Source organism: Sanguibacter gelidistatuariae (assembly GCF_900096585.1).
GTDB classification, from domain to species: domain Bacteria; phylum Actinomycetota; class Actinomycetes; order Actinomycetales; family Cellulomonadaceae; genus Sanguibacter; species Sanguibacter gelidistatuariae.
This window is the reverse complement of record NZ_FMYH01000004.1, coordinates 172419-229624: the sequence shown is the minus strand read 5'-3', so window position 1 is coordinate 229624 and position 57206 is coordinate 172419. Positions and strand designations below refer to the sequence as shown.

At 68.9% G+C, this 57206-nt stretch carries 47 protein-coding genes and 1 tRNA gene (2 of these 48 cut by a window edge); 22 read left to right on the top strand and 26 right to left on the bottom strand.

The features are described 5' to 3' along the window. Positions 1-26 carry the 5' portion of an acyltransferase family protein gene (locus tag BLQ50_RS10985; protein ID WP_217629153.1) on the bottom strand. 2059 nt of this gene lie to the left of the window's left edge, so the window shows 26 of its 2085 coding nt (coding positions 1-26); the start codon lies at positions 24-26; its stop codon lies off the left edge, out of view. Positions 27-101: 75 nt separating this feature from the next. Beyond that, positions 102-3752, bottom strand: coding sequence for a transcription-repair coupling factor (gene mfd / locus BLQ50_RS10980; RefSeq protein WP_093183655.1), 3651 nt, complete (start codon positions 3750-3752; stop codon positions 102-104). Positions 3753-4071: 319 nt separating this feature from the next. Here mfd and BLQ50_RS10975 point away from each other — a divergent pair, with 319 nt between their 5' ends. Then, entirely contained in the window at positions 4072-4743 is a 672-nt protein-coding gene (locus tag BLQ50_RS10975; RefSeq protein WP_093183653.1) for a PadR family transcriptional regulator, read from the top strand. 17 nt (positions 4744-4760) lie between these two features. Here BLQ50_RS10975 and BLQ50_RS10970 read toward each other — a convergent pair whose 3' ends face one another. Beyond that, a complete protein-coding gene (locus BLQ50_RS10970) occupies positions 4761-5531 on the bottom strand; it encodes a polyprenol monophosphomannose synthase (protein ID WP_093183652.1) in 771 nt (256 codons plus the stop codon). A 163-nt stretch (positions 5532-5694) separates the two neighbouring features. Between BLQ50_RS10970 and lhgO the strand changes: the two genes are divergently transcribed. Beyond that, positions 5695-6897, top strand: a complete 1203-nt coding sequence (gene lhgO / locus BLQ50_RS10965; protein ID WP_093183650.1) for an L-2-hydroxyglutarate oxidase — start codon at positions 5695-5697, stop codon at positions 6895-6897. A 28-nt stretch (positions 6898-6925) separates the two neighbouring features. Here the strand turns inward: lhgO and BLQ50_RS10960 are convergent, their stop codons facing one another. Further along, a complete protein-coding gene (locus tag BLQ50_RS10960) occupies positions 6926-8089 on the bottom strand; it encodes a glycosyltransferase family 4 protein (protein WP_093183648.1) in 1164 nt (387 codons plus the stop codon). A gap of 162 nt (positions 8090-8251) precedes the next feature. Here BLQ50_RS10960 and BLQ50_RS10955 point away from each other — a divergent pair, with 162 nt between their 5' ends. Next, positions 8252-9289: a glycosyltransferase family 4 protein gene (locus BLQ50_RS10955; RefSeq protein WP_245701116.1), complete on the top strand. Its 1038-nt coding sequence runs from the start codon at positions 8252-8254 to the stop codon at positions 9287-9289. 17 nt (positions 9290-9306) lie between these two features. Here BLQ50_RS10955 and BLQ50_RS10950 read toward each other — a convergent pair whose 3' ends face one another. Further along, entirely contained in the window at positions 9307-12621 is a 3315-nt protein-coding gene (locus BLQ50_RS10950) for a discoidin domain-containing protein (RefSeq protein ID WP_093183645.1), read from the bottom strand. Positions 12622-12680: 59 nt separating this feature from the next. Here BLQ50_RS10950 and BLQ50_RS18830 point away from each other — a divergent pair, with 59 nt between their 5' ends. Both BLQ50_RS18830 and BLQ50_RS10940 read left to right on the top strand, forming a co-directional pair. Beyond that, positions 12681-13898, top strand: a complete 1218-nt coding sequence (locus tag BLQ50_RS18830; RefSeq protein WP_139185803.1) for an ABC transporter ATP-binding protein — start codon at positions 12681-12683, stop codon at positions 13896-13898. Positions 13899-13901: 3 nt separating this feature from the next. Further along, entirely contained in the window at positions 13902-14723 is an 822-nt protein-coding gene (locus BLQ50_RS10940) for an ABC transporter permease (protein ID WP_093183643.1), read from the top strand. A 39-nt stretch (positions 14724-14762) separates the two neighbouring features. Here the strand turns inward: BLQ50_RS10940 and BLQ50_RS10935 are convergent, their stop codons facing one another. Then, positions 14763-15626, bottom strand: coding sequence for a glycosyltransferase family protein (locus tag BLQ50_RS10935; RefSeq protein WP_093183642.1), 864 nt, complete (start codon positions 15624-15626; stop codon positions 14763-14765). A 168-nt stretch (positions 15627-15794) separates the two neighbouring features. On the opposite strand from BLQ50_RS10935, the gene BLQ50_RS10930 reads away from it, so the two are divergent. Next, the gene (locus BLQ50_RS10930) at positions 15795-16946 is read left to right on the top strand and encodes a glycosyltransferase family 4 protein (RefSeq protein ID WP_139185802.1); all 1152 of its coding nucleotides are present in this window, start codon (positions 15795-15797) and stop codon (positions 16944-16946) included. A 45-nt stretch (positions 16947-16991) separates the two neighbouring features. Here BLQ50_RS10930 and BLQ50_RS10925 read toward each other — a convergent pair whose 3' ends face one another. Genes BLQ50_RS10925 through BLQ50_RS10905 form a run of 5 tightly spaced genes read right to left on the bottom strand, consistent with a single transcriptional unit; the run spans position 16992 to position 22045 of the window. Continuing rightward, positions 16992-17864, bottom strand: a complete 873-nt coding sequence (locus tag BLQ50_RS10925) for a glycosyltransferase family 2 protein (RefSeq protein WP_245701147.1) — start codon at positions 17862-17864, stop codon at positions 16992-16994. 38 nt (positions 17865-17902) lie between these two features. Further along, a complete protein-coding gene (locus BLQ50_RS10920) occupies positions 17903-18547 on the bottom strand; it encodes a PIG-L deacetylase family protein (RefSeq protein ID WP_093183637.1) in 645 nt (214 codons plus the stop codon). Then, entirely contained in the window at positions 18544-19887 is a 1344-nt protein-coding gene (locus BLQ50_RS10915; protein WP_093183635.1) for a polysaccharide pyruvyl transferase family protein, read from the bottom strand. Before BLQ50_RS10915 ends, BLQ50_RS10920 begins: the two co-directional genes overlap by 4 nt. A 2-nt stretch (positions 19888-19889) precedes the next feature. After that, positions 19890-20732, bottom strand: coding sequence for a sugar phosphate nucleotidyltransferase (locus BLQ50_RS10910; protein WP_093183634.1), 843 nt, complete (start codon positions 20730-20732; stop codon positions 19890-19892). Continuing rightward, positions 20729-22045, bottom strand: a complete 1317-nt coding sequence (locus BLQ50_RS10905) for a glutamate-1-semialdehyde 2,1-aminomutase (RefSeq protein ID WP_217629152.1) — start codon at positions 22043-22045, stop codon at positions 20729-20731. Before BLQ50_RS10905 ends, BLQ50_RS10910 begins: the two co-directional genes overlap by 4 nt. A gap of 200 nt (positions 22046-22245) precedes the next feature. On the opposite strand from BLQ50_RS10905, the gene rfbC reads away from it, so the two are divergent. After that, entirely contained in the window at positions 22246-22806 is a 561-nt protein-coding gene (gene rfbC / locus BLQ50_RS10900) for a dTDP-4-dehydrorhamnose 3,5-epimerase (protein WP_342672061.1), read from the top strand. A 70-nt stretch (positions 22807-22876) separates the two neighbouring features. Here rfbC and BLQ50_RS10895 read toward each other — a convergent pair whose 3' ends face one another. Together BLQ50_RS10895 and BLQ50_RS10890 are read right to left on the bottom strand one after the other, a co-directional pair. Continuing rightward, entirely contained in the window at positions 22877-24055 is a 1179-nt protein-coding gene (locus BLQ50_RS10895) for a hypothetical protein (RefSeq protein WP_093183632.1), read from the bottom strand. A 25-nt stretch (positions 24056-24080) separates the two neighbouring features. Next, positions 24081-25127 (bottom strand): NAD-dependent epimerase/dehydratase family protein, encoded by a 1047-nt coding sequence (locus BLQ50_RS10890; RefSeq protein ID WP_093183631.1) that lies wholly within the window; start codon positions 25125-25127, stop codon positions 24081-24083. 304 nt (positions 25128-25431) lie between these two features. Here BLQ50_RS10890 and BLQ50_RS10885 point away from each other — a divergent pair, with 304 nt between their 5' ends. Genes BLQ50_RS10885 through BLQ50_RS10870 form a run of 4 tightly spaced genes read left to right on the top strand, consistent with a single transcriptional unit; the run spans position 25432 to position 30921 of the window. Then, positions 25432-27384, top strand: coding sequence for a glycosyltransferase (locus BLQ50_RS10885; protein ID WP_245701113.1), 1953 nt, complete (start codon positions 25432-25434; stop codon positions 27382-27384). Next, positions 27381-28733 (top strand): O-antigen ligase family protein, encoded by a 1353-nt coding sequence (locus tag BLQ50_RS10880; protein ID WP_093183629.1) that lies wholly within the window; start codon positions 27381-27383, stop codon positions 28731-28733. Before BLQ50_RS10885 ends, BLQ50_RS10880 begins: the two co-directional genes overlap by 4 nt. Further along, complete coding sequence (locus BLQ50_RS10875) at positions 28730-29764, top strand: glycosyltransferase family 4 protein (RefSeq protein ID WP_093183628.1); 1035 nt, start codon at positions 28730-28732, stop codon at positions 29762-29764. The genes BLQ50_RS10880 and BLQ50_RS10875 overlap by 4 nt, the downstream gene beginning before the upstream one ends. Further along, complete coding sequence (locus BLQ50_RS10870; protein ID WP_093183626.1) at positions 29761-30921, top strand: glycosyltransferase; 1161 nt, start codon at positions 29761-29763, stop codon at positions 30919-30921. Before BLQ50_RS10875 ends, BLQ50_RS10870 begins: the two co-directional genes overlap by 4 nt. On the opposite strand, the gene BLQ50_RS10865 is transcribed toward BLQ50_RS10870, so the two are convergent. The 9 genes from BLQ50_RS10865 to BLQ50_RS10825 all read right to left on the bottom strand — a co-directional run bounded on the left by BLQ50_RS10865 (position 30901) and on the right by BLQ50_RS10825 (position 40314). Beyond that, the gene (locus BLQ50_RS10865; RefSeq protein WP_093183625.1) at positions 30901-32094 is read right to left on the bottom strand and encodes a glycosyltransferase; all 1194 of its coding nucleotides are present in this window, start codon (positions 32092-32094) and stop codon (positions 30901-30903) included. The two genes, BLQ50_RS10870 and BLQ50_RS10865, sit on opposite strands and share 21 nt — an antisense overlap. Beyond that, positions 32091-33647: a polysaccharide biosynthesis tyrosine autokinase gene (locus tag BLQ50_RS10860; protein ID WP_139185801.1), complete on the bottom strand. Its 1557-nt coding sequence runs from the start codon at positions 33645-33647 to the stop codon at positions 32091-32093. Before BLQ50_RS10860 ends, BLQ50_RS10865 begins: the two co-directional genes overlap by 4 nt. 10 nt (positions 33648-33657) lie before the next feature. Then, complete coding sequence (locus BLQ50_RS10855) at positions 33658-34914, bottom strand: glycosyltransferase (RefSeq protein ID WP_093183621.1); 1257 nt, start codon at positions 34912-34914, stop codon at positions 33658-33660. A gap of 155 nt (positions 34915-35069) precedes the next feature. After that, positions 35070-35669 carry an aminoacyl-tRNA hydrolase gene (gene pth / locus BLQ50_RS10850; protein ID WP_093183619.1) on the bottom strand — a complete coding sequence of 200 codons (600 nt, stop codon included), beginning with the start codon at positions 35667-35669 and terminating at the stop codon, positions 35070-35072. Between the two features lie 150 nt (positions 35670-35819). Further along, the gene (locus BLQ50_RS10845) at positions 35820-36434 is read right to left on the bottom strand and encodes a 50S ribosomal protein L25/general stress protein Ctc (protein ID WP_093183617.1); all 615 of its coding nucleotides are present in this window, start codon (positions 36432-36434) and stop codon (positions 35820-35822) included. A 248-nt stretch (positions 36435-36682) separates the two neighbouring features. Next, positions 36683-37354 carry an SIMPL domain-containing protein gene (locus BLQ50_RS10840; RefSeq protein ID WP_093183616.1) on the bottom strand — a complete coding sequence of 224 codons (672 nt, stop codon included), beginning with the start codon at positions 37352-37354 and terminating at the stop codon, positions 36683-36685. A gap of 185 nt (positions 37355-37539) precedes the next feature. Then, positions 37540-38523 carry a ribose-phosphate diphosphokinase gene (locus BLQ50_RS10835; RefSeq protein ID WP_093183614.1) on the bottom strand — a complete coding sequence of 328 codons (984 nt, stop codon included), beginning with the start codon at positions 38521-38523 and terminating at the stop codon, positions 37540-37542. After that, positions 38523-40181, bottom strand: coding sequence for a bifunctional UDP-N-acetylglucosamine diphosphorylase/glucosamine-1-phosphate N-acetyltransferase GlmU (glmU, locus tag BLQ50_RS10830; RefSeq protein WP_093183813.1), 1659 nt, complete (start codon positions 40179-40181; stop codon positions 38523-38525). Before glmU ends, BLQ50_RS10835 begins: the two co-directional genes overlap by 1 nt. A gap of 61 nt (positions 40182-40242) precedes the next feature. Then, a tRNA-Gln gene (locus tag BLQ50_RS10825) sits at positions 40243-40314 on the bottom strand. A gap of 161 nt (positions 40315-40475) precedes the next feature. On the opposite strand from BLQ50_RS10825, the gene BLQ50_RS10820 reads away from it, so the two are divergent. The 5 genes from BLQ50_RS10820 (at position 40476) to BLQ50_RS10800 (ending at position 44899) form a co-directional block, all read left to right on the top strand. Beyond that, positions 40476-41081: a TetR/AcrR family transcriptional regulator gene (locus BLQ50_RS10820; RefSeq protein ID WP_093183811.1), complete on the top strand. Its 606-nt coding sequence runs from the start codon at positions 40476-40478 to the stop codon at positions 41079-41081. Positions 41082-41204: 123 nt separating this feature from the next. Continuing rightward, a complete protein-coding gene (locus BLQ50_RS10815) occupies positions 41205-42170 on the top strand; it encodes an ABC transporter ATP-binding protein (protein WP_093183612.1) in 966 nt (321 codons plus the stop codon). Then, positions 42167-43372: an ABC transporter permease gene (locus BLQ50_RS10810; protein WP_093183610.1), complete on the top strand. Its 1206-nt coding sequence runs from the start codon at positions 42167-42169 to the stop codon at positions 43370-43372. The genes BLQ50_RS10815 and BLQ50_RS10810 overlap by 4 nt, the downstream gene beginning before the upstream one ends. 73 nt (positions 43373-43445) lie before the next feature. Next, positions 43446-43952 (top strand): MarR family winged helix-turn-helix transcriptional regulator, encoded by a 507-nt coding sequence (locus BLQ50_RS10805; RefSeq protein ID WP_093183608.1) that lies wholly within the window; start codon positions 43446-43448, stop codon positions 43950-43952. A gap of 182 nt (positions 43953-44134) precedes the next feature. After that, positions 44135-44899, top strand: a complete 765-nt coding sequence (locus BLQ50_RS10800; protein ID WP_093183606.1) for a DedA family protein — start codon at positions 44135-44137, stop codon at positions 44897-44899. Positions 44900-44919: 20 nt separating this feature from the next. Here BLQ50_RS10800 and BLQ50_RS10795 read toward each other — a convergent pair whose 3' ends face one another. Together BLQ50_RS10795 and BLQ50_RS10790 are read right to left on the bottom strand one after the other, a co-directional pair. After that, entirely contained in the window at positions 44920-45684 is a 765-nt protein-coding gene (locus BLQ50_RS10795; RefSeq protein ID WP_093183604.1) for a hypothetical protein, read from the bottom strand. After that, positions 45684-47534 carry an ABC-F family ATP-binding cassette domain-containing protein gene (locus BLQ50_RS10790; RefSeq protein ID WP_093183602.1) on the bottom strand — a complete coding sequence of 617 codons (1851 nt, stop codon included), beginning with the start codon at positions 47532-47534 and terminating at the stop codon, positions 45684-45686. The genes BLQ50_RS10795 and BLQ50_RS10790 overlap by 1 nt, the downstream gene beginning before the upstream one ends. Before the next feature lie 356 nt (positions 47535-47890). Between BLQ50_RS10790 and BLQ50_RS10785 the strand changes: the two genes are divergently transcribed. From BLQ50_RS10785 to BLQ50_RS10760, 6 genes are all read left to right on the top strand, one after another. After that, the gene (locus tag BLQ50_RS10785) at positions 47891-49135 is read left to right on the top strand and encodes an extracellular solute-binding protein (RefSeq protein ID WP_093183601.1); all 1245 of its coding nucleotides are present in this window, start codon (positions 47891-47893) and stop codon (positions 49133-49135) included. Between the two features lie 57 nt (positions 49136-49192). Beyond that, positions 49193-50071, top strand: coding sequence for a carbohydrate ABC transporter permease (locus BLQ50_RS10780; protein WP_093183599.1), 879 nt, complete (start codon positions 49193-49195; stop codon positions 50069-50071). Further along, entirely contained in the window at positions 50058-50945 is an 888-nt protein-coding gene (locus BLQ50_RS10775; protein WP_093183598.1) for a carbohydrate ABC transporter permease, read from the top strand. Before BLQ50_RS10780 ends, BLQ50_RS10775 begins: the two co-directional genes overlap by 14 nt. Positions 50946-50977: 32 nt before the next feature. Further along, positions 50978-52423: a glycoside hydrolase family 5 protein gene (locus tag BLQ50_RS10770; RefSeq protein ID WP_245701111.1), complete on the top strand. Its 1446-nt coding sequence runs from the start codon at positions 50978-50980 to the stop codon at positions 52421-52423. An 88-nt stretch (positions 52424-52511) separates the two neighbouring features. Continuing rightward, positions 52512-53735: an ROK family protein gene (locus BLQ50_RS10765; RefSeq protein ID WP_093183595.1), complete on the top strand. Its 1224-nt coding sequence runs from the start codon at positions 52512-52514 to the stop codon at positions 53733-53735. A gap of 80 nt (positions 53736-53815) precedes the next feature. Next, positions 53816-55600, top strand: a complete 1785-nt coding sequence (locus BLQ50_RS10760; RefSeq protein WP_093183594.1) for an ABC-F family ATP-binding cassette domain-containing protein — start codon at positions 53816-53818, stop codon at positions 55598-55600. A gap of 65 nt (positions 55601-55665) precedes the next feature. Here the strand turns inward: BLQ50_RS10760 and BLQ50_RS10755 are convergent, their stop codons facing one another. Together BLQ50_RS10755 and rsmA are read right to left on the bottom strand one after the other, a co-directional pair. Next, positions 55666-56604, bottom strand: coding sequence for a 4-(cytidine 5'-diphospho)-2-C-methyl-D-erythritol kinase (locus BLQ50_RS10755; protein WP_245701109.1), 939 nt, complete (start codon positions 56602-56604; stop codon positions 55666-55668). Then, a protein-coding gene (gene rsmA / locus BLQ50_RS10750; RefSeq protein ID WP_093183592.1) for a 16S rRNA (adenine(1518)-N(6)/adenine(1519)-N(6))-dimethyltransferase RsmA crosses the window boundary here: on the bottom strand, positions 56601-57206 show its 3' portion. The gene runs 348 nt beyond the window's last position; 606 of the gene's 954 nt are visible here — the last part of the coding sequence; its start codon lies beyond the right edge, outside the window — the gene reads right to left on this strand; its stop codon occupies positions 56601-56603. The genes BLQ50_RS10755 and rsmA overlap by 4 nt, the downstream gene beginning before the upstream one ends.

The following is a 57206-nucleotide window of genomic DNA, read 5'->3' as shown; positions in this document are numbered from 1 at the left end:
CGCAGGAGCGAAGGCGCTCCAGACACACCAGACACTCGCACCGCCCCCTCAAGCCCCGGAACCTGATGGCTGGGCAACGCTACCCGGCCTGGGCGAGCAGACTACCCCCGCGTCCCGACCTTGGCCGCCGCCGCGACCTGACCGAGGATCACCGCGTCGATGAGCTCGGTCGCCCAGGCGAGGATCTCCGCGCCGCGCAGCGGACGCCCCCCGATCCGGGCCGTCGTCGGATAGGGCACGAGGATCGTGCGGATCGCCGGCTTGAGCATCGTGCCGGGGTAGAGCCGCTTGAGCCGCAGCTCGGCCGACTCCGCGAGGTCGATCGGGGCGAAGCGGACGAACTTGCCCTGCGACGTGACGTCGGACAGCCCGGCGGCGCGGGCGTGGTTGCGGAAGGCCGCGACGTCGAAGAGGTTGGAGACCATCTCCGGGACGGGGCCGTAGCGGTCGATCAGCTCGGCGCGGATCTCGTCGAGGTCCGCGCTCGTCTGCGCGGCGGCGATCTTGCGGTACGCCTCCAGGCGCAGCCGCTCATGACCGATGTAGTCGAGCGGCAGGTGCGCGTCGACCGGCAGCTCGATCGTCACCTCGGGCGCCTCCTCCTCGACCTCGCCGCGGAAGCTCGCCACAGCCTCACCGACCATCCGGATGTACAGGTCGAAGCCGACCCCGGCGATGTGGCCGGACTGCTCGCCCCCGAGCAGGTTGCCCGCCCCTCGGATCTCGAGGTCCTTCATGGCCACGGCCATACCCGAGCCCAGATCGGTGTTCGCTGCGATGGTCGCGAGTCGGTCGTGGGCGGTCTCGGTGAGCGGGCGCTCTGGTGGGTAGAGGAAGTAGGCGTAGGCGCGGTCGCGCCCGCGACCCACTCGGCCGCGCAGCTGGTGCAGCTGGGACAGCCCGAGCATGTCGGCGCGCTCGAGGATGAGGGTGTTGGCGTTGGAGATGTCCAGGCCGGTCTCGATGATCGTCGTGCACACGAGCACGTCGAACTTCTTCTCCCAGAAGTCCTGGATGACCCGCTCGAGCTGGTGCTCGTTCATCTTGCCGTGCGCCACCTCGATCCGGGCCTCGGGCACGAGCTCCCTGAGCCGCCCGGCCGTCGCGTCGATCGAGTCGACCTTGTTGTGCACGTAGAACAGCTGGCCCTCGCGCAGCAGCTCGCGGCGGATGGCCGCGATGATCTGCTTCTCCTCGTACGGCCCGACGTAGGTGAGCACCGGGTGGCGCTCCTCTGGCGGGGTCGCCAGGGTGGACATCTCGCGGATGCCGGTGACCGCCATCTCAAGGGTGCGCGGGATGGGTGTCGCGCTCATGGCGAGCACGTCGACGTTGGTGCGCAGCTGCTTGAGTGTCTCCTTGTGCTCGACGCCGAAGCGCTGCTCCTCGTCGACGACGACCAGCCCCAGGTCCTTGAACCGGATCGACCCGGACAGCAGGCGGTGGGTGCCGATGACGACGTCGACCGTCCCGTCGCGCATTCCCTCGATGACCTCCTTGGCCTCAGCGTCGGTCTGGAACCGGGACAGGCCCTTGACCACGACGGGGAAGCCGGCGTACCGCTCGGAGAACGTGTCGTAGTGCTGCTGGACGAGCAGCGTCGTCGGCACCAGGACGGCGACCTGCTTGCCGTCCTGGACGGCCTTGAAGGCCGCGCGGACCGCGATCTCGGTCTTTCCGTAGCCGACGTCCCCGCAGACCAGCCGGTCCATCGGGACCGTCTTCTCCATGTCCGCCTTGACCTCGTCGATCGTGGCGAGCTGGTCGGGGGTCTCGACGTAGGCGAAGGCGTCCTCGAGCTCACGCTGCCACGGGGTGTCCGGGCTGAAGGCGTGGCCCTTGGTCGCCATCCGGGCGGAGTACAGGCGGATGAGCTCGCTCGCGATCTCCTTGATCGCCTTCTGCGCCTTGCCCTTCGTCTTGCCCCAGTCCGAGCCGCCCATCTTGTTGAGCGAGGGCGACTCGCCGCCGGTGTACTTCGTCACCTGGTCGAGCTGATCGGTCGGCACGAAGAGGCGGTCGCCGGGGTGGCCCTTGCGCGAGGGCGCGTACTCGATGACGAGGTACTCGCGGGTCGCGGCGTTCGCCCCGGCCCCGAGCGTGCGCTGGACCAGCTCGACGAACTTGCCGACGCCGTGCTGCTCGTGGACCACGAAGTCGCCCGGGCGCAGTTGGAGAGGGTCGACGACGTTGCGCCGCTTCGAGGGCATCTTGCGCATGTCCCGCGTCGAGGTCCCCGCGCGGCCGGTGAGGTCAGATTCGGAGAACACCGCGAGGCGGAGCTCGGGGGCGACGAAGCCCGGGCCGACCGGCGCGGGCGTCACGAGCACGACGCCGCCCTCTGGTTCGGCGGTGATCTCGCCGACGAGGCGCGCGGCCGTGTCGGAGCCGCTGAGCTGCTCGACCATGCGCTTGGCCGGGCCGTGGCCTTCGGTCGCCAGCACGAGCCGCCAGCCCGCGTGCTGCAGCCCGCGCAGGTCGTCGAGGGCCCGGGTGATGTCCCCGCGGTAGCTCTCGACGTCGCGGGCGGCCACCCGGATGGTCTCGGCGTCGGGGTCCACGACGACCGGCGCGCCAGGATCGGCGACGCCGGGGTCGGCCGACGGGTCGTCAAGCCCGAAGGGGCTCATGGTCCACCAGCCCAGGCCGCGGCGGGCGGAGAGGTCGCGGACGTCCTCGACTGACAGGAACGACGCCGCGCTGAGGTCGATCGGGGTGGATCCGCCGGCCGCTGCCGAGGTCCAGGCCGCGGCGAGGAACTCCTGCGTGGTGGCGACGAGGTCGTGGGCCCGGCGGCGCACCCGCTCGGGGTCGTTGATGATGATGAGCGCGTCGTCGGGCACGAGGTCCAGGACCGGGACCATGGCGTCCACGAGCGCCGGGGCGAGGGACTCCATGCCCTCCACGGCGATCCCGGCGGCCATCTTGTCGAGCATCTCGTGGGCGCCCGGGAGCTGGTCGACGAGCGCAGCGGCGCGGTCGCGGACGTCGTCGGTGAGCAGCATCTCCCGGCACGGCGGGGCCCACACACCATGGTCGGCGACCTCGAGGCTGCGCTGGTCGGCGACGGCGAACCAGCGGATCTCCTCGACGTCCTCGCCCCAGAACTCGACCCGCAGCGGGTGGTCCTCGGTCGGTGGGAACACGTCGAGGATCCCGCCGCGCACGGCGAACTCGCCGCGTCGCTCGACCATGTCGACGCGGGCGTAGGCGGCCGCGGACAGCCGGTCGGCGACGGCCGAGAGGTCGGCGTGGTCGCGGACCTCCAGGCGCACCGGCTCGAGGTCGCCCAGGCCCTCCACGACTGGCTGCAGCAGGGCGCGCACCGGCATGACGAGCACCCGGATCGCGCCGGTCATGCCGCCGTCGGCCTCGGGGTGGGCGAGCCGGCGGAAGACGGCGAGGCGGCGGGCGACGGTGTCCGAGCGTGGGGAGAGCCGCTCGTGCGGGAGGGTCTCCCACGCGGGGAGCACGGCGACGGCGTCGTAGGGCAGGTAGCAGCGCAGCGCGCTCGCGAGCTCGTCCGCCTCGCGCCCGGTCGCGGTGACCACGACGAGAGGGCGCGAGCCGGGGGCGCCCGCCTCCGGTATCACGCCGTCGCTCGCCCGCGCACCGGCCATAGCCGCGAGCAGCGGAGGCCGCACGCCGGTCGGGCCGATCACGTCGAGGCCGCCGCGGCTGCGGACGCGGTCGACGACGGCGCTCGCCCCGGGGTCGCCGAGGAGGGCGGGCAGGATTCCGGTGAGGTTCATGCGCGGGATTTCCTTCCGGCGGGTCTGGGCACGCGCTGCGCGACGGTCGCTCCGCCAGCACGGGACAGCACAACAGGCCCGAACCGATCGTGAGGCGGTCCGGGCTGAGCAGAAACCAGACTACGCCCGGCCGCCGACAGCAGCGGGCGCGTCCACGGGATGCCGAATCCTCAACAGATCGTTCACCAATTCATCATTGCATCGTGAGCGATCACGATATATCGTTAACGTATTCGCAACCGACCGACGCTCATGACGCAGAGGTCATCCAGCGAAAAGGAGCTCCCACCCGGGGGCCATGACGAGAAGAGACACACCCATGCGATCCCACGCACACCACCACGGTGGTCACGACCAGCTTGACCACAACGCACCCTTCGAGCGCGGACCGGCCTCCGGCTCCGGCTCAAACTTCGGCCCCGACTCCCCCTTCGGAGGATCCGGTCCGGGCGAACGCCGCCGGTCCGGAGGCGACATGGGTCGCTTCGACCCCGAGTCGCGCGGACCGCGCGGCGGAGGACGCGGCGGCTTCGGCGGCGGCCGCGGAGGCTTCGGCGGACGGGCCCGGCGCGGTGACGTCCGCGCCGCCGTCCTCGCCGTCCTCACCGAGACCGACGCCCACGGCTACCAGATCATCCAGGAACTCGCCGCGAAGACCCAGGGCCGCTGGCAGCCCAGCCCCGGCTCGGTCTACCCGGTGCTCCAGCTGCTCGAGGAGAGCGGACTGGCCACCTCGACCGAGAGCGAGGGCAAGCGCGTCTACTCCCTCACCGACCAGGGCCGGGCCGTCGCGGCTGAGGCCGCCTCGACCGGGCGCCAGCCCTGGGACGTCGAGGCCGGCGAGGGCCACAAGCTCGCCGACCAGACCCACCTGCTGCACGCGGCCGTCCGTCAGGTCGGAGCCGCCGGGACCCCCGAGCAGATCGAGCGGGCCATCGCGATCGTCGACGCCGCACGCCGCGACCTCTACACGATCCTCGCGGAGAGCTGAGCCACGCCAGGCGCCGCTCAGGACAAGGTGTCCGGCGCCTGCCGCTTCGAGGGAGTCACGAGGCGACGTACCTGGTCGACCCGGTGGTCAAATCCCCACCGGGTGACCCGGGCCATCGCCTCCAAGACGATCCCCTGGCTCATCTTCGACTCCCCGTGGGTCCGCTCGACAAACTGGATCGGGACCTCGACCACCTGGAAGCCCTCGTCCAGGCTCCGGCGGGCCATGTCGATCTGGAAGCAGTACCCCTGGCTCTCGATGTCGCTCGCGAGGACCCGCTCGAGGACCTCCGAGCGGTAGGCGCGGTATCCCCCGGTCACGTCGCGGACGGAGATCCCGAGGGCGATGCGAGCATAGAAGCTGCCCCCGCGCGACAGCAGCCTGCGGCGCAGCGGCCAGTTGACCACGGATCCGCCGGGCACCCACCGCGATCCGAGGACGACATCGGCCCCGTCGAGCGCGGCGAGCAACCGGGGCAGCTCCTCCGGAAGGTGCGAGCCGTCCGCGTCCATCTCCACGACGGCGCCGTAGCCGCGCTCCATCGCCCACCGGAAGGCGGCGATGTAGGCGGCGCCGAGTCCCTGCTTGTCGGCCCGGTGCATGACGTGCACGTGGTCGTCGCCCGAGGCAAGGGCGTCAGCGATCTCCCCTGTGCCATCCGGAGAACCGTCGTCGACCACGAGGATGTGCGCCTCCGGGGCAGCCCGACGGGTACGGCCGACCACCTCGGCGAGGTTCTCGCGCTCGTTGTAGGTGGGGATCGCCACCAGCACCGCACGCTCCACCATGACACCTTCGATCTGGTCCGGGCCCGCACTCGACGGCGAGCGAACTCCGATCCTAGGCCACCCCGCCCCACCCCTAGCCTGGCGCGCCCGGTTGTGCCACGCTCGGGAGCATCACATCCGAAGCCGCTCCGGCCGACGCCGACGGTTGCGCACAGGAGGTCTCATGCGAGTGCTCATCGTCGGAGCCGGGATCATCGGGCTGGCCACGGCCGCACGGCTCGCCCAGCGCGGGGACGACGTCCTCGTGGTCGAGAAGGAGCCCGACCTCGCCCAGCACCAGACCGGCCGCAACTCCGGGGTGGTCCACTCCGGCCTGTACTACGCCCCGGGTAGCCTCAAGGCTCGCCTCGGCGCGGCCGGTGCCCGGTCGATGCCCGCCTTCGCCCGCGAGCACGGCGTGGCTGTGGAGACCTGCGGCAAGCTGGTTGTCGCGGTGGACGCGACCGAGCTGCCCCGGCTTCAGGTACTCGCCGAGCGGGGCATGGCGAACGGCGTCGACGCCCGGATGATCGGCCCCGACGAGGCCCGCGACTACGAACCCGACGTCTCCTGCGTCGCCGCCCTGCGGGTGGAGAGCACCGGGATCATCGACTACCGCGGGGTGTGCCTGGCCCTCGCCGACCAGGTGCGAGACGCCGGCGGCGAGATCCGCTTCGGCCTCGCCTTCCGCGGCGCCCGCACCGAGGCGGCGCAGGTGCGTGCCTGGCTGGACGACGCCGCGTCGCCCGGCCGGGAGGAGGTCGTCACCGATGCCATGGTGGTGTGCGGCGGGCTGCAGGCCGACCGGCTCGCGGTCGCCTGCGGCCTCGAGCCGGGGGCGCGGATCGTGCCGTTCCGCGGCGAGTACTTCGAGCTGGCCCCGTCCGCGGCCAGCCGGGTGAAGGGACTCATCTATCCCGTCCCCGACCCCCGGTTTCCCTTCCTCGGTGTGCACCTGACAAAGATGGTCCACGGTGGGGTCCATGCCGGCCCCAACGCTGTGCTCGCCCTGGCCCGGGAGGGCTACCGGCGCCGCGACGTCTCCCCCGCCGACGTCGCCGACGCCCTGTCCTGGCCGGGGCTGTGGCGCCTCGGCGCGCGGAACTGGGCGCCGGGCGCGCGGGAGGTCGCCCGGTCGATGTCGGCGGCGCTCTTCGCGAAGTCGCTGGCCCGCCTGGTGCCGGGGATCGGACCGGACGACCTCGTCCCGGCGCCCGCGGGGGTGCGGGCCCAGGCGCTCAAGCGCGACGGATCGATGGTCGACGACTTCCTGCTGCGCACCCGCCCGCGCCAGGTGCACGTGATCAACGCGCCCTCCCCCGCGGCGACGGCGTCGTTGGAGATCGCGAAGCACATCGTCTCGGTGCTCGACGAATCGACCGCCTAGCGTGTTGCGCCTCGTGGGGGCGAGATCGTTAGGCGCGCCCGTACAGCTCTTCGTACCGGTCGGCGACGCGTTCCCACGTGTACTCGTCCCGGACGAGCCGGTAGCCGTTCTCTCCGAGTCGGCGCCGCAGGTCAGCGTCGGCTAGCACGGTGGCCAGCGCGGCTGCGAGCGCAGTCGTGTCTACGGGGTCGACGAGGAGCCCGGTGTCGCCGTCGCTGACAAACTCGGGCGGGCCACCACGCGTGGTGGCGATGACGGGGGCTTTCGCCCGCCAGGCTTCGAGCACGGTGATGCCGAAGGACTCTGCCCGGCTGGGCACCACGACGACGGTCGCGGCGGCCATCTCTGCGGCGACCTGCTGGCGGTCGAGGCGCCCGAGGAGGTCTACCCGGTCACGAATCCCCAGCTCGCTCGCGAGCGCTGCGAGCGGTCCTGCTTCGGGTCCGTCGCCGCCGAGGCGGACGCGCGTGCCTGCAGGCACCGCGCCCTCCCCCGTGGCGCGGGCGAAGGCGCGCAGGAGCAGGTCGAAGCCTTTGACGTGCTGGAGGCGTCCGACCGCCAGGACCGTGGGCGCGGCGCTCGGTGACACCTCGCGTACGTCCACCGTCTCCACCTCATGGAGGTCGACCCCGTTGGGCACCACCACGCCGCCGTCGCTCCCCCGCCCAGGGAACCTGCGGGCCAGGTCAACCAGGACCACCTGGGAGCAGCCAGTTACCGCGCTCGCGCGCTCGAGCGCTGATCGCATGGCGAAGGGGATGAGTCTGGAAGCGTCGAAGACGGAGTGGTCGTCGGCGAAGGTCTCCCCGTGGGAGCTCACCACGAGCAGCACCGTGGACATTCTCGCCAGGGCGAGCGCGTACACACCGTTGGGCCCGAAGCACTGCACGTGCACGACGTCTGGCCGCAAGGTGCGCAGGGCGCGCCACCATGCCCAGGAGGCACCGGGCACAGCCCAGGTGAAGCGCAGCAGGCTCGTGGGCGAGCGGGCTGGGAGCGGGGCGGGCAGGTAACGGACGACGAGGCCGTCGAGGGTCGTGACGCCGAGATGCTCGCCGCGGTCGACGGTCCACACCTCTACCTGGTGGCCGCGCGCCGCGAGCACAGCGGCGACCCGTCGGGTGTGCTCCTCGACGCCTCCGGTGTACGGCTCGTAGGAGCTGGAGACGAGGGCGATGCGCAGTCGGTCCATCGATCTCACCCCTCATCTCACCCACGCTGATCTGGCGATCGACCGATCTACCGTCAAGATTGAACCATGACGGGCAATTCACCCACTACCAAACCCTCTCAGGCTGGTGGTTCCACCATGGCACCGAAGCTCGTTGTTGCCACCGTTGCTGTGGATACTCCCATGGGAGCGCAGGTATATCAGCAGGAGATCACGGCCCGCGCGTCGGAGGCGCTCAACGCCACATCCACGGCCAGCCCCTCACCAGCACGGCCGCAGTGGGTCGTGAACCAGACAATCGTGCGGTCGATGCGCTCTCCGCTCGCGGGGACTGCACGGTTGCCGCTCGGGCGGCTCGCTGTGGCCTCGGCCCGGACCCGCTCGATGATGGGCAAGCTGCTCTACCCGCGCGACTGCGTGGTGCACCGGATGGACCTGAGCCTGCCACCGGCCCCTGAGCGTGAGGTCATCACCATCCATGACGTCGTGGCCTGGAAGTTCCCGGACGAGTCGGCGCCCATCAAGGTCGCCGCTGAAGAGGCTCGGCGAGCGGCCGCGGTGATCTGCGTGTCGCAGTTCAGCGCACAGGAAGCCGTTGAGCTGTTGGGGATCACCGACCCCTTCGTCGTGCACAACGGTGTGGACGAACGGTTCTTCGACGCCATGGCTGGCCCATCCGCCTACCTGTCTGCGCTGGGCCTCCGGGGGCCGTACGTGCTGCATGCCGGCGGGGCGTCCAAGCGGAAGAACTTGGCGGCGCTCGCGCAGGCGTGGCCCAAGATCCACTCGGCGCGCCCTGATCTGACGTTGGTGCTCAGCGGCCCCGAGCACGAGGACCGCACTCGGCTCTTCGCCTCCCTCGCGGGGACGGCGTTGGTGGGGCGGGTGCCGTCGGGGTCGGTTCCGGGGTTGGTGGCCGGGGCGAGCGTCGTCGTGGTGCCGTCGCTGTACGAGGGGTTCGGGCTGCCGGCTCTTGAGGCGATGGCGGCCCGGACCCCGGTCGTGGCGGCCCGGACGAGCTCTCTGCCTGAGGTGGTCGGCGACACGGGCGTGCTGGTCGAGCCCACGGGGGACGACATCGCCGAGGGGGTGCTGTGGGCGGCGACCCACGACGCTCGCATCCAGGAGATGGTGGAGGCTGCGCGTGCGCGTGCGGAGCTGTTCACGTGGGATCGCAGCGCGCAGGAGCACGCGAAAGTGTGGCGGACGGTGCTGGGCTGACGCGTGACTGGGCTGATTCAGGGTTCGGCCGTGCCCGGTGCCCACGCGCTGATGGCGCTGATGGCTGCCACGTAGTCGCTCGTCGACCCCAGCTGCATGAAGCTGGGGTGCATCCCGCCCACGACCCCGGAGTAGTTCGACGAGAGCACCGGGACCCCTCGTTCTGTCGTCATGGGCACGCTCACCCGGATGGCCGACGCTGTCACCGGGTCGAAGGTGACCTGGGTGATCCGTTCGAAGAACTGCCCCTTGACGGTGGCGACGTCCGTCCACAGGCCGTCGACCTTCGCCGAGACGGTGTAGTCGCGCAGCCCGGCTGAGCAGCATCGGATGCCTGCGGTGGCCACGGAGATCCGGTTGATCTCGGTCGGTTCTTCGAGGGTCACCTCGACCCAGGGGGCCTTGTCCATGGCGCCGCCTGCGAGCGTCCCTGACCGCCAGGGCATGTCGACGTCGGGGGTGCCGCTGGTCACCGTCTCGACCTTCGTGTCGCTGTTGGTGGACGACGCCGTCGCCGTCGCTCCGAGGAGCACGTCCGGTCCGTAGGTCTCGGCGGGGCCGACGGACAGTCCTGTCCCCGCCGGTGCGGTCAGGAACACGGGCGCCCCAGTGAGGGCGATGGGCAGTCCTCGCCCTGCGGGGATGGTCACCTCGGTGACGGCCCCGTACTGGTCGGTGGCGGTGACCGTCACTGGGTCGGTGCGTGCTGCGCGCAGCACGCCGGAGGTCGCGAGGTCGTCGGTCCACACGGCCAGCAGCTCGGTCCCTGGCCCTTCCCAGTGCATGCCGTAGGCGCTGGGGACCCCGAGGTCGACGCGGGTGCCTGCCCCTCGACCTGCGAGCACTGCCTGTGTCGTCTCAAAGGTGAGCAGGCCGGGTTTGACGTGGGAGTCGAACTGCAGGAGCGACCAGGAGTTTCCGGTCTCGCCGAATCCTCCTTCGGAGAAGAAGTAGGTCCAGTCGGTGACTCCGAGGGAGGAGTACCAGAGGAGCTTGCGTGAGACGTCTGCGCCTTGGGCCCAGGAGTTGGCGACGCCGTCGGACCACCAGCCGGACTCGGTGTCCCACACGGGAAGAGTTCCGCAGGGTTCGACGGTGGTGAAGAGCTGTTCCATCTGGTTGCCGGGGGCTGTCCAGCCGTCTTCTTCCCAGGAGCGGTTGAGCCCGGTGTAGGGGTGGACGGCGACTGCGTCCATGGTCGTGCACGCTCCTGCGTCGACGGCGGCCTTCCACCAGTCGATCGGGACGCCGAGGGTGTTCCCGCCGAGGATCTTCACGGCAGGGTTGGCCAGGCGGGCGCCTGCTGCGAAGGGAGCGGCGACGTCGCGGACATATGCTGCGCCGTCGTCATAGCCGGTGTTGTTGGGTTCGTTCCACGGTGACCAGTAGATGATTCCGGGTGCACGGGTGGCCAGGTCGGCGATGATCTGTTGGGTCCACCCTTGCCAGGTGCCTGCGGTGACTGCGGCCTTCTCGGCGTCGCCACCCTGACCGAGCTGGAGGACGAGCTTGACCCCGGAGGTCTGGGCGAGGGCCGCTGCGGCGGCGAGGTCGTCGAGGGGGATCGCGTCCCAGTTGAGTCCGGCTTCTGAGGGCTGCGCGGTGGGGTCGGTGACGAGAGAGCCGAAGTCCACCTGGTAGCGGTAGCTGCCGAGGTTGAAGTCCTCGGCGAGGGTCACCCCGCGCAGGGGCGCTGCCCCTCCCCAGTCTGCGCCGTCGGGCAGGGCGGCCAAGCCGGCGGTGGTCTGCCCGACGGCGTACTGCAAGCAGGTGCCGGAGATCGCGGTTCCGGTGGGGTCGAGGAGCTGGGCGTCGACCTGGTACACGCCGGGGCGCGTGGGCGGCAGCGTCAAGGGCAGGTCCGTGGTGCCGGGCGCGGTTCCTGGTGCGGCGTCGGTCAGGGGGACGTCGGTCCAGTCCGTGGTGACGGGGTTCCAGACCGTGGGGTCGCCGCGCACCTGGTAACGCAGCGTCATGCCGTCGACGTGCGCGGCCCAGGGGCTGTCCAGACGGAGCGACACGGCGGGGGTCTCGTCGGGGGCGAACGCGTTGTAGACCCGGTCGGTGACCAGGCCAGCGCCGGCTCCCAGCACAGCCAACTGCGCCGCGGAACCTTCGTTGTACTTGACCGGGGAGGCGAGCCGGGCTGCTAGCTCGTCGGTCGTGAGCTTGGCGAGCGTGACGGTCTGCGCGCTGTCGCTGCCCTGTGCACCTTTGACGAGGAGGTAGTAGGTTTCGTCGTTCTCTACGATGGGTGAACCGTCGGCGAGCTCGTAGGGGCGTTCTTCACCGGTCGTGCGATCCGGCCAGTAGCCGATACGCACCCCGGTGTCGTTGAACCATTCCAGCCCGCGCCCGTTCTCAGCGACGACGACGCCGGTCCCGGTGGGGCCGGGCGCGGCGCCGCTCACCGGTGCGAGGCGGTACGTCTGCGCCATCCCGACGGGGGTGTCGGCGACCCATTGCGACCCGAAACGGGTCGCGCTCTTCCCTGCTGGGGATGACAGGGTGAGGTATTCCGACGCTGGGGTCTTGCCGGTGCCGTCTGCGCTCTCCACGGTGAAGACGTCACCTGCTGAGCTCTGCCCGACGACCGTGCCGGTGAACCCCTTGACGTCCGTAGCGACGTGCCCGTCCTGGGTGACGACGTGCATCGTCGTGGAACCTTCGTGGATGCCGATCGTCTCGGTGTCGCCGTGCACACCTGCGGGGAAGAGCACCATGCCGTACAGGCTGAGCACCGAGTCGGTCGTCGTCGCGCTGGTCGGGATGGCCATGCGCCACACGAGGTCGCCGTCCCCCGTGTACTTCACGACGTCGCGGCGGCCGTCGAGGGTGTCGAGGAGGTAGACAGCGCTGTTGTCGTCGACGACGATCTGGTCGACGCTGAATGCCTCGCCGCCGCTCGAGAGCGCCAGGTCGATGGGGAAGGTCTTCTCAACCGTCCCGGTAGTCACGTCGTACCGCGTCACGGTGTACGTGTGCCGGGAATCCCACTCCAGCACCCACGCCTTGGTCTGGCCCCCGTCGCCGGTGACAACGACGTCGAGCACCCGCCCGTCCTGCACGGTCGCGACGTTGGCGACCACGGTTGTCGGGGCGTCGTCCTGATCGCCAGGAGAGCCGTCGCTGGTGATCTGAGAGACGTCTGGGAAGCCGCAGACCGGTGCGGCACCGCTGAAGTCGACCACCGTGTGGGGGTTCACCGTCGGCAGAGCGTCTTCGACAGGAGTGCCTCTCGGGCGCGTCACCGCGATGCCGACAAGAGTCACGACGAGCACGATCAGCAGTGCGACAACTCCCCAGACGAACCACCAGCGTCGACGACTCACACCAACAATCACCCCTCTTCCTCTTCACGGAACGGTAGCGCACGTCATACGGTGCACAAGTGGACAAGACCAAGCATCCCGCCATTCGTGTCTCAGGGCTCGGCAAGACGTATCGGATCGGCGGCACAGAGCACCGTCCGACCACGGCATCCGAAGCCGCAGTGCAGCGCATGCGCAACCCCCTGCACAAAAGCACGTACGCGCAGTTCGAGGCGCTCAAAGACCTCACCTTCGACATCCCCTGGGGCGAAGCCGTGGGGATCATCGGGCGCAACGGCGCAGGGAAGTCCACCTTGCTCAAGATGCTCACGCGCATCACTGCGCCCACCCACGGACGCATCGAGCTCGGTGGGCGCATCGGCAGCCTCCTGGAGGTAGGTACCGGGTTCCACCCGGAGCTGACCGGCAAGGAGAACATCTACCTCAACGGCGCGCTGCTGGGCATGCACCGCAAGGAGATCGCACAGCGCTTCGACGAGATCGTCGACTTCTCCGGCGTCGAGAAGTTCCTCGGGACGCCGGTCAAGCGGTACTCCTCCGGCATGTACGTGCGTCTGGCCTTCGCAGTGGCGGTCCACCTGGATACCGAGATCCTTGCCATCGACGAGGTGCTCGCGGTAGGTGACGCCGAGTTCCAGCGCAAGTCCCTCGCCAAGATGCGCGACGTCGCCACAGACGGGCGCACCGTGCTGTTCGTCAGTCACCAGGCGCAGACGGTCAGCACGCTGTGCTCGTCGGCGATCTACCTCGAGTCCGGCCGCATGGTCTACCAGGGCGACGTCGCCGGAGCACTGGCGCTCTACCGTGACAGCTTCGAAAAGTTCGCCGTCTCCCAGATGGACCCCGCTCGGCGCCCCGGAAGCGGCGAGATCCGCACCCGCGCGGTCACGTTGTCTGCCGACCACTTCGATCCGTCGGGGCCCAAAGCCGTCACGATCCACCTCGACTCCAACACGGACGTCATCGGTCAGTACTACGTCTCGTGCCACATCAACGACCTCAACGGTTCCGTCATCGCCCAGTGTGACTCCCGGCTGGTGGGACAGTGGTTCGACCCGGCTGAGCCGCACGACGTCACGCTGTCCCTCAACGGCCCGTGGCTCAAACCCGGGAGATACACGGTGGACGTGTACCTGTGCAAGACCGGGGTGCTCGACGCCTGGGAGGGCGCGGCGGTCTTCGAGGTGCTCCCGACCAACCCCTACCCCGAGCTGGCCTCCGACGAAGCGATGAGCCGCGGCCTCGTCCTTGCCGACTTCACCTACAAGCGGAGCTGACCAATGAGCCAGATCATTGTCATCACCCCACCTCGCCGTTTCTCCCTGCCCCGACTCTCAGAGCTGTGGGAGGCCCGCGAGGTCCTCTACCAGTTCGGTCAGCGCGACATCATCCTGCGATACCGCCAGACGGCGATCGGGGTGGCGTGGGTGCTCCTGCAACCCATCGCGGCCGCGGGAATCTTCTCGATCGTGTTCGGTCGCGTCGCCAAGCTCGACAGCGGCGGCGTCCCCTACTTCATCTTCAGCTACATGGGCATGCTCGCCTGGAACCTCTTCGCCGGGGTCGTCACCCGCGCGGCGCCGTCTCTGGTCAGCAACCAGGCGCTCGTGTCGAAGGTCTTCTTCCCGAGGATGCTCGTCCCGCTCTCGACGACGCTGTCGGTCATGCTGGACTTCGTGGTCGCTCTGGGCCTGGGGGTGGTGCTGCTTGTCGTCTATGGGATCAACCCCGGGTGGCCTGCGCTCCTGCTCCCTGTGTGGGCCGTGCTCATGGTGCTGCTCGGCGCTGGGGCCGGCCTCGCGGCGTCGGCAATCATGGTGAAGTACCGCGACGTCGCCTACATCGTCCCCTGGCTCGTCCAGGTCATGCTCTTCGCCTCACCCGTGGCCTACTCGCTGGACTCCGTCCCCAAGAATCTCCAAGGCCTCTACGCCGCCAACCCGTTGACGTGGATCCTCGAAGAGTTCCGCTGGTCGCTGCTCGGCTCCGCCGCCCCGCCGACGTGGCAGATCGGGGCTTCGGTGGTTGTCTCGCTCGGGGTGTTCGTCGTGGGGGCGTTGATCTTCCAGCAGTTCGAACGAGAGTTCGCGGACGTGATCTGAGACACCGCCGTCAGACCACCCCGCCATTGGCGCCCGAGGCTAGGGCAACCAGTCCTGCGACCGCAGGCTGATCGGGCTGTCGACGATCCTCATCCAGAAGTCAGGGTGGCGGTGCAAGGGGCCGAGCATCACGGTGATCCTGGGGCGCTTGTACGCCGAGTACCACCGTTCGATCCGTTTGTTCATGTTGACCTGAGCGGCGTGACCGGACGACAACCGTTTGCCGTCCATCTGCTCCGCGGACCTCAACCAGCTCAGGTGGATGACGCCTTCGTCAGGCAGGATCGCCTCGTGCACGACGACGTCGGCGGGGTGCGCCGGGTCGGTGTTGCGCGTGTCGAAGTCCACGCGGTAGCAGGGGGCGTCGGTCTGGCGGCAGTGGGAGAGCGTCGTCCCGGCGCGCACGGCGACCGGCCCTGGGTAGTCGGAGGCGACCTTGCCGAAGCGCCTGGACCGTTCGAGGAACTTCGTCGCCCCCCGACCTGCCCGCTGGTACCACCAGCGGGAGGGGTAGTGCAGTGCGTCGAAGCCTTCGGCGTCGGCGGTCTTGAGACTGAGGAAGAACCGTTCCGGGGTGGCAAGAACTTCGTCCGTGTCGAGCTGGATGACCCAGTCGGCGTCCTTGCTGGCGAGGTCGAGGGCTTGCTGGCGCTGGCCCGTCTCGCAGTCCAGGGCGAAGCGTTCGGGTGCGCTGAACTTCCCTGGCAGCTCGACGATCTTGCCCTCGGGGTCCAGCGCACGCAGGCGTTCCAACGCCTCGGGCACCTCCAGCGGGTGCCCTCCCCATGACAGATTGTCCTCGTCGAAGGACACGACGAGGGTGTTGATGTAGGGGTAGTACGACTCGATGCTCTCTGCGATCCACGCAGGGTCACCAGCAAGCACGTAGGCGTTGATTCTCACCGCTCCAGTATCGAGGCACCACGACCAGAAAGACACAGCGCACACCGGTGATCCGCAGGAATCACCCCAGAAACCACCTGCTTCCCCCCTCCCGTCGCAGTCAAGAAGGCCGCTAGTGTCGCAGCAGGAGGACACCATGAGGTGCCCTGGAAGGTGGAGGTGGCGACCATGTCTGACGACGAAGCGCTCGCGTCCCACATTCACCTCATAACCCCGGGTGACCATTTCTCCCCGCGTACCGGCAGCGCCGTCCCCAGCGTCGTCCACGGGTTGTGCGGTGGCGCAGGGCCATCGGTGCGCTCATCCGTTCTCGTTGCACGTGGCACGTACCCGGACCACTACCCCAGCGCGCAGATCATCGAGTACGACCTCGTCCACGGCGCTCGCTACGGCCGATACGTCGACGCCGCCCGCGGCCAGCTGGGACTCCCCCGCAGCGCCGCGCAACGCCCCGTCCGCGCGGCCCTGTCCGAGCAGCACACCTGGGTGACGTCGGCCGTCGTCGCGCACAATCTGCCTGCTGCGGTGGCTGTGGTTGCTGCCCGCCACCAGCCGGTCCTGTACGCGCACAACAACCTGCTGCGCAGCTACTCGCCGTGGGAGGCGGGGCGGGCCCTCGGCTCGGTGTCGGCGATCATCGCGGTGAGCAACTCCCTCGCCGACCAGCTGCTCCCGCACCTGCCTGGTCGGTTGCAGGACCGGCTCAAGGTGGTGCACAACGCTGCAGACTGCGAGACCTTCTACCCCACGACCACCCTTCGCACGGCCGGGCCGCTGCGGGTGACCGTCGTCGGACGGACCATCCGTGACAAGGGCGCCGACCTCGTCATCGAGGCCGTGAAGCTCCTCGGTCGTACCGATGTCGAGCTGCGCATCCTGGGCAGCTCCGGTTTTGACCCGAACGCCCCGCTGACCTCTTTCGAGGAGGACATGCGACGCGCTGCCCACGGCAGCGCAACGACCATCCGGTTCGTGCCGTCCCGCCCACGCGCCGACGTCGCGGCCTTCCTCAGGGAGTCCGACGTGCTGGTCGTCCCGTCCCGCTGGCCCGACCCGTGCCCCCTGACGGTCCTCGAAGGGATGGCCACCGCCATCCCCGTCGTCGCCGCGAACATCGGCGGCCTGCCCGAGCTCCTCGGCGACGCCGGAATCCTCGTCACCCCTGACAGCCCGGCGAGCATCGCCGAAGCCCTCACCGCCCTGCTCGACGACGAAGCCCTCCGCCGGCAGGTCGGTGCGCTCGGGCTCACCCGCGCTCAAGAGAGCACCTGGGCACGATCCGCACGGATCTTCGCGGATCACCTCGACGCGGCGATCTAGCAGGCAGCAGATCGCTCCGCCCACACCCGCCCTGCCCGCACACTGCTACGCCCGCGCGACCCCCAGGGCCGTGCGGACGTCAGATCCCATGCCTCGCCAGCGTGGGATCACCCAGCGCGACTCCAACGCCGCGAGCGAACGTGCCTTCTCCGGGATCGAGATGTGCGACCGGGTCACGGCCCGGTGCAGCTCGAAGTTCAGTCGGGTCTGCGGGAAGGCGAAGCGCACCCCACCGTTCGGGGCATGCCACTTGACCTGGTTCTCACCCTGCTGGGAGAACTGCTCGGCGTGCCTGCGCTGCCAGAACAGCTGGTCGTCGACCAGGGCCATCTTGCCCTGGCACAACAGCTCGACGAGCAGCACCATGTCGTCACCAACCAGCGGCAGCAACCCTCGGCTGCGACGCATGGCGCTCATGCGCACCACCCCGTACATGACGTGCGAAGCCTGTGAACGGAAGAGATTGTGCACTCGTTCGTGCGGAGTCTGCGCCCCCAGGCCCAGGTCACGGTCGTCGAGGTCCTCGAAGACCACACCGTCTGCTCCGATGAGCTGGGTGCGCGGGCACGCGAAGACAGCCTCCGGCCCGGCATCGTCGAGAGCCTGCACACAGGCGCTGGCAAAAGTCGCCAGCTTCACGTCGTCCGCCGCCTGCCAGGAGAACAGGGGCGACGACGCCGACTCCACAGTCCTCACGTAGTTCCACGCACCGCCGCGGTTCGTGTCGTGGCGCAGGTAGAGCACCCGGTCGTCCGAGGCTGCCGCAGCCTCGCAGATCTCTTGGGTCCCATCGGTCGACCCATTGTCAGAGATGATGATCTCCAGGTCGTCGAGGTCTTGCTCCTGGATGGAATGCAGGGCGTCCGGAAGGTACTTCTCACCGTTGTAGACGGGAATCCCGAAGGTCAGAACAGGCATCGTCACCCACCGCTCTTCCTGTGCCCAATGGACACCTGTTACACGCTCAGGACTGCCTTGGACACCGCGAAAGCCTCTGCGTACCGGCTGTGGCACTCGATCCCACGCAAGCGCATCATCGCCGAGAACGTCTCCTCGTCCCACCAGTCACGGCCCTGCTGGGAGGTGTAGTGCTTGTTGAGCAGCTGCCACTTGCGTGCTACCCGCTCCGGCGACGCAGGCACGTAGTGGGTCTGCGGACGAAGGTCTCCGTCCCACTTGGGGATCTCATAGTGAAGCACCAGCGCGTCACGCCACACAGTGCTCGCGAGCGTCCCCACCAACCGATGATCCTGGTGAGCGTCGTCCCCGCGCGGGGCGAAGATCAGATCAGCCGGGTGGTCCTTCGCGAGAGCCTCCATCGTGTCTTTCACCTCGCCCCAGTGCGCCGGCAACCTGCCGTCGGCAAACTGCGCGTACCGCGAGATCGCCCCGGGGAAGAACGCCTCCGCGGCCGCCCGCCCCTCCTCGGCCCGCTCGAGGGTGCCCGTCATGGTGAGCCACGCCGCCGACACGTCCCCGTGCTGGGCATTGCGCTCTGCGAGCGCAAGCAGCGTCGCCCCGCAGGCGATCTCGACGTCGTCGGGGTGAGCTGCGAGGCACACGACACGGAGCGGTCCGGGCGGAAGGGATAGACCGATCATGAGTTCTTCTTACCCTCGCTGTGGCTGGGGCGCGCGGGGAGACCTGTCATGGTGAGGCTGTGATCTCCGTGGCGCAGCGCTGGGGAGAGGGCAGCGACATCCTGCCACACCGCTGCGGACTGCTCCTTGAATGTCTCCATGCAGTCTGCGAGGTTCGCCTCAACGGCTGAGGACTCGTCGATGACCTGCTGGAACTGCTTGTCGAGGAGCTGCGCGTCGAGACTTTCGACCCACTGGCAGTAGCTGCCCATCCCCACCTGCTGCATGAGAGCGTGCCCCTTGTTGCCGTAGCTGACGGAGATGACGGGGCGGTTCAGCCGGATCGCGCTCACGATGTTGTGATATCTGGTGGCGACGACGGCGCTACTGGAGCCGATGAGCTCGTCGACCTCGGTCATGGTGCGCGCCTCGACGATCGTGACGCGAGGAGCCAGCGCGATGGACCCTGTCGAGAGCCACCGGGTGAGCCGCTCCTCGACGTCACGGACGACGGGGAGGTCACTGTCGTCTCCCCCGAAGATCTTCAGGTCCCAGCCTCGAGCCAGGACGCCGCTGGCAAAGGTGGTGATGGCGTCGACGTAGGTCGTGTGGATGGCTGCGCCTTCGTCGACGTCGTCGCTGGCACCGTAGTAGCGCATGACTCCGAGGGCGAGGCACAGACGTGCCGGGGTGGTCCGCACGGCCGTCACCGGCGCACCGAGGACGATGTCCGGGGTGAGTCGTGGTGCGTGCCCTGCACTCCACCGTCCCCCGAGCAGCGTCTGCGCAGCTGCCACGGAGTGAGTGTCACGGAAGGTGCGCAACGACGCCCGGCGTACGACGACGCTGAAGAACTTCGCGGTGAGGAACCTCTGAGGAACGTCCACGCCGACGCTCACGATCGCGACGGGTGCGTGGTGGATCCACGCACCGACAACCAGGGCCAGGAGCAGGGCGGGGACACCCCACGAACCGACCCACAGCTCTTCGAGGATCCCTGTCCCGGGGATGATGACGATGGCCGCGCCGCGTGTGCCCCGGATCGTCCTGCCCATGTCGCCGAAGCGGCTGACGAGCCGCCCGAGCCGCGCGGGGAGGAACCGTGAGGCGTGCGGTGCGTCCGGGCGTTCGACCTTCAGCACAGACTCTGTCGTGAGCCGGGGATGCTCGCCGCGGTGCGCCGTCAGCGTGCGTTCAGCGTCGTAGCAGAGCACCTTCACCGCAGCCTGCGGCATAGTGACGCTCACTCTACGCAGCGCCTCGCTCAAGGTCGCTTCGTTCCCCAGGTTCCCGATCCCGAACTCGCCGAACATCGTCACGACGGGAGCAGCCGGTGCTGCCGAGACAGGGGGTGTTGCCATCTTCACGGTCTCACGTGCAGAACTTCAGGCACGTCGATGACCTCGACCCGGCGTCCCGCTGAGCTCGGGATGTTCTTCCACACCGCCCACGGTGTCTGCCCCGTGCGGTACATCTCCTCGAGGGCAGAGCGTTCTTTGAGGGTGTCCATGGGGGCCCAGAACCCGTCGTACTTCACGGCGCGCATCCGGCCGTCGGCTGCCGCGCGCACGCACGCGTCCATGACGAGGTCCTCGTTCTCGTTGAGGTAGTCGAAGATCCCGTTGCGCAGTATGAAGTACCCACCGTTGATGCGCATGTCCATGTCGGCGACGGGCTCGAACTTGGTGATGGTGCTGTCCTCGCCGATGCGCACCACGTGGAAGGAGTCCTGCGGGCTCACAGCGAGCAGGCTGCCGACCGCGTCGGAGAGCTCGAACCCTTCGATCATCATGTCGAGGGGAGCGTCGGTGAGGACGTCCCCGTAGTTGGCGAGGAACATCTCGTCGTCACCCAGGTACTGGCGCACCCTGCGCAGACGCTCACCGATGGGTGTGTCGATGCCGGTGTCCACGAACGTCACCGTCCACTCGCTGATGTCACGGCCGAGCATCTCGACGTCATGGCCTCCCCCTGACCACACGAAGTCGTTGGAGTGCGTCTCGTCGTAGTTGAGGAAGTACTCCTTCACGGCGCGGGCGCCGTGGCCGAGGCACAGGATGAACTCGGTGTGACCGAAGTGCGCGTAGTACCGCATGATGTGCCACAAGACCGGTCGGCTGCCGATGGGCATCATGGGTTTGGGGAGCGAGTCGTCCCCTGAACGCATACGCATCCCTAGACCGCCGCAGAAGAGAACGACCTTCATCGCAGTACTCCCTCGTCAGAGACTTCGTCGGGGAGCCGCCGCGGCGCGGCGAACTCTCGCATGGCTGGGGCGACGGGTCGCCCCTGGAGGAGCCCGTGCGTGGACCCGTTGTCGAGCGCCTTGGCGTACACGGCGAACGCTTGAGCTGCGGCGTCCACCGTCGTCTCGATGTCGTCGGGAGTGTGCGCGGCCGAGATGACGAACGACTGCCCGAGGACCCCCGCTCGCAGCATCTCCTGGATGAAGAGGGTCCGGAACGCCTGGGAGGGAGCCCCTGTCTGGTCACGGGTGGCGAAGACCAGGCAGGACGGTCGCCCGATGACCTCTACGGCGGAGCCGATGCCTGCGTGCTGCGCGGCATTGTTGATCCCGTCGGCGAGGTCTCTCCCGCGTGCTTCCATCAGCCCGACGACGTCAGTGCTCTGGTAGGCCTGAGCCACTGCCACGTAGGCGGCGAGTCCAACCACCTCTGGGCCGTGGGTGGTCGAGAGCAGGAACACCCGCGACTCGTCGGTGTTGAGCCCGCCGAGCTCCATGTACTTGCGCTTGCCTGACAATGCAGAGATCGCGAACCCGTTGCCCAGCGCCTTGCCCCACGTCGCGAGGTCTGGTTGCACGCCGTAGATCGCCTGGGCGCCTCCTGCGTGCCATCGCAGTCCGGTGATCATCTCGTCGAAGATCAACACGACACCGTGCTCGTCGCAGAGCTCCCGGACTCCTTCGAGGAACCCGGCGTGGGGCTCAGCCGTGGCCGTGGCCTGTTCGAGAATGACGCACGCCACCTGACCGAGGTTGGCATCGAGGACCGCGCGCAAGGACTCGAGATCGTTGTACCTGAAGCCCACAGTGAGGTCCCGCACTGCCTGCGGCACCCCGGCGCCCATGCCCGTCGCGCCGATGAACCAGTCGTCGGTCGAGAAGAACGGTTGCGTCTCACAGATGGCGACGAGGTCGCGGCCGGTGGCTGCACGAGCGATCTTCACGGCGGCGGAGGTGACGTCGGAGCCGTTCTTGGCGAACTTCACCATCTCCGCTCCAGGGAACTGATTGAGGAACGTCTCCGCGGCTCGGGCCTCCCACACGCTGGGCCTGGTGAAGCTGACGCCGTCACGGATCGCTGCGCTGACGGCGTCGACGACCGGTTCGTAGCCGTGCCCCAGCGTCACTGCGCGCATGCCCATGCCGTACTCGACGAACCAGTTCCCGTCGACGTCGAGCACTCTGGCGCCCCGCCCGCGCGCGATGACAGGGGCCATGCCCTCGGGGTACTGGTCCGATGAACGTGCGTAGGTGTGCGAACCACCAGGGATCATGCGGTGAAGGTCTCGTTGCAAACTCGACGACTCGGAGAAGCTCACTCGTTCTCCCAGATCCGGGGGGCTACTGCGAAGTATGGGTTGCACGCCGTGACCGTCCTTCCCTACGAGGTCACCTTCGAGTGTGAGCGCCACCTGGCAAATGGAACAAGACACCCGCCGATGAATCACCCCTCCTCTCACCCCTCCTCACCTCTATGCTGCCCATTATGGAGATCATCGAGACATCAATCGCTGGCTTGATCATGTTTCGTCCGACACCGCACCGTGATGAACGGGGATACTTTGCGCGGTCGCTGGACGTCAACTACCTGCGTCAGGCAGGCATCGACCCGGCGGGTTTCGTCCAGGAGAACCAGTCGCGGTCCTACCAGGGCGTCATCCGCGGGCTCCACGGGCGTTCCGGTGGCGGAGAGGCGAAGCTGGTGCGCTGCGCTCACGGGGCCGTGCTGGACATCGCCATCGACGCACGTCCGGGGTCGCCGACCTTCGGCAAGATGGAGACGTTCCTGCTGGACGACCAGGTGTGCACACAGGTGTACATTCCCCGTGGATTTCTGCACGGCTACCAGGCGTTGACGTCGGTCACGGACTTCATCTATCGCATCGACGACTTCTACGGACCCGACGAGGACGTCACGGTCAACTACCTCGACCCTGACCTTGCCGTGCCGTGGCCCGCGCCCATCACCGTGGTCAGCGAACGAGACCGAGCAGCCGGCTCCTGGGCCGACTACTCCGCCTCGCTCACCCTCTGACTCGTCGCCGGACCGTGGACACAGCAGAAGACCCGCCTCGCAGGACGGATCTTCTGCTGTGTCTGACGCCCTAGAGCGGGTCGATCTCTCGGGGCATGGGGTCCAGGACTACCCAGCGACCGCCGTTCGCCTCGATCTGCGGCAGCGCCGCACGCACCTCGTCGAGCAGGTCAGGGACGAAGAGCAGCACCCGGTCCGGCTTGAGGTCGATGAGCCCCGCAGGGGACACGATCGGGATGCGATTGCCAGGCATGGTCAGCCCGTGCTTGGCGACCGACGCGTCCGCGAGCGCGACGACGTCGTCCCTGGTGATGTGCGCCGAGCGCAACAGCGCCGACGTGCGCGACGCCGCGCAGTAGCCGCCCACGACCAGGCCCGCTTCGCGCGTGCCCGCCAGGTACGCCTCGATCGCTGCGACCGACTCGTCGAGGGCCTGCCCCAGGGTCGCAGCGTGCTCGGCAGTGGTCACGCCCTCGGCCAGCTCGCGTTCGACCATGGCCGTGACGTCAGGGGTCTGTTCGCTGAACCTCTCCGACGGTTTGGCGAAGGCCAGCATGATCGTTCCGCCGTACAGCGGGTACTCCCAGCACCCGACCGCCACGAGCCCCACCTCGCGGCCCATCTCCACCAGGACGGGCGTGGAGTAGTAGGCGAAGTGGCCGTGGCGCAGCGCGTTCCAGATGCCCGACCGGATGATCGCGGCGACGGTGTGATACTGCATGAGCAGGACGCCGTCGTCGGCCAGGTGCGCGGCACGCTCGGCGAGAGCCGCGCGCTGGTCGGCGGCGTGCATCATGCCGAAGATGTCGACGATGAGCTCCGCCGGACCGGAGTCCACCTCGATCATGTCTCGGGCGGCAAGCTGGGTGACCCACGAGCCGCCGTGCGGGCTCGGATACTCCAGGACACGGGTCCCGGGGCGGATGAACCCGGCGTCGTCGGCCTGCTGCACGGCAGCCTCGGACTGGGCGATCAGCGCAGCGGGTTCCACCCCGCGCGGTTCTTCCGGGGTGGTCGGGTCCGTCTCGAGCTGCAGGAGCCCGCTGACGGAGCTGATCACCATCCGCAGAGGGTGCTCCGGGTCAGGGGTCGGTGCGTCCGGTGCGGGGAACAGGTCCGCCGCAGGTTGCATACCCAGGTCAAGGACGACCGATCCCCCTGGCCTTCCGGACCACCGGCACACCCAGGCGGGGTCCGGCTCGGGCAGCTGTGCTGCGGTGGCGCTGGGACGGTCTGTTGTTGCGGTCATCACAAAGCCTTTCATTCTGACGAGGTCACACGTGCAGGGCGGATGACGCAAGGCCGGTGAGCCGGAGGTCTTCCGAGAGCATCCCGGCTGCCTTGAGCTGTTCAATGCGACGCAGACGCACGAACCGGGGACCTTCGAAGTCGGCCGCGACCAGACCGATGCGCCGCATGTCGTCAGCGAGCTCACGGATACCGTCGCGGATGGTCCACTGCGGCACGAAGGCCGGTAGGAGGGCCTTGATCTTGGCGAAGTCCACCCGGTAGTCACGAACGTCGGGGCCGGCGCCGGAGGCGAAGGTCACCGGGGCGTCGAGGTACTCGGCGACCTGGATGGCGATGTCGCGCACCTGGACCACGTCTTCGTCGCGTCCGACGTTGAACGCCTGGTCATGGATCAACTCGCGGGGAGCTTCCAGCGCTGCGAGGAATGCCCGGGCGATGTCCTCGGCGTGCACGAGGGGACGCCACGGCGTCCCGTCGGACTGCAGCTCGACCTTGCCGGTGGTGAACGCGGTACCGGTGAGGTTGTTCACCACGATGTCTGCCCGCAGACGAGGCGACGAACCGTAGGCGGTGGCGTTGCGCAGGTAGGTGGGGCTGAAGCTGGCGTCTGCGAGCGCCCCGATCCCCTCTTCGGCGATGACCTTGCTCTGGCCATAGGGGGTCACCGGGTTGAAGGAGCTGGTCTCGTTCACGGGTGCGTCGCCGGCGGCGCCGTAGAGGGAGCAGGATGAGGAGAAGAGGAACCTCTCGACCCCCGCCTCCTTGGCCACGCGTGCCATGTGGACCGCACCGTGTGCGTTGACGGAGTACGTCGCCTCCGGGTTGAGGTGGCCCACCGGGTCGTTGGAGATGGCTGCCAGGTGGATGACGGCGTCGAAGCCGTCGAGGTCGTGCGCCGTGGCGTCCCGGATGTCACCGGTGCGCTGCTCGTAGCCGCTGGGGACGGTGCCGAAGTCGCAGCCGTCGTACCAGCCGGCGTCCAGACCGACGATCTCGTGACCGGCCGATCTGAGGAAGGGGACGATCCGCGCACCAAGATATCCGCGATCGCCGTCTACTAGAACTCTCACACTCTCACCTCATTCGAAATCGACGAGACCTGTCGGACTCATCAACACCGTACGTCCGGAATTCCCCGAAAGTCAGGGGTGACTTTCAGAATCACCCCGACCTCGCCTCGCGATTGCCCGTTTTCGGGGCCTACCGTCATCTTGCAAGGACACCGTTGTTACCGCCCGAGGAAGGTACGCCGTGCGGATACTGAGGATTTCTCACAGTGGTGTTGTCGACGCGTGGCGTGAGCGCGAACGCTATGTGCGCTCGCACGGCCACGCGGTGCGTTCGATCTCCGCGAAGGCCTGGGATGAGGGCGGTATGCCCGTCGAGCTCGTTGCCCGCCCGGGAGAGGACGCCGTCGGGATTCGCACGTGGGGTTCGCACCCCATCGCCTTCATCTACGACCCGCTGGCCCTGTGGCGGGAGCTGGGCAGACCTCATGCGCTCCTCGACATCCACGAGGAACCGTATTCCTTGGCCACCGCTGAGATCTTGACCCTGCGCGCATTGCGCGGGCTGCTCGGGAACCGCAGTGTCAAGGCGCCGTACATCATGTACTCGGCGCAGAACATCACCAAGACCCACCCGTTGCTGTTCCGCTGGATCGAACGATCGTCGTTGCGCGAGGTGTCTGCCGTCTCGGTCTGCAACGACGAGGCCGGACGCATCCTGCGCGGGAAGGGGCTGCGCACCCCCGCTCGGACCATCAGCCTGGGCATCGACCCCCTGGTCTTCTCCCCTGCGCGGCGGGGCGAGATGCGTCGTCCGCATGGCGGGGAGATCCGGGTCGGGTACGTGGGCAGGCTCGAGTCTCACAAGGGCGTCCACGTCCTGCTGGCCGCGGTGGCCTCAGACCCGCGCCTGCACCTGTCGATCGTCGGGGGCGGGCCGCGAGAGACGCAGCTGCACGAACGGGCTCAGCAGACCGACCTGGCTGGGCGGGTGGAGTTCCTCGGGCACCTCTCAGGCAGCGACCTGGCAGTCCACTACCAGTCCTTGGACGTGCTGGCGGTCCCCTCCCTGCCCACGAGCAGCTGGCTGGAACAGTTCGGCCGGGTAGCCGTCGAGGCGATGGCCAGCGGCGTTCCGGTCGTGGCGAGCGACACGGGAGCCCTCCCCGACGTCCTGGACGGCGCCGGCACCCTCGTCCCACCTGGCGACGCCGCTGCCCTGCGCGATGCGCTGCTGCGGGTGGGCACATCGCCCGACCTGCGCGCCGGGCACATCGCCGCGGGTCTCGACCGTGCCGCACAGTACTCGTGGGACGCCGTCGGCGAGGCCTACCTACGGCTGTACACCGACGTCGTGACGAACCACCTCATGGACACGCACGCGCGGATGTCGGCGCGGAACTCACCGGCCGCTGCGGCACGCGCCCCTGCCTCGCACGACGTTGGGAAGAACACCACGGACGACAGCCTGCGCAGCGTCGAGGTCGTTGTCGTCGCCTACGGCTCCCCGCACCTGCTCGACCGCACCCTGGCACCCATCGCGCAGTCCTTTCCGATCATCGTCGTCGACAACTCCTCCAACCAGGTGATCCGCAGGCTCTGCGAGCGCTACGGCGCGCGGTACATCGACCCTGGCCGCAATTCCGGTTTTGCCGCGGGTGTGAACGAGGGGCTGCGGGCCATGCTCAACCCTGACGCCGACGTCCTGCTCCTCAACCCCGACGCCGTCGTCCAGCCACAGGACGTCCGCAGGCTTCAGCAGGCACTGCGCTCCGACCCAGACCTCGCCTCGGTCGGGCCTACCCAGGTCGACGAGCACGGCGCGGCCTCCCGGGTCATCTGGCCGTTCCCCTCACCAGCAGGCAGCTGGCTGACGACCATCGGGCTGGGAGCTCTGCATCGCCGGGAAGACTTCGTCATCGGTTCCGTCCTGCTCATCCGCGGGCAGGCGCTCGCCGACGTGGGCGGGCTGGACGAGCGGTTCTTCCTGTACGCCGAGGAGACCGACTGGGCTCGACGGGCCCGGCACGCAGGGTGGCATCACGGCGTGGTCACGACCGCGACCGCCATGCACGTCGGCGGTGGGACTAGCGATGACACCCGTCTGCGCGATACCTACTTCCATGCCTCTCAGGAGGTGTACTTCCGGAAGCACTTCGGGGCCTCTGGCTGGGCGGTGAACCGCGCGGCGGTCATCACTGGAAGCGCAGTGCGCGCAGTCGTCCTCACTGGATCGCGCCGCACCGACGCAGGCCGGCGGCTCATGCTCTACGTGCGTGGTCCCGCCAAGGTGCAGCGCCAGCTCACGGCACGTCAGTGAGCATCGCTGCGCTGCGACGCAACGCCCCCTTCGTGGTGTCAGCCGTGCTGGCCGTCGCCGTGGTCGTCTCGCTGCTCACGATCAGTCCGTCGTTGGCGTTGGCCGGGGCAGCTGCGGTCGTGGTGGTCGCACTGACCCTGACAGAACCTGCGACTCTCCCGATCGTGGCATTCCCGGCGATCATCGTCATCGAGCGTGTTGGGGGCGGCGGCCCAGATGGTCAGGGCGGGCTGAACCTCTCCGTCTCAGACCTCGTGCTGTTCGCGGCCTTCTGGGTGGCTCTGCTGCTGAGGGAGTCGCCGCTGAGCCCGACGCTGCGCAAGCTCTTGCTGTTCTCGGCGTTCTATCAGGCGACGACGCTGTTCACCGTCGTCGCGAACCCGTACACGGCGAATGTCGTCGAGTGGTTCCACGCGTGGCTGCTGGTCGCGGGGGCGCTCGTCGTGGGGTGGAGCATCGGTCGTTCCGGGCGGTCCAGGCTCGCGTTCTCGTTGTTCCTCGCGGCCTGCGCCGTCATCGCCGTGTCAGCGCTGCTTCAGGCCGCGCAGGACCACGCCGCGACGGGGATGCTGAACGCGGTGTACCTGAACTGGCCGATGGCCATGCACAAGAACCTCTTGGGCGCCGTGATGGCCATGGCTGCGCTGATCGTGTACCAACGTCCTGCGTGGCTGGGCTGGTCGATGTCGTGGACTCTGCCGGCCTTCGGACTGTTCTCGTCGGCGCTCATCGCGTCCCAGTCCCGGCAGGCGATCTTGGGCCTGGCAGTCGGGGTGTTCGTCGTGGTGCTGCGCCGTGAGCCCGGGCGCAGGCGCTCGAAGGTGGTTCTCGTGGTGATCACGGCGGCGATCGTCACGGTGTGGTCGAGCACGAGCGACCAGCTGGCTCAGGACAACGACTTCAACTCTGCCAACCAACGCCTGACCTGGTACGCGGACTCGTTCCGGCTGTGGCAGGAGCACCAGCTCTTCGGAGCCGGGCTGCGGTGGTGGACCACGGGCCGTACCGCGTACGGGTTCCAACCGCCCAATGCTGAGCTGGAGGTCCTCACCTCTGCCGGCGCCGTGGGGCTGGTCGGATTCCTGGTGATGTTCGGCGGGATGCTGTGGGTGCTGTGGCGCATGTCTCCGGCGTTCGGAACATTGGCATTTGCCGCAGTGCTGATGCGCTTTGTCCAAGGGCAGCTGGATCTGTTCTGGGTCGCCGCGCAGGTTCCGATGCCTTTCTTGGTCGCTGGGCTCTGCGTGGGAGCCATGGAACGGGCTGCCGCGACAGGTCCGGCTCCTCCCCCGCTCTCTGATGCGCTCACGCTTGAGCGCACAACACCGCCAGGTCAGGTGGTCGTATGAGGCAGTCCTTGCGGGTGCTGCACGTCATCCGTTCTGACGCCTTTGCAGGTGTCGAACGCCACGTGGCTAACCTGGCCGCCGCCCAGCACGACCTCGGCCACAGAGTACGAGTCATCGGTGGTTCTCCGGATCACATGCAGGCGGTCTTCGGCAGCAGGGCCATCCCTGTCCTCGCTGCGCCCACGACGATGTCGATCCTGAGGATCTTGGGTCGGACGTCAGACCCTGACGTCGTGCATGCGCACATGAGCGCTGCCGAGTTCGCAGTCACCCTCGCCCCGCACCTGCGCACTGTCCCACTCGTCGCCACCCGTCACTTTGCCCGACGTCGAGGATCGAGCACGCTCGCACGGCAGCTGGGTATGCAGGTCGCCCGACGGATCGCTGCGCAGATCGCGATCAGCCACTACGTGGCGGATCGGATCGAGGGTCCGTCGACGGTTGTGCACTCAGGTGTGCCGGATCGCCCCGACGCGGGACCATACCTCAACCGCGAGAAGGTCGCGTTGGTCGTGCAGCGCCTCGAGCCGGAGAAGCGCACTGAGGTAGCCCTGGGCGTCTTCGCCGCGAGCGGGCTCGCCGAGGACGGGTGGCTCCTGGAGGTCGCCGGGGACGGGTCCGAGCGTGGAAGGTTGGAGCTCCTTGCCTCCGACCTGGGGATCTGGCAGGCGACACGGTTCCTGGGGTCACGCTCCGACTGCCTGGAACTGATGGACCAGGCCCGCGCGATCATCGCTCCGTGCGACATCGACGGTCTGGGGTTGTCGGTCGTCGAAGCCATGTCGGGCGGGTTGCCGGTCATCGCCGCTGCGGCGGGTGGTCATCGCGAGACCGTCGGTCGAGCCGACGACGCACGGCTCTTCACTCCGGGTGACGCGAGCGCAGGCGGAGACCTCCTCGTCGCTCTCGCCCGTGACCCGGGGCGCGCCGGGCGCTACGGGGACGAGCTGCAAACCGTCCAACGTGAGAAGTTCTCGTTGACTGCACAGGCTCAGGCAACGATTCAGGTCTACCGAGAGGTGCTTCGATGACCAACCTGGTGGTGTTCTCCCTGGAACGCTGGGACAACGTCTGGCGGCGTAACCAGATCCTCCTGGCAGGGTTGCTGCACGCTGACCCCGAGCTGCGAGTGCTGTTCGTCGAGCCCCCCGAGGATCCGCTGCACTCGCTGCACACCAAGCACCTTCCACGGCTGGGTCGCGGCGTCGTCCGTCGTGGACGTCGGGACGGCGTCCCGGACGGTCGCCTGTGGACGTACCAGCCGACGAAGTGGTTGCCGCGTCGTGCCGGACGGGCGCTCGGGGCGACCGTCGACGAGCGGATGGCTCAGTCCGTCATGCGCGCAGCCCGCCGTCTGCGTCTGGTCGACCCGTTGCTCTGGGTGAACGACCCTGCTGGTGCGACGCTCGTGCGGTTGTCGGCCTGGCCGAGCCTGTACGACATCACCGACGACTGGCTCGTCGCCAAGCGCTCGCCCGAGCAGCACGCGAAGCTGCTCTCTGACGAGAACCTGCTGCTCGCTGCCTGCTCGGCGGTCGTGGTGTGTTCCCCCGCGCTCGCGGAGTCCAAGGGCACCCGTCGCCAGGTCGTGCTGATACCCAACGCGGTGGACGTCGAGGCCTTCAGGGAACCTCGACGTCGTCCGGTCGACCTTCCTCGGGAGCCGATAGCCCTCTACGTGGGGACCGTGCATGCTGATCGCATCGATCTACCGCTGTGCGTTCACCTTGCTGAAGAGCTGAACCGCTCAGGGCACGGGACGTTGGTGCTGGTGGGTCCGGCACTGCTGACCTCAGGACAGCGTGCATGTCTGCTCGCTGCTGGGATCGTGCTGCTCGGAGCCCGTCCGCACCTCGATATTCCGGCCTATCTTCAGCACGCTGAAGTGCTTGTGGTACCGCACGTGGTAGATCCGTTTACCGATTCTTTGGACCCCATCAAGCTGTACGAGTACCAGGCGATCGGGCGACCTGTGGTGAGCACTCCGGTAGCCGGTTTCCGAGACCTGAAGAATCCTGTGACGCACATCGCTGAAGGGAGCGGATTCACCGAAGCGGTGATCGGGATACTGCTCAGCCCTCACCTCCCGACGGGGCCTGGGCCATTGATGCCGGGGATTCCGACGTGGGCAGAGCGGGTCGTCGCAATGCAGAAGGTCCTGGGCGGGCTACGGCCTCTGCAGATGTGAAGCGCTCGCCCATGCCTGCATGACGGCTTCTGCCGACCGGTCGATCATGAACCGTCGTTGTACGCTCAGCCATGCGCGGTGCGCACGTTCGATCGCTGCTGCTGGATCGGTGACCACATCGCTGATCGCATCAGCGAGCGCGTCAACGTCACCCGGGTTCACCAGCAGCCCCAACGCGCCGTCATGGGTGCGGGGTTCGAGTATCTCTGGCACACCTCCAGCCCGCATGGCGACGACGGGCACGCCTCTGGCCATCGCCTCTACGACGACCTGGCCGAAGGGTTCCGGGACCGGTGAGGCGTGGACGCAGACGGTGAGGACGTCGAGCTCGGTCGTGGGATCTGCAACGAATCCAACGAGTGTCACGGCCTCGTCAAGACCAAGCTCGTCGATGAGGTCAGTCAAGGATCGTGCATAGTCGTGCTCACCGAAGAGCGCCGAACCGATGATGCGAAACGTCGCCTGAGGGTGCACCTTCAGGACCTGCTGGGCGGCGTAGATGAACTCCCGCTGCCCCTTGGTCGGGCTCAGCCGCCCGACGATGCCCACGACAGGGGTCGACGAGTCTCGTGCGCCTTCGAAAGGTCGGACCTGGGAGGGAAGCAACCCGGGGTAGGCCAAGGTCCATCTGCCCTTGCGCGGTGCGAGGGTCGAGGCTGTCGCCAAGGAGTTCACCACAACATGACGTGGCACGTACCGGGCGAGCAGCCGGAAGCTCCCCGCGACCAGGGCTGGCAGGTAGTCCGCGGCGATCCGGTCGTGGACGTGCCACACGAGCGGAACCCGGGCGAAGAACGCAGGGACGACGCACAGCAGATCTGCCTTGAGCGAGGTCGTGTGCACCACGTCAGGTCGGCGTGCACGCAGCAGCTGCGTCAGGCGTGCGGTGAACGCTGCGACGTCACGAGCACCGCGGAGCAGCTGCGGGATCGACGACCACGACACACGTGAACCGTTGCGGCTGGCTGTGCGGATGTCGTCCTGCAGGGCGAGCACGCTGACGTGATGCCCTTCGTCCTCGAGCAGCTGGCGCAGCGGGCCATCGTCGAAGAGGAGGATGCTCGGCCGGACGCGCAACGGGTCCAGGGCGGAGCACAGGCGCACGAGTGCCAGCTCAGCGCCGCCGAGAACAGCCGTGTGATCGACGAGAAGCACCCGCAGCGGTGCGCTCATACCGAGGATCGGGAGGGGTTGCGCTGCTCCTCGTCGACTCGCCGGCGCCCCTTCTTCGACGAGGAGTCCTGGGGCAGTGCCCCGGCTGGTGCATACGTCGAGACGTACGTCATGCGCCTGTCCGCGGTACGTCCGTGCAGGGCGATACCCAACAGCCTGACCTTGGCGCTGGTCAGGCGGGCGGCGGCGTTCTCGAGGACAGTCCGGCTGGTCTGCCCCACGGTGGCGATGAGCACCACCCCTTCTGCATAGCCCCCCAGGATGATCGCGTCTGCTGCAGCCAGAACTGGAGGCGCGTCGATAATGACAACCTGTGCAGATCCTCGGATCCGTGCGATGAGCTGTCTCGCAGAGGAGCTCGCCAGGTAGTCAGCCGGGTCCAACGCGGTCTCCGGAGCGGGCAGGAACCGCAGGCCGCTGACGGAGGTGGGACGCATCGCTGCTAGTGCCCCGCTCACCTCCAAACTTCCGGGTTTCCACCCGGGAGGGGCAGGGAGCAACTCGTCCAGCTCACCTCGACGCAAGTCCCCCGACATGACGACGGTGTCTCGTCCTGACAGTGCCCACGAGGCCGCCAGGTTCGCCGCGATGAAGCTCCTGGGAGCGTCCGGTTCTGTCGCCGTGACGACGATGACCAGCGGTTGGTCCCCGAGCGCTGCCTGTATCGCGGTTCGCAGCTCGCGGATGGATTCTGTGAACGGTGTCGCGGCGCGTCCGTCGACCGGAAGCGCACCCCCGGCTTTCACCACAGACCGTCGGACGTCGGCCAGCTCGGCGAGGACCGGTACGCCGCTGACGTCCCTGGCGACCTTCGCGTTCGTCACCGACGTGTCCAGGGCTCGCCGCAGGAGCGCGAGCCCCAGTCCGAGGAGGGCACCGGCCAGAACACCCAGGGCGAGGGCCATCTTGCTGTTCATCCCCTGCGGGGTTCCGCTGCTCGCGGCTTGCGCGAGCACCGCGGGTGAACCGAGCGCTCCACCGAGGTTGGACTGTGTCGCGAGGGTCCCGTATGAGCTGAGCACAGCGGCCAGGTCAGCAGCGGCGATAGGGTCCCCCGGGTTCGCCTTGGTCGCTGCGTCCAGGACGGCCGCCTTGTCCTTGGTGCTGGCCATGTTCGCTTCGATGCCCTTGAGCAGGGCGTCCCAGTCTGCCCCCACCTGCGCGACATACCCTTGCGCGAAGGCGTTGGCCAACTTCTCTGCAGCCGCTGGGTCGGTCGCTTGAGCAGTGATGAACACCCGTGACGTCGTCGGGTCGACGGAGGTGCTCACGTCAGTGAGCAGGTTCACTCCTGTTCCCTTGTCACCCAGCAGCGCGGCCGCGCGCGCTGCGACCTCGGTGGAGGCGGCCTGCTCGGAGTCGACCGCCAGGGTGGGCGGGGCGACGGTTCCGGCTTGGGGTGCGTCCGCGCGGAACTGCACGCTGGCGGTGCTTGAGTAAATCACTGTCCGTGTCTGCAGGTAGGCGACGCTTGCCGCCCCACCGATGATGACGGCGACGACGATGAGCCATTTACCGGCCCAGAGCATGCGGACGAATTCTTTGAGTGTCACCTGGTCTCCCTCACTGCCCTGCCTTGCGTTCCCGTGTGCTGAAGACGGATCGGCTCATCTGTGTGTCGACGACCTGTTGCAACTTCGTCGTGAACATCGCTGAGCTGAACTGTCGTGCATGGAACAGCAGTGCTGCCAGGTCCCAGGTGGTGTCTACGGCCTCTGTGATGGCTCGAGCGATCAGTTCGCCCGTCGGAGAGTCGAAGAAGACACCTGTTCGTCCTTCGACGACGGTATCGAGATAGCCGCCATCACGCAGTACGACCGAAGGTTTCCCGAAGGCTGCCGCTTCTAAGGGGGAGAGTCCGTAGTCCTCGTACGACGCCGCGACGAGCACTCGGGCACCGGCGTAGAGCCACCGCAGCTCGGTGTCCGTGACACGGCCGAGGAGTGCGACGTTGGTCTGCCCGTCTCTGGCGGCTTCCGTGACGAGGCCTTCCAGACGCCCGCGATCTGGCCCGTCGCCGACGACAACGAACCCTGTGTCCGGGTGCGATCGTGCCGCCTCGATGACCAGGTCGACATTCTTGTAGGGCAGCAGCCGTGCGACGCACAGGATGAAACCGCCCCGCGCCCCGCGCAGGTCGCCCAGCACGTCCATCCCCTCGGGGCGACGTTGTTCTCCTTGCGGAGAGAGCGCTGGCGGAGGAGGGACCACCTCGGCGTCGATGTCGTAGACCGCGCGAACTGCTTCTCGAGTCACGGTGGAGTTGGCCAGGTACACGTCGGCACTGTGCGCTGCTCTGCGATCCCACGTCTGCAGCGGTCCGGTGAGCGCGCCGAGCAGTCCGGTGGCCGCGAGACGGTTGGCCCGTTGGGAGAGCGATTCTCCTGCCTTGCCGACGCCTAGGTACCGGTCGCGCTGGTACAGCCACCGGGCGGGGGCGTGGCAGTACACGATCTTGCGGCCGTCAGTAGGGAATCCGTGCGCCCAACCTGTCGAGCTCGCGAGGAGCACGTCTGCGTCGATGGGCGACCGAGACACCGTTCGAGCGAGAAAGGGCAGCGCCACCCGATGATCCCGGCGCAGCGCACCGTAGCGGTTGAGCCGGGTGACCCGCAGGTCGAGATCGGCCATCTCGGGGAAGGTCCGGTCACGGTCGTAGAGCGTCGTGTACATGGGGGCGCCCGGGAACGCCTCGGCCATGATCAGTGCAACCCGCTCGGCCCCACCACGCTGGGTCGCATAGTCATGGGCGAGCGCGACCGGGGTCCACCCCGCTGCGTGGGGTCGATCGCGGTTCTGCGCCGTGCCGTCAACAGTCATATCCTGCCCTACCGTGGCTGGCTCTGATCGTAAATCAGAACCAGCCCCGGCAACCGTGCCACCGGGGAACTTCACCCCCGACGACAATCCACGGGGGGCGCCTCGGCTCAGCCGGTCGGCCGAGTTACCTGCTCACGGAGCGGGAGGACGTGGGTTCAGTCCTTCGTGTGGAACTTCAGCTGGGCCTTGACGAGTCCCTCGGTGAGGACCATCTCGGCCGCGTCGGCCGCGTCGTCGAGCAGGAAGGGGAGCTCTTTGCGCTCGGTCGGGGTGAAGTCCTTGAGGACGAAGTCCGCGGTGTCCATCCGGCCGGGCGGGCGGCCCACCCCGGTGCGCACGCGGACGTAGTCCTTCGTGCCGAGGGCCTTGGTGATGTCCCGCAGGCCGTTGTGCCCGCCCTCGCCGCCGCCGACCTTGCACCGGACGTCACCGAAGGGGATGTCCAGCTCGTCGTGGACGACGAGCACGTGGGCGGGGTCGACCTGGAAGTACTGCGCGAGGGAGGCGACCGGGCCGCCCGAGGTGTTCATGTACGTCGACGGCTTCGCGAGGATGACGCGCGGGCCAGGGGCCCCGCCCGGGAGCACACCGAGGCGGGCCTGCGCGACGACGGCGCGGGAGCGGTGCGCGGAGAAGGTCACCCGGGCGCGCTCGGCGAGCAGGTCAAGCACCATCTGCCCGACGTTGTGCCGGTTGCCCGCGTACTGCGGTCCTGGGTTGCCCAGGCCGACCACGAGCCAGAGGTCGTCAGACATGAATGCACTTCCTGTTCCGGGCGCACAAGGTGCGCCAGATGAGTGTCGCGGCGTTTTGCCCAGCTGGCGCCGCCCGACGACGAGGCGCCCGGCACCGAGGGGTGCCGGGCGCCTTGTCAACGCATCAGGTGAAGCGCTGTGCGGGAAAGATCAGGCCTTGGTGGCGGCCGAGGCGGCAGCCTGGTTGGCGGAGACCTCAGCGGCAGCGGCGTCGTCCGCGGTGCTGTCGGCAGGTGCCGTCACCAGCACGACGTCGACGTCGGGGTCGGTCAGGAGCGTCGAGCCCTCGGGGAGGATGAGGTCGCGGGCGTAGACAACCGCACCGGAGACCAGGCCCTCGATGGACGCCTCGATCGAGGTCGGGATGTTGGTCGCGAGGGCCTCGATGAGGACCGTCTGCGACTCGATGATCGTGATGGTGCCGGGCTCCGCAGCGCCGGTGACGCGAATGGAGACCTCGACCTCGACCTTCTCGCCCTGACGGACGATGAGGAGGTCGACGTGCTCGATGACCTGCTTGACCGGGTCGCGCTGGATGTCCTTGGCCAGGGCCAGCTGGATGTCGCCGTCGAGGTCGATCTCCAGGAGCGCGTTCTGCTGCTTGAGGGCGAGCATCGTCTGGTGGCCCGGGAGCGCGACGTGGACCGGAGCGGTCCCGTGCCCGTAGAGGACGGCGGGGATCTGGTGGTTACGGCGCGTGCGGCGTGCGGCACCCTTGCCGAACTCGGTGCGGGCCTCGGCGACGAGCTTGTTCTTGTCAGACACGTGGAACTCCAGGGAAGAAAAGGTGGGCCGACGACCAGTGGGGAGCAATCGGCTGTCACCTGGAGGGACACAGAGAGTGAAGCTGCCTCATCCAGGAAACGGGCGGTACGCATCGGCGCGGGACACATGACGGACGCGCGAACAGCGACCGCCCAGTCGATTACGGAGGTCTGAACCGTCCATGACCGTCCGGATCTCATCCGGCCCGTCAGACGTCCCTCGCCGAGGCAACCCGGCCAATATACCTGTCAGGGCGCCTCGCCGTCGAATGCCCACCGGACGGTCACCGTCGCGGAGATCTCCTGGGTGCCGGCGTCCACCCCGAGGGACGCACCGACCGCGTCCGCGCGCATGGCCATCATCCGCGGCCCGCCCCCTCCCCCGCCGCTGCCCTCAGCGACGTCGACCACCCGGCCGAGGCTACGTCCGGCCAGGCCAGCGAGCTGGGTGGCCTTGGCTCGGGCGTCGCCGAAGGCCCGATCTAGGGCCTTCGTCAGGCTCGCGGACGGATCACCCACCCGCAGGTGCATGGACTCCAGCTGGGCCACCGCCCCGGCCGCGGCCAGGGCCTGGCGCACCGCCTCGCCCGCCTCCGCGACGTCGCGCACAACCACGCGGAGGGTGAGCCGGGCGGTCGTGCGCGGCTCGGCGTTGTCAGGGCGCTCGGTCCACGTGGAGGACTGGGCACTGCCCAGGTCGCCCGGTGCGACCCCGGAGGCGAGCAGGCTCGTGCGGGCGGCGTCGAGACCGACCGTTGCGGCGTCGATCGCCTGCTGCACGTCGGGGGCAGTGGCCTGCGCACCGAGCTCGATCTGGACCACGTCGGGGACTGCCTCGACCGTCCCGCTACCGGTCACCGTGATGCCCTCGCGCGCGCGGCTGCGCTTGTCGCGCCTCTCATGTTTTCCCTGATGTCCCATGGCGACATCCTTACCCGTCCCGGCGGTCGCCGCACGCCGCGGCCCGCCCGGCGCGAGCACCCGGCGCCGCGAGCACCCGGCCCGCTCGCCGGGACGGCGGCTCCCCCGAGAACGACGTCGGGCCCCGGCCCGCGCCGGCGACCGGAGGGTCGGACGCAGGCCGAGGCCCGGAACGCTCAGTCAACTCAGGCGTTGCCCTCGAAGAGCGAGGTCACCGACCCGTCGTCGAAGACCTCGCGGATCGCCCGGGCGAGCAGGGGGGCGATCGAGAGGACGGTGAGCTTGTCGAACTGCTTGTCGGCCGAGATCGGCAGGGTGTCGGTGACAACCACCTCGCGCGCTCCGCACTCGGTCAGGCGCTTGGCCGCCGGGTCGGAGAGCACGCCGTGGGTCGCCGCGACGATGACGTCCTTGGCGCCCGCCTCGAGCAGCACGCGCACGGCCGCGGCGATCGTGCCGCCCGTGTCGATGAGGTCGTCGACGAGCACGCAGCTGCGTCCTTCGACATCGCCGACCACGCGGTTGGCCACCGACTGGTTGGGCACGTTGATGTCGCGCGTCTTGTGCACGAAGGCGAGCGGCGCGCCGCCGAGCCGGGCGGCCCACTGCTCGGCCACCCGGATACGACCGGCGTCGGGTGAGACCACGGCGACGTTCGTGAGGTCGACCCTGGTCCGGACGTAGTCGGTCAGCAGCGGCATAGCCCACAGGTGGTCCACCGGGCCGTTGAAGAAGCCCTGCAGCTGGGAGGAGTGCAGGTCGACACTCATGATGCGGTCCGCACCGGCCGTCTTGAACAGGTCCGCCATGAGGCGGGCCGAGATCGGCTCGCGGCCACGGTGCTTCTTGTCCTGACGGGCGTAGCCGTAGAAGGGCTGCACCACGGTGATGGTCTTGGCGGACGCGCGCTTGAGCGCGTCGCACATGATGAGCTGCTCCATGATCCACTGGTTGATCGGGGCCGTGTGCGACTGCAGGACGAAGACGTCCGCACCGCGCACGCTCTCACCGAAGCGAACATAGATCTCGCCGTTGGCGAAGTCGTAGGCCGAGGTCGGGACGATCTCGGTGCCAAGCTCGCGGGCAACGTCCTTGGCGAGCTCCGGGTGCGCACGCCCGGAGACAAAAACCATGCGCTTCTCGCCGTCGGAGGAGATGATGCCAGTCATCAGTCGCGGTGTCCTTCAGTGGTGCCGCCGGTCCCAGGGCGCGGCGCGCCGTGGTCCTCGGTAGCGGTTGGGGGGCTGGGAACAGGAAGAGTTGCCTGGTGGTCGGCCTGGGCGCGTTCGGCCTGTGCCTGCGCGCCGAGGCCGGCGGGGGCGTCGGCGGACTCCAGGCGCGTGCGCTCGGCCGCGCGGGCCGCATCGGTTCCGGGCCGACGACGCTCGACCCAGCCCTCGATGTTGCGCTGGGCTCCCGCGGAGACCGCGAGGGCGCCCGAGGGCACGTCGTTGCGGATGACCGAGCCGGCCCCGGTGTAGACGCCGTCGCCGACGTGCACGGGAGCGACGAAGAGGTTGTCCGCGCCGGTGCGCGAGAAGGACCCGATGGTCGAATGGTGCTTGTTCACACCGTCGTAGTTGACGAAGATCGTGGCGGCACCGATGTTCGTGTGCTCCCCGATGGTCGCGTCGCCGACGTAGGACAGGTGCGGGATCTTCGAGCCGTCACCGATCGTGGCGTTCTTCGTCTCGACAAACCCGCCGATCTTGCCCGCCGTGCCCAGCACGGTGCCGGGGCGCAGGTAGCTGAACGGGCCGACCTTCGCGTCGTCGCCGATCACCGACAGCTCGGCCTGCGTGCGGATGACGGTCGCGTGCACGCCCACCTCGACGTCGGTCAGGGTCGTGTCCGGGCCGATCGTGGCGCCCTCGCGGATGACGGTCGCCCCGTGCAGCTGGGTTCCGGGGAGCAGTGTCACGTCCTGCTCGAGCTCGACATCGACGTCGATCCAGGTCGTCGCCGGGTCGACGACCGTGACGCCGTCGAGCATCCAGCGGTGCAGGATCCGGCGGTTGAGCTCGGCGCGCAGCACCGCGAGCTGGGCGCGGTTGTTGACGCCCTCGACGACGAAGTGGTCGGGGGTGCGCACGGCGCGGACGAGGCCGCCCTCGGCGCGGGCGATCGCCAGCACGTCGGTCAGGTAGACCTCGCCCTGGGAGTTGTCCTGGTCGACGCGGCCGAGACCGCGGCGCAGCACGGCGGCATCGAAGACGTAGATGGAGGAGTTGATCTCGCGGATCTGGCGTTGCGCCTGCGTCGCGTCGCTGTGCTCGACGATTCCCAGCACGTCCCCCGTGGCGTCGTCGCGCACGATCCGGCCGTAGCCGGTCGCGTCGGCGACCTCGCTGGTCAGCACGGTCACGGCGTGGGAACCGGCGGTGTGAGCGGCGAGCAGCTCGTTCAGGGTGGCGGTGTCCAGCAATGGGATGTCGCCGGCCATGACGACGACGGCCCCGGCGAGCCCGTCACCGCCGCCGCGGCCTTCGCTGCCCTCTGGGACGCCGGCGACGGCCGCCTGGGCCTGCGCTGCGGCGTCGAGCACGCTCAGGGCGCACTGGACCGCGCGGCCCGTCCCGGGGATCTCGTCCTGGTCGACGATGAGCAGCGTCGAGTCGATCGAGGTCGCGTGCGCGGCGACCGCGTCACGCTCGTACCGGACGACGACGGCGACCCGTTGCGGGTCGAGGCCCTTGGCTGCGGTGATCGCGTGGCCGAGCATGCTCCGACCGGCCAGGGTGTGCAGCGGCTTCGCCAGGGTAGAGCGCATCCGGGTTCCCCCGCCTGCGGCGAGGATGATTACGGCCGCGGGTTGAGCGGTGGTCACGTAGGACTCCCTGGAGCTCGAGATCGTCTGCCATGTGTGACGCCACATATCGTGACGCGCGCTCCGCCCCCAGGACTCGAACCTGGACCAAGGGCACCAAAAACCCTTGTGCTGCCGATTACACCAAGGCGGAATGAAAACCGACGGGCCGGTGCGCAGCGCGTGACGCTGAGGGACTGCGGGTTTCGATGCCCATTCTGCCAGGATTTTCGGCTGCGCCAAACGCTGACCGAACCGTGGGTCCGGCATGATGGACCCGTGGCCTCCGACAGCAAACGCACCCCCCGCTCCCGAATGACGGCGAAAGAACGCCGTGAGCAGCTCATCGTCGTCAGCCGCGCCCTTTTTGCCCAGAAGGGCTTCGAGGGCACGAGCGTCGAGGAGATCGCCGCCCGCGCGGAGGTGTCCAAGCCGGTTGTGTACGAGCACTTCGGCGGCAAGGAGGGCATCTACGCGGTTGTCGTCGACCGGGAGATCTCGGCCCTCACCCTGGCGCTCACGGGCGCGCTGACGGCTGGCGGCCACCCGAAGGTGCTGCTCGAACGCACCGCGCTCGCACTGCTGACCTACATCGAGACCAACGAGGACGGCTTCCGGATCCTCGTCCGCGACTCACCCGTCGCCCAGGCGACCGGCACGTTCTCGAGCCTGATCGGCGATGTCGCCACGCAGGTCGAGCACCTGCTCGCGGACCAGTTCAAGCGGCGCGACCTCGACCCGGGGATCGCGCCCATCTACGCCCAGATGCTCGTGGGCATGGTCGCCCTCACCGGGCAGTACTGGCTCGACGCCCGCCACCCGCAGAAGGCCGAGGTGGCCGCGCACCTGGTCAACCTGGCCTGGAACGGGCTGTCCGGGCTCGAGCGGCGGCCGTCGCTGCCGACCGCCGCGGGTACCTGAGGGCCAGGTGCGCACCTCGGGCCGGTCGCGGCGTGTCCGTATGCTTGCCCCGTTTGCCAGCGAGCGCACCGATGCGATTAGGTGAAGCATTCCCGCAAAAGCCCGATGACGTGTGAGGACCAGATGCCAGCGCTCGAGATCGACCGTCTCACCAAGACCTACGGGAGTCTGCGAGCCCTGGATTCCCTGTCCTTCTCGGTCGAGGCGGGTGAGATCTTCGGCTTCGTCGGATCCAACGGCGCCGGGAAGTCCACGACCATGCGCATCGCGCTAGGTGTCCTGTCTGCCGACTCCGGTGAGGTCCGCTGGGACGGGTCACCGCTGGGCTTCGACGGTCGGCGGCGTGTGGGGTACATGCCTGAGGAACGTGGCCTCTATCCGAAGATGAAGGTCGGCGAGCAGCTCGTCTACCTCGCCCGGCTGCACGGCCTGGACGCCAATGCCGCACGGGTGTCGATGGAGCACTGGACCGAGAAGCTCGGCGTCGACGCCCGCCGCGGTGACGAGGTCCAGAAGCTCTCCCTCGGCAACCAGCAGCGCGTCCAGCTCGCCGCCGCCCTCGTCCACGACCCGCAGATCCTCGTGCTCGACGAGCCCTTCTCCGGGCTCGACCCGGTCGCCGTCGACGTCATGAGCACGGTCCTGCGCGAGCGCGCCGACGCGGGAGCACCGGTCCTCTTCTCCTCCCATCAGCTCGAGCTCGTCGAGCGGCTGTGCGACCGGGTGGGGATCATCCGTGCCGGGTCGATGGTCGCCGTCGGGTCGGTCGACGAGCTGCGCTCGACGACCGCGCCACGCTGGCTCCTGGACGCCCCAGCCCTGCCTGACATCTCGGCCCTGCCCGGCGTCCATGTGATCTCCCGGGAAGGCAGCCGGACCGTGCTCGAGGTACCCGACACCCCCGGAGCCGAGCAGCCCGTGCTTCGCGCGGCCCTGGCCGCCGGTCCCGTCCACGAGTTCTCCCCGCAGCGCGCGTCCCTGACCGAGCTGTTCCGGCACGCGGTCAGCCGGGACGACACCGCCCAGCCCGTCGCGGGCGGGACCACCCCCGCCCGCGACGCCCGCACGAGCGAAGGAACACCCGCATGAGCGCCGACGCCAGTTCCGTCTCCGGCTGGAGCGGCGTCCGACTGGTCGCCGGTCGCGAGATCCGGCAGCGCATCTTTGCGAAGTCCTTCATCTGGAGCACGGTCGTCCTCGTCGTGCTGATCCTCGCCGGGGTCGTCGCCGCCAAGTTCATCAGCCAGTCCGAGAAGATCCTGCAGGTCGGCGTGACCTCCCAGACCCAGCCTCTGGGAGACACGCTCGTCTCGACCGCGGCGACCCTCGGCGCGACGGTCGAGCTGAGCACTGTGACCGAGGACGCCGGACGCGCGGAGGTAGCCGACAAGACCCTCGACGCCCTCGTCGTGGGCACCCCCGAGAGCTTCCAGGTGATCGCCAGGTCCGAGCTTGACACAACCCTCGCCTCGGCGTTCTCGGTCCTGGCCCAGCAGGCTGCCCTCGCCGACCAGATCAGCGAGCTCGGCGGGGACCCGAGCACGGTCGGTGCGGCGGTCGCCAAGGCCCATGTCGACGTCGTCTCCCTCGATCCCCCTCGCGAGGTCGATGGTTCCCAGATCCTCTCCGGGTACATCGTCGGGATCCTGCTGTTCATCAGCCTGCAGATCTGCGGACAGATGGTCGCCCAGGGGGTCGTCGAGGAGAAGACGAGCCGGGTGGTCGAGCTCCTGCTCGCGACCGTCCGGCCGTGGCAGCTCATGGCCGGCAAGGTCCTGGGTATCGGTGCGATCGGACTGATCCAGGTGCTCGTTCTGGTCGGCGCGGGGGCGGGCAGCGCGACCGTCCTCGGGCTGACCAAGACGATGGACGTCAACCTCGGTGCCACGGCGCTGTGGGTGATCGTCTGGTTCCTCGTCGGCTTCACGATGTTCGCGCTGCTCTTCGCCGCGGCCGGGGCCCTGGTCTCCCGCCAGGAGGAGGTTGGCTCCGTGACCATGCCGATCCTCATGCTCATGATGGCGCCGTACATCGTAGGCGTCTCGATCGCCCCATGGGCCCCGGACAGCCCGCTCGTGCAGTGGCTGTCCTGGCTGCCGTTCACGTCGCCGCTCATCATGCCGATCCGGGTCGCCCTGGGGACTGTCCCGGGCTGGCAGGTCGCCGCGGTCCTGGCGATCAACATCGCGGTGATCCCGGCGCTCGTATGGTTCGCGGGCCGGATCTACTCCAACGCCGTGCTGCGCACCGGGGTGCGGGTCAAGCTCAAGGACGCACTGCGTGCTGGGTAGGGCGCACTGCGTGCTGGGTCGTCTGCAACGGTCTGCGTCCGTCAAGACTCTTGACGTCAAGTAATCTGAGGGCATGCATTCCGGGCACGAGGACGAGGTCGACCGCATCATCGCGGCATGGACTCGGGTGCGCCCTGACCTGGATGTCTCCCCGCTGGCCGTCCTGTCCCGGGTCAGCCGGCTCGACCACCACCTCGACCACGCCCGCCGCGGTGCCTTCGCGCGCAACGAGCTCGAGCCGTGGGAGTTCGACGTGCTCGCCGCGCTGCGCCGGGCGGGTGAACCTCATGTCCTGTCCCCCGGGGCACTGGTCACCCAGACCATGGTGACCTCGGGAACCATGACCAACCGCATCGACCGGCTCGAGGCGCGCGGCCTCGTCGTGCGTGCGCCGTCCCCCGATGACCGCCGCGGCGTGCTCGTCCGCCTCACCGAGACCGGCCTGACCCGCGTGGACGCCGCGTTCAGCGACCTGCTCGCCGTCGAGCACGAGGTCCTGGCGGTCCTGGACCCGGCCGACGAACCCGCGATCGCCGATCTCCTGCGTAGGCTCGTGGCGCAGTTCGACAACCTGTCGTGAGTCTGCACTCGCCGGCGACGGGGCCTGCGGCCTGCCCGCTCCTCGGGCGGCGCAGGGCGCTCAGAGAAAGAATTGGTGGCGGCGGGGACGATTCCCGGCCGCCACGCGTTGACCAATAGGACCCGACGACGTGTCTACCCGCCCAACTCCCCGATCACATTCGTCAGACAGGGAATCACCACATGGTTCACGCCTCACTCATCCCGTGGCTCGACCCGGTGACGATCATTCCCCAGCTCGGACCGTGGGCGCTGCTAGGGATCTGCTTCATCGTCTTCGCCGAGACCGGGCTGCTTGTAGGTTTCCTGCTCCCCGGTGACACGCTGCTGTTCTTCGCCGGACTGCTCACCCACACCGGGGTGATCAGCATCGACATCGTCTGGGTCTGCCTGGCGATCGTGGTCGCGGCCTTCCTCGGCGGGGAGGTCGGATACCTCATCGGCCACCGGCTCGGCCCCAAGGTCTTCGAGCGCAAAGAGTCCGGGCTGTTCAGCATCAAGAACGTCGAGCGGACGAACATGTTCTTCGACCGCTTCGGCGGCCCCGCGGTGATCATCGCCCGGTTCATCGCGGTGGTCCGTACCTTCGCCCCCGTCGCGGCTGGGGTGGCGCACATGAACTACCGCCGATACTCCCTGTACAACCTCATCGGCGCGGCCATCTGGGGCGCGGGCCTGGTCATGCTCGGGTATCTGCTGGGCGGGATCAGCTGGGTGAGCACCTACGCGGAGAAGTACATCGACGTCGTCATCCTCGGCGCCGTGGCGCTCACCCTGGTGCCGATGCTGATCCACTACTTCCGGTCCAGCATGCAGGCTCGCCGCAACGCAGCGACCGGTCTGCCCGACGTCGCGGTGGCTGGCGCCGCCGCCGCGGGCATCGTCACGATCACCCCCGCGATCGTCCACACCGACCACACCGACCCCACCGACAAGCCCCGCGCGTAGCCAGCAAGGACCCGGTGCGGTCAGCTGGTCTCGGCGCTGCGGACGGTCACGGCCATGGTCGGTGCGATCTCGGCTACGAGGGCTCTCCAGCGTTCCAACGCCGGAGCCTGGGCCGCGCCGGGGACCAGGATCAGGTCGACCCGGCTCGATCCGATCGAGAAAGTGTCGACCTCGTCGTCGCCGGCCACGGCATGGACCACAGCGAGGCGCGGGGCGTTCGCCGACCCGTCGCGGGAGAGCTCGACCGACCCGTCCGCCGTGGTGAGTCGCACGTCCAGCACGACTCGCCCCTCAGCCTCGGCGGCGCTCGTCCAGCCGGTCAGCGCCGCGGCGAGGGCGTCTGCCTGCTCCCATCCATCGCCTGCAAGGAGCACCTCGGCCGCACCGCGCGGAACGCCTCCAGCCGAGTCACCGGCCACGTCGACGGAGACGGCGCCATCGGCATCGCTCACCCCGTCGAGCCCGCGGGCGAAGGTCTCGAAGTCGGCGACGACGGCGGCGACCGCCGGATCGACCGGTGACCCGTCCAAGGACGACGAGCTGACCGAGGCCCCCGGCGCGGAGTCCTGGGCCGAGCTCCCGACACCGACCCGCACCACGAGCGCGACCACCCCGCCGATGAGGACCCCAGCGCCCACGACCAGGGCGAGGACGATCGCCAGCACCCGCCACCGCGCCCGCGCGCCGGCGCTCCGGGTGTCCGTCTCCGCTCCCGGGAGACCGTCCGGAAGCAGGTCGGAACGGTGCCCCGCGTCGTCGGCGCTCTCCGCCGTGCGCCGTGCCATCAGCCGGCGATCTCTGCGTGGTCGAGCCACTCGGTCTCGAGGACTTCCTTCTCCTCGGCCAGCGCCCGCAGCTGGGCGTCGAGCACCGTCACCGCGCCGTGGTCGGTCGCCTGGGCAGCCATCTTGTCGTGGATCTTCGCCTCGAGCTCGGCAATCTTGTTCAGCCGCCGTTCGATGCGGTTGATCTCCTTCTTCGCCGCGCGCACCTGCGCGCCGCTCGGCGCCGCCTCCCCCGGACCGTCAGCCCCCGCGGCGGCCCCCACGGATGGAGCGCCCGACCCGGCGTCAGCGGCCGCGGCCATCGCCGCATGCCGCAGCTCGAGATACTGCTCGACCCCTCCGGGCAGGTCCCGGATCATGCCATCGCCGAGCAGGGCGACCTGACGGTCACAGACCCTCTCGAGCAGGTACCGGTCGTGGGAGACCACGATGAGCGTCCCGGGCCACCCGTCGAGCAGGTCCTCCAGGGAGGCCAGGGTGTCGGTGTCGAGGTCGTTCGTCGGCTCATCCAGGAGCAGCACGTTCGGCTCCCCCACGAGCAGGCGCAGCAGCTGCAGACGGCGGCGCTCCCCGCCGGAGAGGTCGCGCACGAAGGTCGAGGACCGCTCGTGGGTGAAGCCGAGGCGTTCGACGAGCTGGTCGGCGCTGAGCTCCTTGCCGTCGACCGCGACCGTGCGCTTCTCCTGCTCGATCACCTCGAGCACCCGCAGCCCGCCGACCTCGTCGAGCTCGTCGACGTCCTGGGTGAGCTCGGCGATCTCGATCGTCTTGCCACGCTTGATGCGGCCGGTATCCGGCTGGGCGCGTCCCGAGAGCAGCTTGAGCAGCGTCGTCTTGCCCGCGCCGTTGACGCCGACCACGCCGTAGCGGTCGCCCGGGCCCACCCGCCAGGTCACGTCGTCAAAGAGCACCGTGCCCTCAGGGTTCGGGGAGCCGTCGGCGTTCGGCACCCGCAGGGACACGTCCTCGAGGTCGAGCACGTCCTTGCCCAGGCGCTTGGTCGCCATCCGGGTGAGCTCGAGCTGGTCGCGCGGGGCGGGCTCGTCGGCGATCAGCGCCGCGGCGGCGTCGAGGCGGAACTTCGGCTTCGAGCTGCGCGCGGGTGCCCCGCGCTGCAGCCACGCGAGCTCCTTGCGCAGGAGGTTGTCACGCTTGTCGGCGGTCATCTGGGACATGCGGGCACGCTCGGCGCGGGCCAGCACGTAGGCCGCGTAGCCGCCGTCGTACCCTTCGACCGCTCCCGTCCCGTCGCCGGTGACCTCCCACATCCGGGTGCACACGGCGTCGAGGAACCAGCGGTCGTGGGTCACGACGACGAGCGCGCCGCGCGCGCCGGGGCGGGCGTAGCGCTCACGCAGGTGGGTGGCCAGCCAGTCGACCCCCTCGACGTCGAGGTGGTTGGTGGGCTCGTCGAGGAAGATCACGTCGTGGTCGGCCACGAGCAGCGCGGCGAGCGCGACCCGGCGGCGCTGCCCGCCCGAGAGCGCGTCGACCTCCTGATCGAGGTCGAGGTCGGCGAGCAGACCCGCGTGGACCGAGCGGATCGCCGCGTCCATCGCCCACGTGTGCTCGTCCGCGTCCCCGTGCACCACACGGCGCACGCTGAGCCCGGGCATGAGCTCGTCGCGCTGGTCGAGCATGCCGACGTCGAGCCCGCCCACCCGGGTGACCCGGCCGTCGTCGGGCAGGATCTTGCCGGCGAGCAGGCGCAGCAAGGTGGACTTCCCGGCGCCGTTGGGACCGACGACCCCGATCCGGTCGCCGTCCTCGATGCCGAGGCTGACGCCGTCGAGCAGCACGCGGGTGACAGCCACGACGCGCAGTCCGTGGGCGCCCAAGAGGTGAGCCATGTGCTTCTTCCGTCGAAGGATGTGTCAGATCAGGTCGGGGCGTCGGGATGGCCTCGGTCGTGAGGCCATGCTGGCAGCTTCACCAAGCCATTGTCTCAAGAAGATCGTGTGCGGGGTCGAGCATTGAGCTCTTCAGCTCGTCGCCCCGCGCGTGTTCCGGCCGAGCGCCCTGGGTGACCACCCGTGCTGAGTCCGTTGCACACACATCCGCTATGGCTTACGCTAAGCCTTGGAGAAAGGGTTGTGATCCATCAACACTCCCCTGCCGCTGTTGTGCAGGCCGGACGCTCCATACACACCCCGCTGGGCTCCCCCCGCCTGGCGCACACCTGAAGATGCTTGGAAGGAACACCTCAATGATGAGATCCCGCACCCCGTGGGTCGCCGGTCTGGCGGCCGTCAGCATGCTCGCCCTGTCCGCGTGCTCGAGCAACGGAGACACCCCAGCCGACGCCAGCAGCCTCACCGTCTGGGTCATGGGTGACAGCTCGGCAAACTTCGACACCCTCGTCGCACCGTTCACCAAGGACACCGGCATCGCGGTCAAGACCGTGGCCGTCCCCTGGGACAGCATCGATCAGCGCTTCACCACGGCCGTCGCGTCGGGCAACGGCCCGGACGTCCTGCAGATCGGCATCTCCAAGCTGCGGACCTTCGCGGACAGCGGCGCGCTGCTCCCCCTCGACGAGACCACGATTGCCGACTACCCGAACCTCGCGGCTGATGGCTTCATCGATGGCGTGGCCGGCGACGCCACGGCGATCGGCGGCGAGGTCGTGAGCGTCCCGTGGGTGAGCGACACCCGCGTGCTCTTCTACCGGACCGACATCCTCGAGGAGAACGGCATCACCGCGCCCCCCACCACGTGGGACGAACTGCGCGCCGACGCCAAGGTCCTCAGCGACCGCGGTGTCGACCAGTACGGCTATTACGTGCCGCAGTGGGACAGCTCGCTGCCCGTCATCATGACGTGGGGCAACGGCGGTGACATCCTGACCACCGACCAGACGATCAACTTCGACACTCCTGAGTTCGAGGCTGCCGTCGACATCTACGCCGGTCTGTACGCGGACGGCAGCGTCCCGACGAACGCCGACTTCGATCAGACGCAGGGCTTTACGTCTGGCATCACACCGATGGTCATCTCCGGCCCCTACCTCGCGAACGCGATCTCGGCCGCCGCTCCTGAGTTGGAGGGGAAGTGGTCCGTCGCTCCCGTGCCCGCATCCGTCGACCACACGTCGCTGCTCGCCGGCTCCAACCTCAGTGTGTGGGGCAAGAGCGGTAACACCGAGGGTGCGCTCAAGCTCCTCGACTTCCTCTCCACCCCCGAGACCCAGCTCGCGTGGTACGCCGCGGACGGTCAGCTCCCCACGAGCAAGGCCGCCCTCGCCGACCCGACGCTGCTGAGCGATCCGATCACCGCCGTCTATGCCGCCCAGCTCGCCGACTCGAGGCTGCTGCCGCTCGTGCCGAGCTGGGACGGTGAGACCGGAAAGGCACTGCTCGACGCGCTCAACTCGATCGTCCTCACAGGCGCAGACCGCGCGTCGACCCTGGACACCCTGTTCCAAGCCACGGGTGACACCTCCGTCAGCTGACCACCGACTGGCACGGACGCGCGGGGCCAGCCCCGCGCGTCCGTCCGGAGGAGAACAATGAGACCTCGCATCACCCCCTACGTCTTCATCGCACCAGCCACCCTGCTGCTGGTCGCCTTCGGTGTGCTGCCGATCCTCGTGGCCACCTTCGTGAGCTTCACCGACATGAACCTCGCCGGCCTCGGCGACTGGTCCCGGATCAGCTTCGTCGGCGTCGACAACTACTCCCAGCTCTTCGGTGACGCGGCGTTCTGGCAGGCCATGCGGAACACCGGCCTCTTCGCCGTGTTCGGCGTGCCGTCAGTCATCATTCTGTCGCTCGCCATCGCGCTGCTGCTCAACCGCAGTGGCAGCCGGTTCTTCAAAGCCCTGCGGTCGTTCTACTTCGTCCCCGCGATCACCGCGATCGTCGCAGTGTCCCTCGTCTGGGGCTACCTGTACAACACCCAGTTCGGGCTGTTCAACTACCTGCTGTCACTCGTCGGCGTGGGACCCGTGCAGTGGTTGAGCGACCCGACGATGGTGAAGTTCTCCGTCGCGCTGGTCGCCGTGTGGCGCGGTACGGGCCTGAACATCATCATCTTCCTCGCGGCACTGCAGGGCGTCCCCAAGGAGTACCTCGAGGCCGCCGAGCTCGACGGCGCCTCGGCCTGGCGCAAGACGGTCTCGATCACCATCCCGCTGCTGCGCTTCGCGATCTTCTTCGTGACGATCACCACGGTCATCGCGTGGCTGCAGTTCTTCGACGAGCCGTTCGTCCTCACCAAGGGCGGTCCGCTCGGTGAGTCGACGAGCATCTCGCTGTTCCTGTTCCAGACCGGCTTCTCCGCGAGCAAGTTCGGCTACGCGAGCGCCGGTTCGGTCGTCCTCTTCGCGATCATCGCGATCATCACCCTCGTCCAGCTCCGAGCCAGGAGGACCGATGTCGACTACTGAGCTCGCCCCGGCACCGCCCGCCCGTCGTCGCACCACCCCGCAGGTCCGCACGCCCAAGCCCCGCGGACGTCGACTCACTGTGCTCGTTGGCGCTGTGCTCGGCGTCGGCGCCCTCGTCACGGCCTTCCCGTTCTTGTGGATGGTCGCGACGTCGGTCAAGCCACGCAGCGAGTCCGTCGCATATCCGCCGCAGATCCTGCCGAAGGAGCCGACGTTCGAGTACTTCGTCCAGCTCTTCCAGGACCTCGACTTCGGCCGCTACCTCGTCAACACGCTCATCATCGTCGCCATCTCGATGGTCGGCCTCGTGTTCATGGCGATGGCCGGCTACGGGTTCGCCAAGTTCTCGTTCCGGGGCCGCGAGCCGCTGTTCTTCCTCGTGCTCGTGACGATGATGATCCCGGTCCAGGTCACCATGATCCCGACCTACCTCATCCTCAACGGCATGAAGCTCACGAACACGCTCGTCGGAGTCGCGCTGCCGAGCCTCGTGACGGGCTTCAGCGTGTTTCTCTTCCGCCAGTTCATGACGACCATCCCGACCGAGATCCTCGAGGCCGCACGCATGGACGGTGCTGGCGAAGCCAGGGTGTTCGCCAGGATCATCCTGCCCATGTCCAAGCCGATCCTCGCTGTGCAGGTCGTGCTCACGTTCATCGCGGGCTGGAACAGCTTCCTCTGGCCGCTCATCATCGCCAACGACGAGCGCTACTACACGCTCTCGGTCGGGATCTCGTTGCTCAACCAGCAGATCGCCTCCAACCCGTCCCTGCAGATGGCCGCAGCCACGCTCATGGTCGTGCCGATCCTCGTCGTGTTCGTCGCCTTCCAACGCTTCGTTGTCCAGGGCTTCGCCCTGTCCGGCCTCAAATGAGGCCTCGAAAAATGAGAGAGAGATACCACTCCGTGACACCCTCACGCTCTTCCGGCTACGTCCACGTCCGCGGGACGGACATCGTCGACGGCTCCGGGACCCCCCTCCTGCTCCGCGGCGTCGGCCTGGGCAACTGGCTCCTCGCTGAGGGGTACATGTGGAAGTTCGGCGACGACATGAGCTCCCCGCGCCAGATCGAGGGCCGCGTGCGCGACCTCGTCGGCGCCGAGAGCGCCGAGACGTTCTGGCGCCGGTTCCGCGACGTGTTCGTCACCGAGGCCGACATCGCCCGGATCGCCGAGCTTGGCTTCGACCACGTCCGCCTGCCGATCAACGCGCGCGGGGTGCTCCACGACGACGGCACGTTCCGTGAAGACGGCTTCGCGTACATCGACCGCGCGATCGAGTGGTGCGAGAAGCACGACCTGTGGATCCTCCTCGACCTGCACGGCGCCCCCGGGGGGCAGACCGGCACGAACATCGACGACTCCGAGCACGGCAAGCCCGAGCTCTTTATGGACGAGCGCTTCCGCGCGCAGACGATCGCACTGTGGCAGGAGATCGCCCGTCGCTACAAGGACCGCACGTCGGTGCTCGGCTACGACCTGCTGAACGAGCCGCTGCCCAACGAGTGGCAGCACATCTACGCCGACGAGCTCATCGCGCTCTACGTCGACCTCACGGCCGCGATCCGCGAGATCGACACCGACCACCTCATCATGTACGAGGGCTCGCACTGGGCGACCAACTGGTCAATCTTCACGTCGGTCATCGACCCGAACTCCGTGCTCCAGTTCCACAGGTACTGGTGCCCGCCCGAGCACTCGAGCATCGCCGAGTACCTCGAGGTCCGCGACCGGCTCCAGCTGCCCATCTACATGGGCGAGGGCGGCGAGAACACCCCCGAGTGGATCTACACGGCCACTCGCCTGTACGAGCAGCACGGGATCGGCTGGAACTTCTGGCCGTGGAAGAAGCTCGACACCCTCACCTCCCCAGTCTCGGCGGTCCGCCCCGACGGGTGGGAGCTTGTCAACGACCCCGCCGGCACCCCGCCGCCCGAGGTCGCGGACCGCATCCTCGACGCGTTCCTCGACAACGTCGCGCTCGAGAGGTGCACGCCGCACCCACTCGTCGTCAACGCGCTGTTCGGCCGCCCCCCGCTGCACCTGCCAGCGTGGGGGTACGTCGAGGCCGACCCGACAGCCCCCACCCGCTTCACCATCCAGACCCCGGCCGACGGGTCGAACGGAATCTGGCACCACACCGCAGGCGAGCTGTACGCGCACGACGAGCTCATGCCCGTCTCGCTCGTAGCTGGCCAGGAGCTTGAGTACCCGCTCGAGTCCGAACCGGCCGGGGTGCAGCTCGACAGCTCGACGCCCGACGCGTTCGAGACGCGCTGGGCGGGCGACAGGCTCGTCATCCGTGCGACGGCCACGGCGCAGCTGCGCGGCCTCGACGTGCTCGAGGCCTGAGGTGGGCGAGGGGACTGCGGAGCGCCGGGCCGGGACAATCGGCCGGGCGACGGGAGGTGCGCAGGACCGCTGGTATCGTCGGACCACCATGAGCGACGACGGACCCGCGAGCAGGCCTGTGCTGGCCGTCCCGAAGGCCTCCACAGTCACCTCGCTGCGCCAGCGGAACCGGGCCGCCGTGCTCAAACAGATCATTCTGTCCCAGGAGACCACCCGGGCGACGATCGCCAAGGAGTGCGACCTGTCCGCAGCGTCGGCGACGAACCTCGTCGCCGAGCTCATCGGCGACGGTCTCGTCCACGAGACAGGCTCGATCTCGTCGCGCGGCGGACGCCCCATCACGCTTATCGCCCCCTGCCCCGACAGCGCGTACGCGATCGGCGCGGACATCGGTGAGCGGGGCGTCGCCGTCGAGCTGTTCGACCTCTCCATGCGCCGCGTCGACCGCGAGTTCCGCGGCGGCGGGGCGCCCGAGACCCCGAAGCGGATCGCGCTCGAGCTGGGCGAGGCCGTCGACGCCCTGCGCGCCCGCAACCCCGAGGCATCGGAGCGGCTGCTCGGGATCGGCCTCGGGCTGCCCGGCCTCGTCGAGACGGCGCCGGACGGCCGCCAGACGCTGTACGCGCAGAGCCTGGGCTGGCCCGCCGTCCCCATCGAGGACCTCATCCGCACCGACGTGCCCGTCTACGCCGAGAACGGCGCCAAGACCCAGGCCAAGGCCGAGCTGTGGTTCGGGGCGGCCCGCGGCGTCAAGCACGCGCTCGTCGTCCTGCTCGGGCGCGGCTCGGGCCTCGGGGTCGTCGCCGACGGCAAGCTCGCTGTCGGGGCCTCGGGCAGCGCCGGCGAGTGGGGCCACACGAAGATCGTCCGCGGCGGGCGCCCGTGCCGCTGCGGCAACCTCGGCTGTATCGAGGCGTACGTCGGCGCGGACGCGATCCTCGAGGCTTGGCGCGAGCTCGGCGGCACCTTCGACGGGACAGGCTGGGGCGCGCTCGGCGCCCTCATCGACGCCGCCCACGCCGGGGAACCGGCCGCACGCACGGTGCTCGACGACGTGATCGACACACTCGGTGCGTCGCTCGGCGGCATGGTCAACCTCACGAACCCGCAGCGGATCGTCGTCGGCGGGTGGGTGGGCCTGCGCCTCATGGAGACGTGCGCGCTGCAGATCGAGACCGCTATCCGGGCGAACGCGCTCACCCGTCTGGGCGCTCAGTTCGAGCTGTTCACCTCGACGTTCGGCGGGGACACAGTCGCGCTCGGATCGGCACTCATGCCTGTCGAGGCCCTCATCGCCGACGCCCCAGACTGAACTGCACCTGCCGCGTGCCGGGACGCGGCGTACGGCCGACCCCGGCACGACTTCCCCGTTCTGGCACCTAGGCTTGTCCTATGGCCCACCTCCTCGGCGGCGAATCGCTGCGCCTGTCCTTTCCCACCAAGCTCGTCTTCGAGTCGGTGACCGTCGGCATCAACGAGGGTGACCGGATCGGCATCGTCGGACGCAACGGCGACGGCAAGTCCTCCCTGCTCGCGATGCTCGCCGGGCGCCTCGAACCGACCGCAGGGCGCGTCACCACCCGCGGCGGCACGCGCATCGGCGTCCTCGACCAGCGCGACACCCTCGACTCCGCGCGCACCGTCGCGGAGTCGATCGTCGGGTCGACCCCCGAGCACGAGTGGGCCGGCGACCCCAAGATCCGCGACGTCATCACGGGCCTGGTGACCGACCTGCCGTGGGACGGCCTGATCGGCGAGCTGAGCGGTGGTCAGCGTCGCCGCGTCGCGCTCGCCGCGCTCCTCGTCGGTGACGACGACGTCCTCTTCCTCGACGAGCCGACCAACCACCTCGACGTCGAGGCGATCACCTGGCTCGCCGCCCACCTGCGCCGTCGCTGGGGTGTGAACGCGGGCGGGCTGCTCGTGGTGACCCACGACCGCTGGTTCCTCGACGAGGTCTGCACCGCCACGTGGGAGGTGCACGACGGCATCGTCGAGCCCTTCGAGGGCGGGTACGCCGCGTACATCCTCCAGCGGGTCGAGCGCGACCGGATGTCGGCCGCGAGCGAGTCCAAGCGCCAGAACCTCATGCGCAAGGAGCTCGCCTGGCTGCGCCGCGGCGCCCCCGCCCGCACCGCCAAGCCCAAGTTCCGCATCGACGCCGCCAACCAGCTCATCGCGGACGAGCCGCCCGCGCGCAACTCGGTCGAGCTCGCCCAGATGGCCACCTCACGGCTCGGCAAGGATGTCGTCGACCTCGTCGACGTGTCCGTGAGCTATGGGGACAAGCAGGTCCTCAAGGATGTCACGTGGTTGATCGGCCCGGGTGAGCGGACCGGGATCCTCGGCGTCAACGGCGCCGGCAAGTCGACCCTGCTCGCTCTCGTCACGGGAGACCTCCAGCCGACGACCGGCCGGGTCAAGCGCGGCAAGACCGTCAAGTTCGCCACACTCACCCAGCAGCTCGCCGAGCTCGAGGACATCGCCTCGGACCGCGTGAGCGAGGTCATCGCCCAGTACCGCACCTCCTACGTCGCCGGCGGCAAGGAGATGACCCCGGGGCAGCTGCTCGAGCGCCTGGGCTTCACGAGCGCGCAGCTCTCGACCCTGGTCAAGGACCTCTCGGGTGGCCAGCGCCGCCGGTTGCAGCTGTTGCTCATCCTCCTCGACGAGCCCAACGTGCTCATCCTCGACGAGCCCTCCAACGACCTCGACACGGACATGCTCGCCGCGATGGAGGACCTGCTGGACTCCTGGCCCGGCACGCTCCTCGTCGTCTCCCACGACCGGTACCTGCTCGAGCGGGTGACCGATCAGCAGTACGCGCTCCTGGACGGGGAGTTCCGCAACGTCCCCGGCGGGGTGGACCAGTATCTCGAGATCCTCAAGGCCCGCCCGGTCACCGGCAAGTCCTCGGTGACTACGACCGGCAAGTCCTCGGCCGCGGCGCCGAGCTCAAGTGCCGAGTCGCGGACCGCCCGCAAGGAGCTCGGGGCCGTCGAGCGCAAGCTGACCAAGACGTCGGACCAGATCACCGCGCTGCACGCCACCATGGCCGCGCACGACCTGGAGGACTTCACGGGGCTGACCGCGCTCAACGACCAGCTCAAGGCGCTCCAGGCCGAGGTGACCACGCTCGAGGAGCGGTGGATGACGCTCGCGCACCTGGCGGACTGACTCCACGGCTGGTCCGCTCCTCGGCCACCTATTCCACGTCCGGCTGGCTCCTGAGCCAGCCGGACCTAGCCGACGACGCGGGCGCCGGGGACCGGCCCCGAGGCGCACACCACGGACTCGCACACCCCGGCGATCGTCAGCGCGGCCGCGATGGCGAGGGCGTGCTGGCGGCTACGCCCCAGCGCGGCGACCGTCGGCCCCGAGCCGGAGACGACGACACCGAGCGCACCGGCAGACCGGGCCACGGCCATCGTCTCAGCCAGGTCGGGGGCCAGGTCGAGGGCCGAGCCCTCCAGATCGTTGGACAGCGCCCGGCCCAGGCGCTCGGCGTCGCCGGCGCGCAGGGCGGCCATGAGCTCGGTGTCGGCGCCGTCCGGCATGTCGTGGCCGGGGTCGGCGACGGAGTCGAAGTGCTGGAAGACCGCGGGGGTGGACAGACCCGCGCTGCGCAGCGCGAAGGCCCAGTGGAACTGCCCGTGGACCATCGCCGGGGTCAGCGTGTCACCGCGACCAGTGCCTACGGCCGTGTGCCCGGCGAGGGCGAAGGGGACGTCCGCGCCGAGGCGGGCGGCCACCGAGGACAGCTCTTCGCGGCCCAGGCCGGTCCCCCACAGCGCGTCGAGTGCGACGAGCGTGGCCGCGGCGTCGGCGGACCCGCCCGCCATGCCGCCGGCGACCGGCACACCCTTGATGATCTCGAGGTGGGCGCCCTGCCGCACACCGGTGTGCTCGGCGAGGGCGCGGGCGGCCCGCAGGGCGAGGTTGGTGTCGTCGGTCGGGACCAGCTCGGCCCCGGGGCCGAGGACCTCGAGGGTGAACGTGTCCGACACCGTGGCCACGACCTCCTCGTAGAGGGAGACCGCCTGGAACACCGTCACGAGCGGGTGGTAGCCGTCCTCGCCCACGGGGCCCACGTGCAGGGACAGGTTGACCTTGCCCGGCGCCCGGACGAGGACCGAGCGCGGGCTCACGCCCACGCTCGACAGGTGCTTGAGCGTGGTCACAGGTCTGCGGGGCCGGGGGCAGCTGGGGTTGCGACGGGCGCGCCGGGCGTTGCGGCTGGCGTTGCGACCGGCGCTGCGGCGCGGGCCGCCGCCGCGGCGTCGAGGGCCTCGGCGATCCGGGCGAACTCCACGACGGTCAGCCGCTCACCGCGTGCTCCCGGGTCGACGCCGGCGGCCTCGAGGGCCTCCTGGGCCAGTGCCGGGGACCCGGCGAGACCGGCCAGCGCGCCGCGCAGGGTCTTGCGACGCTGGGCGAAGGCCGCGTCGACGACCTGGAAGACCCGCTTGCGGGTGGCCAGGGTCTGCGGGTGGTCGCGGCGCTCGAGCAGCACGAGCGCGGAGTCGACGTTGGGCACCGGCCAGAAGACTGAGCGTCCGATGGTCGCGGTGCGCCGGGCCGTGGCATACCAGGCTGCCTTGACCGAGGGGATGCCGTACGTCCGGTTCCCCGGCGGGGCGGCGAGCCGGTCGGCGACCTCGGCCTGGACCATGACGAGCACGCGCTCAAGGGTGTCGAAGCGTTCCAGGAAAGTCAGCAGGACCGGGACGGCGACGTTGTAGGGCAGGTTCGCGACGAGCGCGGTGGGCGGCGGGCCGGGCAG

What these genes read in the sequence shown, in the direction of transcription:
- mfd (WP_093183655.1), bottom strand. Translation starts at nt 3,752, where the DNA reads ATGAACCTCACCGGAATCCTGCCCGCCCTCCTCGGCGACCCCGGGGCG.
- BLQ50_RS10975 (WP_093183653.1), top strand. Translation starts at nt 4,072, where the DNA reads ATGCGATCCCACGCACACCACCACGGTGGTCACGACCAGCTTGACCAC.
- BLQ50_RS10970 (WP_093183652.1), bottom strand. Translation starts at nt 5,531, where the DNA reads ATGGTGGAGCGTGCGGTGCTGGTGGCGATCCCCACCTACAACGAGCGC.
- lhgO (WP_093183650.1), top strand. Translation starts at nt 5,695, where the DNA reads ATGCGAGTGCTCATCGTCGGAGCCGGGATCATCGGGCTGGCCACGGCC.
- BLQ50_RS10960 (WP_093183648.1), bottom strand. Translation starts at nt 8,089, where the DNA reads ATGGACCGACTGCGCATCGCCCTCGTCTCCAGCTCCTACGAGCCGTAC.
- BLQ50_RS10955 (WP_245701116.1), top strand. Translation starts at nt 8,252, where the DNA reads ATGGGAGCGCAGGTATATCAGCAGGAGATCACGGCCCGCGCGTCGGAG.
- BLQ50_RS10940 (WP_093183643.1), top strand. Translation starts at nt 13,902, where the DNA reads ATGAGCCAGATCATTGTCATCACCCCACCTCGCCGTTTCTCCCTGCCC.
- BLQ50_RS10930 (WP_139185802.1), top strand. Translation starts at nt 15,795, where the DNA reads ATGTCTGACGACGAAGCGCTCGCGTCCCACATTCACCTCATAACCCCG.
- BLQ50_RS10925 (WP_245701147.1), bottom strand. Translation starts at nt 17,864, where the DNA reads ATGCCTGTTCTGACCTTCGGGATTCCCGTCTACAACGGTGAGAAGTAC.
- BLQ50_RS10920 (WP_093183637.1), bottom strand. Translation starts at nt 18,547, where the DNA reads ATGATCGGTCTATCCCTTCCGCCCGGACCGCTCCGTGTCGTGTGCCTC.
- BLQ50_RS10915 (WP_093183635.1), bottom strand. Translation starts at nt 19,887, where the DNA reads ATGGCAACACCCCCTGTCTCGGCAGCACCGGCTGCTCCCGTCGTGACG.
- BLQ50_RS10910 (WP_093183634.1), bottom strand. Translation starts at nt 20,732, where the DNA reads ATGAAGGTCGTTCTCTTCTGCGGCGGTCTAGGGATGCGTATGCGTTCA.
- BLQ50_RS10905 (WP_217629152.1), bottom strand. Translation starts at nt 22,045, where the DNA reads ATGATCCCTGGTGGTTCGCACACCTACGCACGTTCATCGGACCAGTAC.
- rfbC (WP_342672061.1), top strand. Translation starts at nt 22,246, where the DNA reads ATGCTGCCCATTATGGAGATCATCGAGACATCAATCGCTGGCTTGATC.
- BLQ50_RS10895 (WP_093183632.1), bottom strand. Translation starts at nt 24,055, where the DNA reads ATGACCGCAACAACAGACCGTCCCAGCGCCACCGCAGCACAGCTGCCC.
- BLQ50_RS10885 (WP_245701113.1), top strand. Translation starts at nt 25,432, where the DNA reads ATGCCCGTCGAGCTCGTTGCCCGCCCGGGAGAGGACGCCGTCGGGATT.
- BLQ50_RS10875 (WP_093183628.1), top strand. Translation starts at nt 28,730, where the DNA reads ATGAGGCAGTCCTTGCGGGTGCTGCACGTCATCCGTTCTGACGCCTTT.
- BLQ50_RS10870 (WP_093183626.1), top strand. Translation starts at nt 29,761, where the DNA reads ATGACCAACCTGGTGGTGTTCTCCCTGGAACGCTGGGACAACGTCTGG.
- BLQ50_RS10865 (WP_093183625.1), bottom strand. Translation starts at nt 32,094, where the DNA reads ATGAGCGCACCGCTGCGGGTGCTTCTCGTCGATCACACGGCTGTTCTC.
- BLQ50_RS10855 (WP_093183621.1), bottom strand. Translation starts at nt 34,914, where the DNA reads ATGACTGTTGACGGCACGGCGCAGAACCGCGATCGACCCCACGCAGCG.
- pth (WP_093183619.1), bottom strand. Translation starts at nt 35,669, where the DNA reads ATGTCTGACGACCTCTGGCTCGTGGTCGGCCTGGGCAACCCAGGACCG.
- BLQ50_RS10840 (WP_093183616.1), bottom strand. Translation starts at nt 37,354, where the DNA reads ATGGGACATCAGGGAAAACATGAGAGGCGCGACAAGCGCAGCCGCGCG.
- BLQ50_RS10835 (WP_093183614.1), bottom strand. Translation starts at nt 38,523, where the DNA reads ATGACTGGCATCATCTCCTCCGACGGCGAGAAGCGCATGGTTTTTGTC.
- BLQ50_RS10820 (WP_093183811.1), top strand. Translation starts at nt 40,476, where the DNA reads ATGACGGCGAAAGAACGCCGTGAGCAGCTCATCGTCGTCAGCCGCGCC.
- BLQ50_RS10815 (WP_093183612.1), top strand. Translation starts at nt 41,205, where the DNA reads ATGCCAGCGCTCGAGATCGACCGTCTCACCAAGACCTACGGGAGTCTG.
- BLQ50_RS10810 (WP_093183610.1), top strand. Translation starts at nt 42,167, where the DNA reads ATGAGCGCCGACGCCAGTTCCGTCTCCGGCTGGAGCGGCGTCCGACTG.
- BLQ50_RS10805 (WP_093183608.1), top strand. Translation starts at nt 43,446, where the DNA reads ATGCATTCCGGGCACGAGGACGAGGTCGACCGCATCATCGCGGCATGG.
- BLQ50_RS10800 (WP_093183606.1), top strand. Translation starts at nt 44,135, where the DNA reads ATGGTTCACGCCTCACTCATCCCGTGGCTCGACCCGGTGACGATCATT.
- BLQ50_RS10795 (WP_093183604.1), bottom strand. Translation starts at nt 45,684, where the DNA reads ATGGCACGGCGCACGGCGGAGAGCGCCGACGACGCGGGGCACCGTTCC.
- BLQ50_RS10790 (WP_093183602.1), bottom strand. Translation starts at nt 47,534, where the DNA reads ATGGCTCACCTCTTGGGCGCCCACGGACTGCGCGTCGTGGCTGTCACC.
- BLQ50_RS10785 (WP_093183601.1), top strand. Translation starts at nt 47,891, where the DNA reads ATGATGAGATCCCGCACCCCGTGGGTCGCCGGTCTGGCGGCCGTCAGC.
- BLQ50_RS10780 (WP_093183599.1), top strand. Translation starts at nt 49,193, where the DNA reads ATGAGACCTCGCATCACCCCCTACGTCTTCATCGCACCAGCCACCCTG.
- BLQ50_RS10775 (WP_093183598.1), top strand. Translation starts at nt 50,058, where the DNA reads ATGTCGACTACTGAGCTCGCCCCGGCACCGCCCGCCCGTCGTCGCACC.
- BLQ50_RS10765 (WP_093183595.1), top strand. Translation starts at nt 52,512, where the DNA reads ATGAGCGACGACGGACCCGCGAGCAGGCCTGTGCTGGCCGTCCCGAAG.
- BLQ50_RS10760 (WP_093183594.1), top strand. Translation starts at nt 53,816, where the DNA reads ATGGCCCACCTCCTCGGCGGCGAATCGCTGCGCCTGTCCTTTCCCACC.